Here is a 55548-nt window from a genome sequence, read left to right as displayed (position 1 = left end):
TTGTCTTCTACTAGTTTTCCTATCATGTCATAAACTCTAACTTGAATACTTGCTTCGCTATTAGTTTTTACATCCAACTTGAAGTTTTCTGCAAATGGGTTTGGATAAGCTAAAGCTTCAAAAACATTTACTACTTCTAATTGAACATCTGATGCAATAGCTCTTGCTTGCATTGGAGTTTTGATGGTACACACTTTATTGTATGGACCAAAATTTGGCTCATTTGGTAACTTAACCGCAACTTGTACAGAATAACTTTCTCCGTTTGGAATTAATCCAGGGAAGTTGTTTAATGTAAAACGATTTAATGTGTTATCAAAGAACGTATCATAATCTACTCCGTTGTAAACTCTAAATCTGTACATGGTTGCTCCATTTACTCCGTCTGCAATAATTAACTCTGAGTTACTTGTAACTTGATAGTTATTACATTGAACCGTTCTAACTTGTGTAGTAGGATAAGCTGGAGTATTGATATCACATGGTGTACCATAAGGTAAGAAGGTACCATCAGTATTTCTTAATGAAACTTCTACTCTGTAAGTACTATCAAACAAGATACCTGACAATTGAGTCATATTAAATCTATTCATACCTTGAGTAGTTTCTTGAGAAGTTCCTGTTGGAACACCTGCAATTACTCTGGTAACTCTAAATCTATAAGCAGTAACACTAGAAACTGCTGCTGCATTAATCCATTGGTTCATTGCTGTTAACGTGCTTCCACATTGTGCTCCAATTGTTGAAACTGGATTTGGTGTGTTTAAATAACATGGTGCACCATAGAACGGTTGATAAGCACCATTAAGTTTAACAGAAACTTCAAACATGTATCTTGAATTATAAGTAGTATTTGGTACGTTAGCTAAAGAAATGTTATTTACAGGTCTTTCAATAACAATTGGATTAGCTATTGGTGCATTCGTATTTAAATCTACTTTAGTAATTCTAAACTTATAGCCTTGTGCAAAATTATACCAAGTAGCTGTTACTGTTGAATACCAACCAGACAATGTAGTTCCACATGTCGCAGGTACTAACGAAGTTGTTGTTGGACAACCTGAAGTTGCAATAGTAAATGATTTTGTAGTTCCTCTAGAACAACCTGCAGGTGTTGAAGCTGTAGCTGTATAAGAAACAGGCGCATCAATTTTTGTATAAACTGTATTAGTAGCTGTTCCTGTGTAAGGAACAGTAGCTTCAACGTCTGTATATAAACCAGTTAATGGAGACCAAACTATTCCAGAAGGGATTAAATAATTAATCACTAATGAAGCTGAACCAAAAGTTGCATCATCATTTAAGTCGTCTAAAGTTTCTGTTAATAACAAATTCACAATACCACTAGTCGCATTAAATCCTGTTAAATTAATAACTGGGTTTGGTGTAATAGCACCTACCGAACCTAATGTAGAAATTTGTGTAGGAGCTAAAGTATGAGCTCCAGATAATGCTACCCTAATTTCACTTCTCCAAGATCCTCCAACTGCTGCCACATTATTCAACAACAATTGAGCAGATGTTACCACTGCACCAGCAGGAATTCCAGAAATAGTTAATGGATAAGTAGCTTCAGCAGATCCTTCAGAGACTAAATTACTACCAAATGATAATGTTACTGAACCTGGAATTGCTGGAGCAACTGAAGCAGTTAGCGTTTTAATTTCACCTAAACAAGCTGTAGTTGCATTTCCAGAATTAGTAATAACTGGAGCTGGATTTCGATTAACATTTACTGTATAAGTAGCTGTATTAATACATCCTGCGCTATTAGTAGCAGTTAATGTATAAACAGTAGTAACAGTTGGGTTAAATACATAACCTGAACCTGAATTTCCACTTACTCCTGTTGAAGGAGACCAAACATAATTATCATAATCTCCAACTGTTGAAGTTATAGATACGTTGTTAGTTGAAGAACCTTCACAAATTGTTTCACTAGCAGCGCTAATTGACAATGCTGGTGGAGTGTTTACAGTAGCAGTTACCATAGTTCTTGAAGAAACACATCCACTACCAAAAATCCAATTGTATAATCCCATAAAATAGGTGTTATCAAATCCATTTCCTGTAATATTAGCTAATGCAGAAGTATATGGATAAACAGCACCCGAGTTATTTCTTCTTATTCCTCCTGTAGGAAGCGTATCAGTATATAAATTATAACTACCAGCTGTAAGTGGAGCGTCAATTAAAATTGTTTGTGGTGTATTTCCTCCACTAACATTTGTTGTATAATTGATAGTTTTAATAACTGTTCCTGAGGCAGTTGAACCATTTCTAACTGTGATTACACCATTAACACCCGATGTTAATGGATAAATATCTACAGAAGTTAAGGTTGTAGCTGAAAGTGTTGTGAAGTTTACATTCCAAGCTACAGTTTGTGTAGAAGGAGTTCCTGCACCAGCAGGTGAAACTAATCCAACATTTGAAGATGTACCACCAATGTTTGACTCAACATAATAATTTGTTGTTGAAGAAATACTTGGTGTCGTAAATGTATTACCTGTAGCTAATGATGTTCCACCAGTTGCAGAAGCATACCAATTTAATGTTGCTCCTGAAGATGGAGTTCCTCCTAAAACAACTGTTCCTGCTCCACAACGTGAACCAGCCGAAGTAGAAACTACCGACGGAGCATTTACGCCTATATTAATAATATTAGTATCAGACGACTGACCTGAATTAGTACATGTAACTCTCAAGAAATAAGATTCTGGAGATGATAAAGTAGGAGTTGTGAATGTAGCACTATTGGCTCCAGATATTGGCCCTGCAGAATTATGCCATTGCATTGTAATACCTGTTACTCCTGTGCTAAATCCAGTTGCTGATAAATTAGCAGTACCTGAAAAACAAACGTTAGCAACAGAAGATGTTGCTGTACCTGCAGTTGGAGTACCTGAACAAGGAGGTGGAACTAATACAGTAAATGTATAGTCTTCTACTTCTCTTCTTCCTCCTGTTGCAGGACATGCGCTAGTTGGATTTGAATTATTGAAATCCATCATAATACGCATTCTAGTATTTCCTGGTGTTGCTGTTACTGGAACAACAAAACTTCCAGAAAATGTAGATATGTAACCTGTTGTATTTGCAACTCTTTCTGTAGTTTCAAAAATAGTATTTTGATTCCAGTCAACCCAAACAGCTACACCAACAGTAGTTCCTGTTAATGCTGTAGCAAAATTAACTGATTGACCTTGAAGTTGAGAAACGCTTTGAGCTAAAAAGTTTCCATAACCACCAGCAGAAAATCCTGAAGCTGTATTATTAATATTTGTAACACCTCCTGTAGTAGTGAAAGCATCAAAAAAAGAAGCAGTACTTGTAGCAGCAGGAATAGCACAATAATTATTAATTGTTAATTGTGCTCCAGTAGAAGTTCTAGAACATCCTCCTGGATTTAATACTACTCTATAGAAATTAGCTGTACTTGCAGCTGTAGATGAAGTTGTAATTACAGAAAGTGTACTTGATGTAGCACCTGAGTAAGTAACATTTGCTGGAGTACCATCAACAACATTAGAATAAGTTCCTCCTAAAGTTGTTGCTCTTTGCCATTGATAAGTTAATGGTAAAGCTGCTGTTGCTGTAGCATTAAAGGTAGCTGTACCTCCACCAACAACCGTTGTAGCAACTGGATTAGCAGTTATTGTTGGGTTATTTATGATTAACTCAGCTCCTATTGAATTTGTATCTGAACAAGGAGACGAACCCAATGCAACTGATCTATAATAATGAGGACCAGCTACTGGAGTTGCAGCTGTTGTTGTAACAGATAATGAACTTGTAGCAGCACCTGTATAAGAAGCGCCAGTTGGAGTTCCTGCTACAACATCGTTGTAATTTGTTCCATCAGATGAATATTGCCATTTGTAACCTGTAAATGATCCAGAAGCTGCTGTTGTAAATGTAGCAGTTCCTCCAGTAAAACAAACTGTTTGGTTTGTTGGATTTGTATCAATTGCCGGAGCTGTATTTACATTTAATGTAACAGTAATCGATGTTGGATCGTTAGCTGGACCGTTAATTACAACATAATAATTCGTTCCTGAATTAGCAACTGTTCTATTAGCAATTGTTAAAGTAGCTGAATTAGCCCCTGAATAATCACCACCATTAACAATAGCTTCTCCTCCTAAACCTGTATCTTCATACCATTGGTAAGAATATATCGGACTTGGTAAAGCAGCTAAATCTTCCTCAACCACTGTTCCTGAAGCTACAACTGTAAAAGTAGCAGTTCCTGAACCACATAAATTACTATTACTTGGTTGTGTTGCAATACCTGTATTTCCTACATTTAGTAAAACAGAATTTGAAACTAATGGATCACATGGAGAAGTTCCTGTAATTACACATTGGTATAAATTACCATTCATAGTATCAGCACCATTAGTTATAGATAAACTATTTGATGTTGCTCCACTATAAATTCCACCATTTGTTATTGGATTGAAATTTGTTCCTCCATCTGTAGATTCTTCCCATTGGTAAGAAATTCCTGTTCCTGAAGCAACTAGATTAAATGTTGCGCTAAACAATCCACCTGATGAAACAACTGTTTGATCTACTGGTTGAGTAGAAATAGCAACTGGCTCTCTTACATCAACTGCATAAGAAACTGTCGTTGGACAACCTGCATCTGTTACTGTATAAGTAGCTGTAACTGTTCCAGCTGAAGTACCTGTAAGTACTCCACTAGCACTAATAGTTGCTGTACCTGTACCATTAACAACGCCCCAAACACCTAAAGCAGTAGCATTTGTTAAAGCCAATGTATTTGGCATACATAATGCTGTAGCACTTCCTGCAGCTATAATAGGAGCTACAGCTGGAGTTGGATTTACAACTAAAGCTGAGGCACTATTTGCAGTTGCAGTTGCAGTTGCTACTGATATTAAACCCGAAGTAACACCAACTGGTGTAACTGCAGTAACAGTATTATTATTAACAACTGTAAATGAAGCTGCATTAACTCCATTAAATTGAACTGAATTTACACCAGAAAGTGCAAAACCAGAAATAGTTATTGTATCGCCACCTGCAGAACAAACTGGGCTAGGAGAAAAACTTGCTATAGAAGTTGGAATAGTTTCTATTTGGAAATCATCAACATGAAAATCAATATCTGGAGATGTTGAAGTAGTAGTTGCTACAAAAGCAATTTTCACATTTCCTGTGTAATTTCCAATATTTATATATTCTGTTTGACCTGTAGCACTATAAGAACCAACATCAGTGTAAGTTTTAACAACATTAGCATTTGACCATGTTGCTCCACCATCAGTAGATACTACTACATCAACTTTATGAGTTGCTAAAGTAGTTTGTGGTGCTGTACCTAAATAACTAGTCACAGCCATGTTATATCTAATACGGTACCCACCAGTTCCTAAATTAATTTCATTAGAAATCAACCAGTCATTTTTAGTACTGTATAAATTAATTCTTACCGCTTTGTTAGTTCCAGTATTACCAAAACCAGCTTCTGTAAACCATCCATTTGTAGCTGGAGTAACTGTTGATGAAGCTGCTAAAGTACCTGTTGCTAAAGTCCAACAATTTGGTACAAAAGTATCAAATGTTTGGGCTGTAGTAGGAGCTATAAATGGCGCACACAATGTATTGAAATTAGTTGCTGAAGTCCAAGCACTATTATCTACTCCGCCACAAAAAGTTCTTACATAAACACTAAATGATGATGATGATGATAAACCTGTTATAACAGCATTAGTTGTTGGAGCTGAAACTGAACCAGAAGATACTAAGCCAGTTGCTCCACTTCCTGGAGTTCCAGAAGAACGAATTTCATATTCATAAGAAACCGGTACTCCTGATGTTGGAGCAGTCCAATTTAATGTAATTCCAGATGTTGTAGGAACTGTTGCTGTTAATGCTGTAGGCTCGAAACATGTTGGAGTCAATTCGATTTTAACATCAGCAATATGAAAATCATAATCTGGTGTTTCATCTAATGGACCATCAGTTGCTTGAAATGCTAACTGAACAGTTTGACCAGTGTATGCTGATAAATCTAATGTAAAATCAGTCAAAACATTTGTCAATGTAGTAGTATTTGATGCTTCAAAAGTATATAATGGAGTCCAAACAAGACCACATCCATCGGTTGAAATCAAAACTCTTACTTTATCATCTGTTCCTTGCATTCCTCCAGAAGCATCAACGGCTACTGAAGCAAATTCTGTAATGGCAGCTTTAAATTTAATTCTACTAGCAGCAGTTAAATTAACTTTAGGTGAAATAATCCACTCATTTCTAGTAGCTAAATATAAATTAATTTTGGCAGTTGTAACACCAGCAAAACCAGTACTACTTGTCCAAGCTGAAGTTGTTCCGGATGGGTTTAAGTTTTGAGCAGTACCCAAGGCCTCATTCCATGCAGGGAAAACAGTTGCTAAATTTGAACCTGTAAATCCAGTAAAGTTGTTATTTACTGGCAATGTAGCTAATGCTGGTGAAGTAGTAGACACAGAAATAGCATTAGTTCCAGTAGTCAAATTGTAGTAGTAATCATAAGGACCAGAACCACAACGAATGTATTCATATACTTTTACGTTGTAAGAAGTACCACAAGTTAAACCTGAAATAGAAACAGATGTACCAGTTCCGTCAAAAACAACTTGCTGACCTGAACCAGAATAAACTGTATTAGGAGTATAAACCGCTGCCGATCCATTAACTGGATCAACAATAGTCGAAGGACTGATAATAACAAGCCTTCTACCATTTGCTCCGCCATTTCCATTCGTCCAACTTACTGTAAACCCTGTATTTGTAATAGCACTAGAAACAGTAGCAGATACTTGCGTTGCAGGCGAAGCAGGTGTACTTATAACCACCGGTGCTGTATCAGCAAATCCTCCACCATTAGAGCACGTTACACGACATGCATAATATATTGTTGTTCCAGTAAATGCTGGTGGTGTGTATGTAATTGTAGAAGCTCCAGACCCTCCAATAGCAGAAACGAATGAACCAGGTAAACCAGTTGAAGATTGTAACCATTGAAAAGTTATTCCAGCAACTCCAGTTGTAAAACCAGAAACTGTTAAAGCACTTGGTATTGAAAGCGTACAAACATTTTGTGAAGCTGGTGCCACTGAACCTGCTACAGGAGTACCTGTACATAGATTAGGTGGTGAAAAAACATAAGTTGTGTTTACCGCAGGAAAAGCACTTGCTGTAGTCGTAGCAGTACTATTTCCTGTTACTGCATTGATGTAATCTGTATTAATTCCAGCAATTCCAATTGCTCTACCTGTAGAAATTGTTCCAATTCGTGGACCATAAATAAATTCAATTCTACCAGGATTTGTGGACGCTGGTCCATAAATTCTAACTTGATAAGATATTAAAATTGTAGTACCAGCAGTGAACCCATTACCAGTTACTTGATTATACTCAAATGTATAAACATCTGTTCCTGAAGAACCATGTCTCATACTACCTGGATTAGGCGATGGAAAATTAGCATTACCATCACCAAACCAAGCAGCTAGAACGTTATTTGGAACTGTATTAGTAAATAAATTACCTCCTGCTCTACCTTGCGCAGCAGTGACAGTAAGTTGACTTCCTAAACCGACCCATCCGTTTGTACACATCGTAGCTTGAGTGTAAGCTGTGCCATTGTATGTAAAGGTAAACGGCAATGTAACTAAGATTGCTCCGTCATCCGAATTGGTTGACATTGAAGTTGATAATCCAGCAGTTGTATTAACAACTGTTCCACCAACTAGTGGTGTGTAAGTTGAAGTAGTTGAAGAAAAGGAATAATTCGCAACTTGTGACCAAGCATTATAATTAAACATAAACATAGCAACTAACAACAAACTCATAATCCATGAGGTTCGCAATTTACCACTAGAATTGGGAGCATTCCGAACTACTAATGATGCTTGCCATCTGAGCTTAGCTAAATTTCGATAACTCAGAGAAAAGTAATCATTCATCATAATTTAAAAAAATTGGTTAATTAAAAAGGGTCAATATATAAATAAAGTTATATAAACATTTTAAAATTAGCTTATGAATTAAGCTAAAAAAACAACCATACAAATTAAGAAAACTTGTATGGTTGCATTATATAAAAAACTAATAGATAATTTTTTTAGAAACTTTCGTACCATTTTCAGACTCAACAACAACTAATAAAACTTGTTGCGATGAATGAAGATTGGTAACTTTAAATTCCGTTGCATTTACTTTATCATTAGAGAACAATAAACTTCCTCTTATGTCAAATATTTGAACAGATTTCATTGGAGTCAATGAAGAGGTAATGTTTATCGTTTGATTTTCTTTGAAAATTACTACAGACTCTTCTGTAAACAATTGATCATCTACTTGTAAAGCACTGTCTGTAAAACGTAATGCAAAACGATTGTCAAAAGTTCCTGCATTAGTTGTAAACGTATAATTACTTGACTTAATATTATGTATTACGTTTAATAATTTATCTTCTAGATATACTTTTTGAGTATCGAAAATGCCATCAAAGTTTGATAGTTTTATTTCATAACTACCCGCTTGAGTACTCTTAAATCCTAATGGAACAATATCATTTTCATTAAATGGTAAACCACGACCTTGAATCGCTAATTTCTTAATTCCTAATGTAGAATAGAAATTCACTGTGCTTCCAGAATCTAAGATTTCACCGTCATATCCACTATCATAATCATTGGTTGCACCACCAGCATATCCAACCATTATTTGTTTGTATGCTCCTTGACTGTTAAATACTTCTAACCAAACGCGGCTTTTATTACCTGAATTTACAGCTGTTGCTTGATTATTATATCTAAAGAATTGATTGTTGTTTCCAACTACTCTCATAGAGTTATTGAAAACTGCATTTCCGTTCAATAAACCTTTTATAAAGAAACTTTGTCCAGAGGCTACTCTTCCGTTTGGAACAGCATTGTTTGCTCCTGGCGCACCTGTTGTACCAATTCCTCCCATATAGTTGTAAACCGCATAATCACTATTTACATAATTATTGTTTGTAATAATAGTGTTATGTGTCCATAAGTATATAGTTTTCTCAATTACTCCAGTACCAGTAGTAATACCATTGAAATCGAAGAATGTATCAATATTTAGAGCACTTGGATATGGATTACCAATCAAGTTAACATCTGCAGCACCAATAACTATTGGTGTACTAATCACACCATTATTTGGAGTACCAAAAAACTGACCATTAAATATAGAAGGTGTAACTGCATCATGTGTATTTGGAGCTCTAATGATGTACCCTTTACCTGCAATCATTAAATTTGTACTTGTTTCACTTATCCAATTGTTAATTGCTGGACTAAATGAATAGTATTTATCATATTGTGTTAGTGGAGATAATCCAACTAATGTTTGAGGAGCTACAGGTGAAGACCAATAAGTATAATCAAATTTTCTCACTGGTGTAGTATTTCTTCTGTAAGTAATGTTACCATTGTTAGTTATACCATTTACTACTTGAACTAAACTTGAATTATTTTCAAAGGTTAAAGTTCCTCCAGAAGTATCAACAATATTTTGAACTTCTAATGTATGACCTCCTAAGAAGGTAACATCACCACTTGAAATATATACAGAACAAGCACTCAAATTTCCTGTCGAAGTATAATCTCCATCGAAAATTGCTGTCATTGTTGCATTTGGCGGACTAGGACTCCAAGCAGAACCATCCCAAGTTGTTGAATTATAAGTTACAGTAATTACATTTGAAAAAGCTGTACAACTTCCGTTTGTAACTACAGCTCTGTAATATCTTGTTGCAAACAAGTTACCCATTAGAGCAGATGTCAATGTAGCTGAACCACTTGCTGGTATAGCAACAGGTGTTGTAAAAGCTAAATTTGCCGAATATTGCCATCCAGTAACCGTACCTGTAGTACCAGTTAAAGTTAAATCTGAAGGTGCTCCGTAACAGATAGTTTGATTTCCAGAAGCAGTTCCTGCAACAATTGGCGAAACAGTTACCGGAACGTTAGTAACAGTAGTACAAACAGGTGAAGGTGTGCTTGCGCTTGCGGTATAAGTGATAGAAGCAGCTGGCATTGCGAATACAGAAGCTGAACCTGTACCTGCTATATAAGGTAAAGTAGCAAGAGCATTAGTAAATAAACCTGGAACTGCTACTCCATTTGCTACTGGTCCTACTAAATTATTCCAAGTTACAGCTGATGAAGCACTTCCTGAAACAAGTACATTATCTACAGACCATGACCAGTCATAATTAGCATTATACCAAAAACGAATATAAACAGTAGCTTGACCTAAATAAGCATTAAGTGGAATAATAACATTTTGGAAATTTGTATAAGTACCTTGGTCTGTTGTATAAACTGCTAAGTTAGTCCAAGTTGATCCATTAGTTGAAACTTGCACCGTACCACTATCTCCAGCGAAAAAATTATAGGTGTGCCAGAAACTTAATGAAGCTTGAGTATAACCTACTGTACTAAATGCTGGAGAAGTCAAAAAGGTATTTGATACCAAAACTCCGCCAGAAGAACCAGTATCACTATCTGCATGATAAAATTGAGAGGAGTCATTACTTTGAATTGCACCCAATGGTTCATTGTAACCGTTTGGTCTTAATGTCCACAATGCAGCAGGATTACCTCCGTTATTTGCTACTGTCCAAGCATTAGTTGCATCATTAAAATTCTCATTTAATATTGGAAATCCTGCAACGATACCACCGGTAGCAGTAAGCTGAACCGCAGGCCCTGCTTGACAAACAGTTGGTGTTGCTGGAGTAACTGTAATTGGTGTTGGCAATGGATTTGCATTGTAAACAAAACGCACTCTATTAAATCTGAATGGTGAAGCCGTTTGAGATGCTGTTAAGGTATAAGTTTGTGTTGTACAAGAAGTAATAATAAAAGGATCTCCAGGAGTTCCCGAACCAGTTACACCAGTTGAAGGCGACCAAGAAAAAGTTTGGTAATCAGCAAAACCAGTTGTAACAACAATTGGATTCGATGGACTACAAGCACAAACTGTATCATCAATATTATCAATTACTAATGCTGGTGGCACCGTAACTACTTCAAATCCGTAGTCTTCGGTTTCACCTCTTGTCATTGCTGCATTACAAGCACTTGGACTTATAGCATTCCAGTCAACCACAATACGCATTCTTGTTAAACCAAGCAAAGCGGTATTAGGAACAGTAAAGTTTATTGTAGGTGGCGTTGATAAATATGCGCCAGAGTTATATACTCGCTCAGTAATATCAAATGTACCATCTTGATTCCAGTCTACCCACATCGCTATACCTACTCCACCAGCCATACTATTATATGTAGTATTAACATTTACAGAACCTAAGCGTGCTTGCGTAATAATTTGTGACGTATAATTTGCATAACCTCCAGTTGCATAACCGGTTGCATTTGAAACATCTGATATAGCACCAGTTGTAGCAAAATTAGTAAAGTAGTTTTGGTTTGTTGTACTTACAGAAGCACAGTAGTTAATTTGTACTGGCGTTGTAAAAAATGGATTTCCTGCATTATTCAAAGCAACCCATTCACCAAAATCTCCTGCACCACAACTAGAACGAACCCAGAAATAGTAAGTAGTTAATCCTGCTAATCCTGTTAAAGTAACGTTAGTTGAACCTGTAGTTCCAGAAGGCACTGTAGCATTTGTTGGAGCTATACCTGTAGTATTGAAATAATACACATAACCAGAAGCTGGTGCAGGTGTTGGTGGCGTCCAACTTAAGAATGCAGATGAACCTGTAATACTTGAAACTGAAACAGCAGTTGGTCTTAAACAAATTGATTCATACACTTGCAAATCGTCAATAAACATTTGACCGTTATTTTGATCTGAAAAAGCTCTAAGACCTATATAATATACACCATCTGCTGGTGGAGTAAAAGTAATTTTATTTTGAAAAGGAGAAGATTTAATATTGCTATTGGTATCTAAAATTGTAGTCATCGAACCAGCCAATGGTGATGTACCATAAGCAACTTCTAATCTATTTGTCACTGTAGAAGGAACATCTGTACCTCCATATAAGTAATCTACTGTATATGACTGAGAAGCTAATAAATTAATACCTCCTGTGTAGAACCAAACATTTGCTGGATTTGAATTTCCTGGATTCTGACCATTATACATTAATATGTTTTCAGCCATACCAGAAACTGGGTAATAATCTGCACTAGAAGTAACCCATGGATTTCCTGTTCCTACATTTTGTTGTGAAGAACAAACTGGAAGCAATAAACCTACAGTAGCATGGTATGGTGAAGTTATATTTGGAGATGGACCATCAAATGGCTCATAATAAGGAGTATTTACCGGTGTACAAAAAGTTGTAAATGTACCAACCGTTGACCAAGCACTAACATTAGATGGCGTAGTACTACATACCGAACGAATTGCATAATAATATTGTGTCCCTGGAGTTAAACTTGTTAAGTTAGCTGTTGTTACCAAAGGACCAACAGATCCTGTAGCACCTGATGGTGTAGCAGAGGTACCAACATAATATTGATAACTATCTCCTGGCGCTGGTGTTGTTGCAGACCAATTGATAGTAGCCGTTGAAGATGTTAAACCTGTAACGTTAAGACCTCCTGGTGCAAAACACGTAACTGGTGTCCAGCGGAACAGGCGATTAGAAGATAACTCAATCAATGCTGATGTTCGAGTAAGAACTGTTTGGTTATTTGCAGTCCCTAATGGAAATGTTCCCACAGGAGATGGAGCTACTCCTGGCCAATTTCCGGTAGTTGCCTGACTAAGATTTTTAAAATCGGAATTATTTGCTCCTCTTAAACCAATCTGCGGTGCTGTTCCAACTGCTGCTGGAAGTGTAGTAGGAAATGATGAAGCAGCTGTATAAGGGTTATAATGCATTTCAATAACATTAGTTCCCTCATATAACCATAGTTGAAATGTTAAATTCGTAGCGTCAGCTTGGGCAGCAGTTCCTAAATTATTAGACCTTTTTATAGATCTCCATTGTATTTTTAATATTCTGCTTCCTAGAAGACCAGAAGTTAAATAAGAAACATTATTAGCTGCTGATGCACTCATCATATCTAAATCACAACCAAATACAGAAATTGCCCCTTCATATAGATCAGTACTAGAAATAGGCCCAACTTCTAACGGTTGTGGAGCAGTAGCTCCAAAAGTTACAAAACCATTCATCGATACTTGTACGGTTGTATAATCAAGACCATTAAATCTAAAAGTAAAAGGAATAGTGACAGCAGCAACACCACTATCAATATTTCCACTAGTAGCGAATAAATTTGTTGGCGCAACTAAAGCAGCAAAAGCAGGAGTAATTTGAAGCTGATCAACTGTATAAGCCGAAACCTGCGCATTTACATTGTTACCACCTAGAAAACCAACTAATAAAAGCATTAAAGCTTTAATTGTGTTTGATTTTAAAAAGGCATTCGTTACTTTTTCTTGTAATGATATCATCATAGCATTTGTATTTAGGGTAATATTCTTTTATTATAAGTTGATAAAAATACATTAAATTTTTGTAAAATTTTAATATAACTAACTGTCTAGCTGACAAATCGACGAAATGTAAAATATAATCGATAAAAAACATAGCGATTTAAAAAAAACACTTCATATTTAGTAAGAATTATTTTGATAAAATATGCTTTTAAACAATTTCATTTAAACATTACCACATTGTTATTTTTACGCTATTTTAACATTAAAAAATGATGAAGTGAAATTTATTGTTTTTAATAAATTATTAAAACAAAAAAAAGCTTCTCAAAAATGAGAAGCTTCTATTCTAACTAACCTATTTATTCTAATTCTAACCTAACTTACGCGATTGCTGTTTCTTGACTGATAACTCTTTTCATAAAAGTTCTGTAAAGCACTTTATTAGGAGTTACACCAGAAGAAATAATTTGTTTTTTTCTAGAAACTGTAGTTGCAGTTTCATTTGCTTTTTGAATAGTTTGCCCTTGTTTAGAACCCATAAACCAATTCATGAAATCTACATCAGATTCAAAAGCAATAGCTTGAACTGTATCTGTGCAAATAGTAGTTGTAGTTGGTTCGCAAACTGGAGTAACCTCTGTTTTTGTTTGACCAAACATACCTGCGCTTGACAATAAAAATACGATAAATAAAACAACTAAAAACTTTCTGTTTTCAGAGATGAAAGAAGTTGATGTAGTATTTGTGTTCATTGCTTTTGTTTAAATTTCTGAAGCAAAACTACATCCGTACTAATGAGAATTAAAATATTCTCGATGAATAGCACCAAAACTCGTTAAATCTCAATTGCAAAGTAGTTTATCCATAAAATAGGTCTTTTATCTATAGAAAAATAAACTAAAGCACTGTATTACAAAGAAAAAGCGCTATTAATCAAGTAATAGCGCTTTGTATTGGAGTAAAATTAACCTAATTAATTTACATATTTTTTAGTAATCATAGTCCCTTCTATTGAAGTAATTTCAATAAGTAGTACTTGATTAGTTGAACCAACATTAAAAGAAGTTTTATTAGCATTAATAGCTTCTTTTTCAAGTAATAACCTTCCTCTAATATCAAATACTTTAATTGATTTCATAATAGTTTTACCTGAATCGACATGAAGATCTTGATTTGGTTTATAAACTATAACATCATTAGCATTAAATGAAAACGAATTGATATTTAAAGCTTGGTTGCGATAAACTAGAACAAATCTTTCATTAAAAGTTCCTGCATCAGCTCGGAAAGTGTAAGATGACTGTTTCAAATCATGTATGATATCGAGTGCTTTGTCTTTTAAATAGATATTTTGATTAAGAAACAATCCATCAAAGTCGTATAAATTAATTGTAAAACTTCCTGTAGTTGCAGCATAAAATCCTAAAGGCACCTCATCTAAATCTGAAAATGGTAAAGAACGACCTTGTATTGACAAAGTAGTAGTAGAATTTGCTAAAGAATATAAAGCAACTGAATTCCCTACATTTAGATATTCACCATCATAACCTCTATCAATTCCCATTGTTGCATTGGTAGCATAGCCAACTAAGGTTTGTTTGTAACTACCTTGCTGGTCCACAACATCTAACCAAATTCTATGTTTCTCTGAAACCACTGTTTCTGACGTTGATGGGTTCAATGGTGATTGCATTCTAAAAAACTGGTTATTGTCTCCAACAATTCTCATAGCGTTTGAGAAAGTTGCTGAACCATTAGACAATGCTTTAATAAAGAATCCTTGTCCTGAAGCAATTTTGCCATTAGGAACTGATGAGTTTACACCAGTATTTGGCGCAGAACTAGTTCCTGTTCCTCCCAAATAATTGTAAATAGCATAATCATTAGAAGTATATTGACCTGCCGCAATTGGCGTATTGTGAGTCCAAAAATAAATAGTAGCATCTACTACTCCAACATTAAGAGGATCTGATAAAAACAAATCTGCATTAACCGCACTTGGATATGGATTTCCTATTAAATTAAAATCACTTGCTGAAACTAACACAGGACTTGTAACTATTCCATTGTTTGGCACTCCAACGAAACTTCCGTTATAAACAGTTGTTGTAACTAGATTATATGAAAGAGGAGCTCTTACCAAATATCCTTTACCTACAATCATACTGGAAGCCGCAGCTACATTAGACCAATTAGCTATGGTTGGATTAAAAACAAAAAACTTATCGGTTGGCGTTAATGGAGAAAAAGTAGACAATACTTGATTAGCAATTGGAGAAGACCAATAAGTATAATCAAATCGTCTCATAGGCATTGCCGAACGTCTGTAAGTTATGTTTCCAGTATTTATTGAAGCATTATTAACTTGAACTAAACTTGCATTATTATTAAAAATTAGAGAGCCGCCACCGACAACAACCACATCGTTGGTTACTACTAAAGAGTGATTAGCGTTAAAGGTTACAGCACCTGAATTTATTCTAACAGAACAAGCAAATAAATCTCCTGATGAAGTATAATTCCCAGCAAATATTGCACGTGTTGTGGCATTTGGCGGACCATTGCTCCAGGTAGTTCCATTCCAAGTGGTATTATAAAAAGCAACAAATACTACATTACTATATAATTGACTACAAGCACCACTTCTAATTACTGCTCTAAAATAACGAATGGTAGTAAAAACACCCATTTGCGCTGGTGTTAATATTGTTGTTGTGTTTGCAATATTAGTTAAACCTGATGTAAACGCAGCATCATTGGCATATTCCCAACGCAAAATAGAACCAACACTACCTGTTAGAACCAAATTGCTTGCTGGAACTCCTGTACAGATAGACTGATCACTTGAAAGTACACCTGCAACTGTTGGAGGAGAAACCGTTACTGTATTTGTAACAACTCTCAAACATCCGTTAGAACCAGTTAAAGTTGCTGTATAAGTTATTGAATTAGTTGGTTTTGAATAAACAACACTTGCTGGTGTACCTGCAACATAAGGCATAGTTGCTGCTGCATCAGAATACAAATCTGTAATTGGTGTCCATGTTAAAGCAGCTGAAAGTGTTCCAGATACTCTTACATTATCTAATGCCCAACAATAACCCCAATTTGACTCATAATTAAATCGGATTTTTAAATCTGGCATACCTAAATAAGCAACTAAATCAACAAGCACATTAGAAAAAGCTGATGGGCCACCTTGCAAAACGGTATAAGACCTTAAATTTGTCCAAGTAGCTCCATTATCAGATGTAATTTGTACTTCAAATTTATCAAAAGCAATGGCATTAATATAGTGAAAAAAACTAAGATTGGCAGAAGTAAATCCTGCTAAATTAAAAGAAGGCGATGTTAATGTTGTTCTAGTAACTGTTCCAGCTGTACCACTTTGCGAATCGGAATTTGCTAAATAAAATTGCGAATTATCATTACTATTAAAAGTAACATTCCAACCAAAACCATTAATATAGTTATATCCACTTGGTCTTAAAGTCCATTGAGAAGCATTAGTGTCTCCACCTGTTGAAGTATTAGCAACTACCCAATTGTTAGTTGGTGCATTAAAGTTTTCATTAATTAAAATAGCAGGAGTAGCAATACTAGTACTACCAAAAAGTGGCTGAATAGTTCCTTCACATATTGATGGATTAACAGGAAGGATAGACACTATTGGAGGCGCTTGATTTACATTAATTGTTATTGAAGCTAAGTTTCCGCAAAGACTTCCAGAAGTTTGATTAGCTAACAATAAATATGTAGTTGTTACTGTAGGATTAAAAGTAAAGCCTGAAACAACATTTCCAGAAACACCTGTAGCTGGTGACCACACTAAACTATCATAAGCTCCTGCTCCAACTACAGTTACAAGTGAAGTTGTTTCATTTTCACAAATAGTTAAAGAAGTTGTACTTAAGCTCAAAGCTGGTGGAGAAGTAACTGTTGCAGTAACTGGTACTCTTGCTGATAGACATTCAGTTGTGAATTTCCAATTGTAAGCTCCTAAATTAAAATTACCATCAACACTATTACCGTCGATACTAGCCACAGATGAAGTATATGGATAGGCTGCGTTTGTAGTATTCATTCTCAATCCAGAGGCTGGCAAAGTACTAAAATACAAATTATACATCCCTGGAATTAAAGTATAATTCATATTGATTTGTTGAAGTGTATTCCCTCCAGAAACAGTAGTTGTAAAATTAAAACTTGCAAGTGTAATATTAGATGAATTTCTTATCACCAATTGACCTGATTGTCCAGATGCAATTGGAAAAATATCTACCGATTGTAAGGAGGTATTTGAATTAACTGTAAAATTTACAAAGCCTTGATAATTTTGAAGTCCTTTCACACCCAATTGAGTGTTTGGATTGGATGGTCCTAACTTTGCTATTGCACCAAAAGCTCTTGCTTCTGCATAATAGGTTGTTGTTGTACTTAAAGCTGGAGTAGCAAATGTGTTCCCTGAGGCAACTTGAGCACCTCCAGATAAAGCGTCAAACCAACGAATTGCAGAACCAGCACTAGGATTAGCTACCAAACTTACAGTTCCATATCCACATCTCGTAACAGGAACAGTTGATACTACTAGAGGAGGCGAACACTCTGTATTGAAAGTTTCTTCCATTGACCAAATACTCTTATCGGAACTTGAACAATTACCCCTAAGCCAAACCCAATAACTTGTACTTGGGTTTAATCCAGTAAGATTTAATGTTGTAATACCTGCACCAACTGATCCTGTAGCTACGGTAGCTATAGTTGGTGGCGTTGCTGTAGTTGAAAGAAAATATTCATATCCCAATGCTGGTGGTGCTGTTGAAGGAACCCAATTAAGAGTGACAGTTGTAGCTGTGATAGCAGAAGAGACAACCTCAGTAGGCTCAATACAAGATGGTGATAAAGTTACACTAATATCATCAATGGCAATATAGGTCTGATTGGCTATACTATATCCTCTGTATCCTATATAAAAAATACCTGAACTAACTGGCGTAAAATCTATCTGAGTGGTTTCATAGAAACTATTATCAATTCCTGTTAACGTAGTTAATGTATTGGTCATACCTGCCACTGACTGGCTAGTACCATAAAAAACAGCCAAATTCTCTGAATTAGAACTTGTATTTCCTGTATTATAACTAAATTTTAGTCGGTAAGAAACGCCAGCTGTTAAATTCAAACCTGGCAGAAAAAACCAATCATTCATATCACTTGTTATGTTCTTATCAATTTGAAATGAACGAGGCGCTGATGCAAAATTAACTGTTTGTGTTCTCCATTGATTAGTATCGGCATTAATGTTTAAAACAGAAAAACATGTTGGAGCCGATCCAACTGGTGTGGAATCAAAATTTTGCACATAAGGAATAGTATAAAAGCCACATGTTGTTGCAACCGTTATGGTGTTACTATTTACAATACAACCTGGACCAAGCGCTCTTACTCTGTAATAGTAGGTTGTAAATGGCAACAAACCTGATATATTAAGTGAGGTTGTTGCTGAACTCAAAAGTAAATTATTATAACCTGGTAGAAATGTTGCAAAAATGCTACTTGTTGATATATCAATTGCATATCCTGTGGCACCAGCTACAGCTAACCAATTTGCAGTAAAATCATTTCCTCCTACTGCTGTTGCAGCCGAAGCTGTTGTAGACTGAAAACAGGTTGTTGCTGAACCAAAAAGTGGATTTGTCAAATTATAAAATGGTCCGCCAGCACATTTATCATTATAAGAAATAACCCAATAATAATAAGTTGTACCTGAGGTTAATCCTGTTTGATTGAACGTTAATAAATTAGAATTAGCAACCACTCTATAAATTGGAGCTGTTCCATAATTAAAACCTACAGAGTATGTATTTCTATTAATAAATGTTGCTGATGTTGGCGGTGTATTTACTGTGCTTCTAACAATTAAATATTTTGAAGGTGCAGGTGTTGCAGCTGTAAAAGTATTACCTACAAAAGAATTGCTAGTAATACTTGTTCCACCAATAACTAAATCTGTTGGTTGACTTGGCGGAGTTACACAAGGTGGACCAGGCACATACAAATATTGAAATCCAAAAGGAGGATATGCTGCTGAATTGGTAAAAAGTGTATGTGTATTTACCGTACCATTTATAGTTGCCCCAGTTACATCCCAAAGCTGATTACTTCCTTGAAAACGATTAAAAACATTTCCTTGTGCAATATCATTATTTTGTCCTCTCAAACCTACTTGGACATTTACCGTTAAAGCAGAAAGAGATGTATCACAATTACCATACAATATAAGTATTTCATTAGAAGTTTCTGACAAGCGAATTTGAAAATCAAAATCACCAACAGCTGTCTTTCTATTTGCATTAGTCCATTGCACTACAAAAGTTCTATTGGGTGATGTACCTTCAGTTGCATAAACTATATCTGCTGGATTAGTTGCACTTGAAATTAAATCGGTACCTAAGGCACAAACAACACCTCCACTAGTTGCTCCATTATATGCTGTATTGTCTGATAAAGGAACATAATTAGTCGCTGATGGAGTAACAGTTCCAAAGGTTATAAAACCATTTGGACTAATATAACATTGTGTAAAATTGACACTATCATAAGTAAAAGTAAAACCCAACGGGACTTGAACTGCCGCTTGATTATCCCATGGTGCTACGAAAGCATTTGTTGTAGCTCCAGATAATGGAGTGTATCCAGTAACCGATTGTGTTAGAGTGTAAGCATTTACCTGAGCTTGAGTTTTGTTTATTCCTAACAGAACCATCAAAACGGCAAGGAGAGTAATAAATGTAGTTTTTTTTCTATGCAACATCAGTGTTTATGTGACTTTTTATATTATTTGCTCAATTTTTTTTAAAGCTAACTATTTGACTATAAATATAATTAGATATTTTAATCGACTAAAATAGTACATTTTCTTTCACTGAAAATACAACTATGCAAGTATTCGATAATAAGCAATAATAATCGACGAAATACGCATATAAAAAAATGGCAAACTGTTTTGAAAATAAAATATAAAAAATAAGCAAAAAGTTTTAAAAAAAATCTGTACAATAAATTAATTAGGATTTCAATAATATAAAACCTTATATATATATGTATATTTCCCTATATTTTCATAAGATTAAAACATTACAAATGTAAAGTTTAACTAAATAGTGTTTATTAATTGGCTTTTGAAAATGAATAAATATAAATTTATTTTGGGGTAAACTTTCCTCTTGCTGGAAGCAAAAATTTCATAAAACTGATTTCTTCTTCTGAAAGTCTTTTTGTATAAGTTCTATCGGAAACGTTAAAGTAAGAAACGAGTTTATTATCAATATCAATTTCTCTTTCATCACTAATAATTTTAATTGAGTTAGAATTAGGATTCCATTCTCTCAGATAATTATTCATTTTTTTAAATTTTGTTTCCGTAGAAACTTCTAAAAATTGAAAGCCAATTTTATCAGAAATTGATTTAGCAGGTGATCCAGCATAAATTTCATTAAAAGCCATATCCTTAGTTATAACAGAACCAACCATAGCCATTGATTTATCTTGTGCAACAATTGGTGAAACAATACAATGCCCAACGAACCAAACATCATTCCCAATTACCATTGGTTTCTCAGTTAAAAAACGACAACCTTCTAAAGTATCCCCATATTTTATGTGACTCCAAATTTGAGAATGTGCACCAATTCCACAATTATTACCAATCGTTGTACCTCCGATAGAATCAATAATACAATATTGACCAATCCAGGCATTGTGACCAATGTGACATGGTAAATATCCATGAATATTGGTATCATGCTGAATTTTAGAGTAATCTCCAATAGAAAAATCGTCACAAATAATTTGAACGTTTTCTCCAATATAACAATTATCACCAATAACTATTCGCTTGGCATTACCATTAATTCCTCTAATTTTTGCTGAAGATTCAATAATAGAATTTCTCCCAACAATAATTTCATCTGCAAAAATATTCTTATTCATCATAATTAATTTTTTTATCTATTATAAACGATGCTCTACCTTTTGATTGATCAAAGATTTTACCAATATAAATACCAACCACACCAATAACGGTAATCAGTATTCCAAATAAAAACCAAATAGAAACCATTAGCGAACTATATCCTAAAACTAAAATTTGTCCTGCAAAATATCTAATTATCGTATAAACTCCAAAAGCAAAGGAACAAAAAGATATCAATAATCCAAATTTCACAAATAGTTTTAAAGGTTTGTTAGAAAATGATATTATTGTATTAAAAGCCAAACTAAGAAGCTTTGAAAAAGTGTAACTAGATTTTCCTGATTCACGCTCTGCATGTTCTACTTTTACAGATGTAGATGTAAATCCAACCCAATTAACAAATAGAGGAAATGACTTTATATAATCATTCATTTCATTAACTTGATGAATCACTTTTTTGTTATAAATTCCAAAATTAGCAATTGAATTATCAAATTTTGTTTCTGTTAAATAACTATATATTATAGAAAATAATTTTGAGAATAATTTTTTAAAAAAACCGTCTTTTCTGTCTCCTCTTTGGGCTAAAACTATATCATATCCTTCTTGAGTTTTTTGAAATAACTTTATGATTTCTTTTGGTTGGTCTTGTAAATCGCAATCCATTACAACAATCCACTCGCCTTTTGCAAGAGACAATCCTGCCATAATTGCAGGATGTTGACCAAAATTTCTACTCAATCGAACGCTTTTTACTTCTCTATGAAGTTTTGAAAGAGCAACCATTTTTTGCCAAGAATTATCAGGGCTTCTGTCATCAACTAAAACTATTTCGTAGGAAACCTTCATTTCAATCATTACTTTCTGAATTTCAGAAACTAATTTATCAATAATTTTTTCAGCTCTATAAACAGGACTTACTATTGAAACTTGAATTGAATTTTCCATACATTAATATTTAACAGTTACTACAATTCCAATCATTATTAAAATTAATCCTAAAAGTTTACCAATGGTATACGTTTCTCCCATAAATAAAATCCCAATTACAAAAATTAATGCTGGTGCAAGACTCATAAATGGATAGGCTTGGGTGATTTCAAACTTTGTCATAGCTGCCATCCAAAATAAGGAAGCAACAAAAGCAGAAACAAATCCTGAAAATATAAATGGATCGAGTACTAATTTTATCAAATAAATCATTTTATCCCTAAATCCTTCAGGAAGAATAACTTTCAAACCTGTCAATCGCCATTTTAACACAATTTGACCATAAACTGTAAAAAACAAGGTACCAAATATGTATAGATAGGGATTCATAAAATTTAGTTGTATTGTTTGTCGTAATACTTTTGATATTCGCCAGAAGTAACATTTTTCAACCAAGTTTCATTAGCCAAATACCAATCGATAGTTCGCTCTAATCCTTGTTCGAATGTTACAGATGGTTTCCATCCCAATTCCTTATTGATTTTGGTAGCGTCAATTGCATAGCGCAAATCGTGTCCTGGTCTATCTTTTACATAAGTAATCAATTGTTCAGAAGTTCCTTCAGGACGACCTAATTTAGAATCCATTTGAACACATAATAATTTTACTAAATCGATATTTTGCCATTCGTTAAAACCACCAATATTATAAGTCTCATGATTTTTTCCTTCGTGAAATACTAAATCAATAGCTACTGCATGGTCTTCTACAAACAACCAATCACGAGTATATTTTCCGTCTCCATAAACAGGAAGTGGTTTGTTATTGATAATATTATTTATAAAAAGCGGAATCAATTTCTCTGGAAAATGATAAGGCCCATAATTATTGGAACAATTTGTAATTACATAAGGCAATCCATAAGTTTCTCCATAAGCTCTAACGAAGTGATCAGAACTTGCTTTAGAAGCAGAATAAGGAGAGTTTGGATCGTAACTTGTTGTTTCAGTAAATAAACCTTCAGCACCAAGAGAACCATAAACCTCATCGGTAGAAATATGGTAGAATCGTTTACCTTCAAAGTTGTCTTTCCAAATGGTTTTAGCAGCATTTAGAAGGTTCATTGTTCCGATGACGTTGGTTTTTACAAAACTCAAAGGATCTGTAATAGAACGATCAACATGTGACTCAGCCGCCAAATGCAAGACACCATCAAATTGATGCTCAGCAAACAAAGCATTGATAAAATCAGCATCTACTATATCGCCTTTTACAAAAGTGTAATTGGGAGCGTTTTCTATATCAGCAATATTTTCAAGATTACCAGCATAAGTTAACGCATCAAGATTATATATGTGATAATTAGGATATTTATTAACAAATCGTCTTACAACGTGTGAACCAATAAATCCTGCTCCGCCTGTGATTACTATTTTTTTCATATTTATGCTGAATATATTTAAGTATTATAATTTACCATCAATTGAACATTTCAAAACTCCTTTTACATCATAAACAACAGAGTTTGGGTTTTTAAATTGTTCCAAATCTATATTTAAAAATTCATTGTGAGCAACGCCTAAAACTATGGTATCATATTTATCAGTAGGCAAGGTTTCTGTTGTTTCTAACCCATATTCATGCTTAACCTCACTTGGATTGGCCCACGGATCATATACTGATACTGTTATTCCATAATCTTGTAATGATTTGATGACATCTACTATTTTAGTATTTCTCACATCAGGGCAATTTTCTTTAAAAGTAATTCCCAACATCAATAACTTAGAGTGATTTACAGGAATACGCTTTTTAATCATAAGCTTAACAATTCTAGAAGCAACATATTCACCCATACTATCATTAAGACGTCTTCCTGCCAAAATTATTTCAGGATGATAACCTGCTTCTTGCGCTTTTTGAGCTAAATAATAAGGATCAACACCGATACAATGTCCACCAACTAAACCAGGTTTAAAATTTAAAAAATTCCACTTTGTACCGGCTGCTTCAAGAACAGCTTGAGTATCAATATCAAGAATATTAAAAATTTTAGCCAACTCATTTACAAAAGCAATGTTGATGTCTCTTTGAGAGTTCTCGATTACCTTGGCCGCTTCAGCAACTTTTATTGAAGGAGCTAAATGTGTTCCTGCAGTAATAACCGATTTGTATATTTCATTTACTTTTATACCTATTTCTGGAGTTGAACCGGCTGTAATTTTCAAAATCTTATCGACAGTATGTTCTTTATCTCCTGGATTAATTCGTTCTGGAGAATAGCCTGCAAAGAAATCAACATTAAATTTCAATCCGCTAACACGTTCTAATACTGGAACACATTCTTCTTCTGTAAGTCCAGGATAAACTGTAGATTCATAAATAACAATATCTCCTTTTTTAAGAACTTTACCAACTGTTTCGCTTGATTTATATAAAGGAGTTAAATCAGGTCGATTGTATTTATCAACAGGAGTTGGAACGGTAATTATGTAGTAATTACAATCTTTAATATCTTCTAATTGAGTAGTACAAAACAAACCTACTTTACTCAATGGTTTTTCAACAAGTACAGATTGCAACAATTCTTTTTCAATCTCAAGAGTAAAATCATTTCCTTTATTAAGTTCTGATACTCTATTTTGATTTATATCAAATCCTACGACTGGGTATTTGGTCGCAAACAATCTAGCTAGCGGTAATCCAACATATCCTAACCCTATTATACCTATTTTTATATCCATTTAAAAGTGGTTTACAATTAAAATTTACGAACCTATTTCTTGGTAAATAAAACCTATTTCTTTAATTTTATTTGCATCTAATAAATTTCTACCATCAAAAACAAAAGCTGGCTTTTGCATACTATCGTAGATTTTTTGCCAATCATAAGTTTTGAATTCATCCCATTCTGTCAATATCGCGATAGCATGAGAATTGGAACAAGCTTCATAAACATCTTTGAAAGACGTTACATGCTTTCTATTTTGCTCGTCAGTTCGTGTCTCAAGATAATTCAAATCGGAAATTACTTGCTTATAATCAACTTTAGGGTCATAAACTGCTATTTTTGCTTGTTCATTAATCAAATCGTCAGCAACATAAATAGCTGCTGATTCACGAGTGTCATTTGTGTCTTTTTTAAATGCCCATCCTAAAAATGCAATCTTTTTATCGGCAATAGTATTGTATAAAGTACTTACTATATTTTTAGAAAATCTTCTTTTTTGGTGATCGTTCATGATAATAACTTGTTCCCAATAATCGGCAACTTCATTTAATCCGAAAGATTTAGAAATATAAACCAAATTTAAAATATCTTTTTGAAAACAAGAACCTCCAAATCCTACAGAAGCTTTCAAGAATTTTGGACCAATTCTACTATCCATACCAATAGCTCTGGATACTTCATTTACGTTAGCACCAGTTTTCTCACAAAGCTCAGACATTGCATTAATAGAAGAAACTCGTTGTGCTAAAAAAGCATTAGCTGTTAATTTAGACAACTCTGAAGACCAAACATTAGTAGTTAAAATTCTTTCTTTTGGAACCCAATTAGCGTAAACTTCAACTAAAGATTGAATAGCTCTTTGACCTTCTTCTGTTGTGTCACCACCAATAAGTACACGGTCTGGACTCAATAAATCTTCAACTGCTGTTCCCTCTGCCAAAAATTCTGGATTGGATAATATTTGAAATTGCACTCCATTACCTGTATTATCTAAAATACTTTTAATAGCCTCAGCAGTTCTTACTGGTAAAGTTGATTTTTCAACAACAATTTTATCAGTTTTTGAAACTCTTGCAATTTGTCTTGCGCAAAGTTCAATATACTTTAAATCGGCTGCCATACCTTTACCAGAACCATAAGTTTTGGTAGGTGTATTAACCGAAATAAATATGATTTGAGCTTCTTCAATTGATTTATCAACTTCTGTAGAGAAGAAAAGATTTTTCCCTCTTGAGTGTGCAACAATATCTCCAAGACCTGGTTCATAGACAGGAATATTGTCTACATTTTCGTCATTCCATCTTGCAATTCTTTCTTCATTTAAATCAACAACAGTGACTTTAATATGTGGACATTTTTGTGCTATAACTGCCATTGTTGGTCCACCAACATAACCTGCTCCTATGCAGCAAATATTTGTTATTTTCATTCTATTTATTTTAAATGATTCCAATACCATTCCACTGCTTCTTGTAATCCCAATGAAAAGGAATATTTTGGATTATAATTTAGTAATCGTTTCGCTTTTTCTATACTTGCCAAAGAGTGTGGTATATCTCCTACTCTATTAGCACCATAAACAATTGATACTTCTGAAATTGAAGCATCATGTTTTGATAAATTTTCTTTCAATAAATTAACCATCTCATTAAGAGTTACTCTATCACCAAATGCTGTATTATAAACTGTGTTAAGTGCCTCTTTATTTTGTGTTGTCATTGCCAACTCATTCATTTGAATCACATTATCAATGTAAGTGAAATCTCTAGAATAGGTTCCATCCCCATTAATCACTGGGCTTTCGTGACGCATAAATTGCATAACAAATTTCGGTATAACAGCAGCATAAGCTCCATTTGGGTCTTGACGCCTCCCAAAAACATTAAAATACCTCAATCCTATTGTTTCTAACCCATAGGTTTTACTAAACACGTCAGCATACAATTCATTTACATATTTAGTAATTGCATAAGGTGAAAGCGGTTTTCCAATTACCTCTTCTACCTTTGGCAAAGCCTCTGAATCTCCATATGTAGAAGAACTTGCTGCATAAACAAATCTCTTAACTCCATTATCACGAGAAGCGACCAACATATTTAAAAAACCTGTAACATTAACTTCATTACTTGTGATTGGATCTTGTATAGATCTTGGCACAGAACCCAAAGCTGCTTGATGAAGAACAAAATCTTTTTCTTTAGTAGCTTTTAAACAAGTTGTTAGATTTCTTATATCACCCTCAATTAATTCAAATCTATCATTAGATAACAAATGTTCAATATTATGTTTATGTCCAGTTGCAAAATTATCCAAACAAGTTACATGGTATCCTTTATTTATAAAATAATCGCACAAATTAGATCCTATAAAACCAGCACCTCCTGTAATTAATATTTTTTGAAAAGTATTACTCATTATTTATTTTTTCTTTTGAAAAATACTTTTATACCATTTTACTAAAACATTTCCTGATGGTTCTTCTTCGTGATATCCGTTAGAATAAGCACCATAACCATAGCCATAACCGTAACCATATCCAGCACCATATTTAGCTTTGTTCTCAAATCCATTTAAAACAATACTAACATTGTGCAACTCATCTCTTTTAACCCTATTATTCAACAAGTTAACCATTTCTTTTTTAGTGAAATTTTGACGCATTACATATAATGTTACATCAACATAACTTGATAATTCTACCGCATCAGTTACCAATCCAACTGGTGGCGTATCGAGAATAACATAATCGTATTTTTCTTTTAATTCCTCCATTAACTCACTCATAGTTTCACCCATAATAAGTTCGGATGGATTTGGTGGTATTGGCCCAGATGTTATAACATCTAAATAAGGAATTTTTGTACTTTGAGTAATCTCTTCTAATGTTGATTGACCAATTAAATAATTAACTGCACCAATATTATTCTTAAGATTAAAATCGTCAAAAATCTTAGGTTTTCTTAAATCTAATCCTACAATAACTGTTTTCTTTTCACTTAATGCAAATACCGTTGCAATATTGATTGAACAGAAGGTTTTTCCCTCACCACTGACGGAGGATGTAAGCATTAACACTTTACTTCCAGAAACTTTTTGTTTTTTATACAAAAATTGGAGCGAGGATCGAATTGCCCTAAAGGATTCTGATAATGCTGATTTAGGTTTTTCAAAAACAGATAAATTTGTGTCAGTATGCTTCATACCAACAACCCCAATAAGTGGAATATTTGTTAATGAACTAATATCATCTGTATTTTGTATAGCGTTGTTAATAAAAAATATTAAAAACACAATTAACAATGGGATTATTAGACCAGAAAATATGGCGATAATATAATTTACACCTGTTCTTGGACCAATTAAACCACCACCTATGTCTTTTGCTGGATCAATAAATTGTACATCTGATAAATTTGCTGCTTTAACAATTTGAGCCTCATTTCTTTTTTGTAGAAAAGCATCAATTACACTATTACTAAGATTAAATTTTCTCATTATTTTGAGATAATTTTGGCTGTCTTCTGGTAATTGTCTTATGTTACTTTCTGCTTGACTCATTTTGTTTCTCACTTGAGAAGATTCAAATTGGATAGCTGCTTTTGCTGCACTAATATTTTCTAATAAAACTTTCTTTACAGCAGAAATTTCATTGTCAATATTGTCAAACATTAATTCACTTTTTACAGAATAGGCCATTTCTGATCTTCTTACAGAAAGTGTTATTAAATCGGATACGTTTTTAAGAATATTTGGATCTTCAATTCCAGCTACTGATGGTGCTGGCAACTTGGAATAGTCACTACTATTTCTTAAATAACCACTTAACGTATTGTAATAGTTAATTTTTCTATCAACTCCATCTTTAATTATGTCAAGTTCAGTTATCTGGCTTTGGTATGTTTCTCCTCTTCTTTCTATTTCTACAATATTCTTATCTCTACTAAAATCCTTTAACTCATTATTAGAATCCCTTAAATCACCTTCCATAAGAGTCAAAGTCGTGTCAATATATTTTATAGTATTTTCTGCAAATAAGTTTTTACTCTCTAATTGTTTCTTCATCAACATTCTAACGGTTGCATTGAGATAATCAACAATTCTAGCTTTATTTGTTCCTTGCATTGACAACTTCAATATGGAACCTGCCTTTTCATCAACAGCTACTTTTATGTTTTTATAATTAGAAACAACATCATCAAAATTATTCATCTTGACAATATATTTATCATTTGTATATTTCCCAGGATTATCTTTTATTTCAACAACACAATTCAAGAAAGGAAGATTAATTCTTTGCCCAACTTTGTAATTTTTAATAAAATCACCACTAACAACTGATTGAACATCTTTGGCATTGGTATTATAATTTATTACAGAAGCAGAATTTGATTTAAAATTAACTTTTAGCTGATATTCGGATGGAGACACAAAAACTATTTGAATTGGCACACCAAGCAATTGATTTTTAGATTTATCGATTTTTACAAAGAAAGGTGTTGAACCATAAACATCTTTTGTATAATATTTTTGTTCTTGTTGATAGTCTATGAAAAAATCTAACTTATCTACAACTAATTCGTTGTGAGATCGAGATTTTAGTGTAGTTGCAATTGTTTGCACTTGATCTGAAGTTCCTCCCCAATTGAAAACTAAACTTGTATTTGAAGTAAACAACGGATTCTCTTGTTCTTTGACAGCAATTGTAGTATCGAGAGAATAAATTTTTTGCTTTCTTATATTTATTTGATAAGCAATTGTCAATGCAACTGCCAATCCAAATATGAACCATTTCCAATAACTACCAGTTTTTATTAAAAATCCTTTAAAGTCAAAGCTATTTTGGTTTTCAAAAAAAGAAAAATCTTTTATATCTAACATTATTGGTGATTTTAGTTTTTAAGTAATAAAAAAGTGGTGGTTGCTAATGATAAAATAGTTATGATACTTCCTAAAGATTCTATACCTGTCTTACCCGTACCCCAAGTTTTTTGTTTCAATGGTTTTATGTAAATATAATCGTTAGGCTGAAGATAATACACATTTGATTTCATAGCATTAGCATCCGTCAAATCAATTTTGAATGTTTCAGCTCCTTGAGGAAATTGTCTAATGACTACTACATCTTTTCTATCGCCGGTAACTGTAATATCTCCAGAATTAGCTATTGCTTCAAGTATATTAACTTTATCTTGATACAATATTTTGGAACCTGGATTCACAACTTCACCATTAACTGTATATCTGAATCCAGCTAACTTTACATTAACAAAAAGTTGGGCTTCTTTTTTGAAGTAATCTTTTAAAAGTTGTTCTTCAATTTTTTTTCTAACCTCTTCAACAGTAAAACCTAGAACATTTACTTCACCCAATATTGGAATTCTAATATTACCATGATCGTCAATAGTATAACCATTAAAAAATAATGATTCAATAGTTGGAGATAATTGTGCTCTACTAGAATTATTAAACATCTCAACAAGTCTTTCATCAAATGCTTTTATAGTAACATTTAATATATCATTGGTCTGAAGCCTGTAGGGCTTAATGTTAGAAGCTACAACAGTAGATGAATCAGTATTTCCTTTATTCTGTAAATAAATCAAATCTTTTGTAGGTACACATGAGGTAAATACGATTCCAATAAAAAATAATATATAGAGTATTCTGTAGTTCATTATCAAAAATAATTTAGCAAACAAAGATAGTTTTTCAATTGTAAAAACAAAAAAGTTAGAATAGAATATTGACTAATTATTTTTCAAAGAATTCTCAAACGGAACTCTTTGTAAAATACTTCTTCCTAAAGTGACCTCATCGGCATACTCTAATTCGTCGCCAACCGCTATTCCTCTTGCGATTGTAGAAGTTTTTATATTATAATCTTTTATTTGTTTAAAAATATAAAAATTGGTAGTGTCACCTTCCATTGTAGAGCTTAAAGCAAAAATTATTTCTTCAATCGCACCTAATTTTACTTTTTCAACTAAAGAATTGATATTCAATTGACTTGGACCGACACCATCAATTGGAGAAATTTTCCCACCAAGAACGTGATAAATTCCTTTGAATTGGTTCGTATTTTCTATCGCCATAACATCTCTAACGTCTTCAACAACAGAAATTATTTTATGATTTCTTGAAGCATTCGAGCAAATTTCACAAACATCAATGTCAGAAATATTGTGGCAATTTTTACAAAATTTAATTTCATCTCGCATTGAAGTTAATGCCTGCGATAAAAAATGCGTTTGCTCACTCGGCTGTTTCAATAAATGCAATACCAATCGCAAGGCAGTTCGCTTACCAATTCCTGGTAATTGCGCCATTTCGTTTACCGCTTTTTCGAGAAGTTTTGATGAAAATTCCATTTGGCAAAAGTAACAAAATAGATTTTTAGATTATTAGATTTTTGGATTATTAGATTTGGATTTATGCTTATTCTGTCTTTTTTCTATTTTCTATTATCTTTCTTCTCAAATATTTCTATTTTAGCACAACCAAAAAAACAATTTATGTCTTCAGGAACTATTTTAGCAATTATCATTATCTATTTCGGAATTCTTATTCTTATTTCGAATCTTATTAGTAAAAAAGACAGTAGTAACGATGCTTTTTTTAAGGCAAATAAAAATTCTAAATGGTATTTGGTAGCCTTCGGAATGATTGGAACGGCGCTTTCTGGCGTAACTTTTATTTCCGTTCCTGGTGAAGTCGGAAACCCTGATTTGCAGTTCAAATATTTTCAATTTGTTTTGGGAAATGCGATTGGTTTTATCATAATTGCAACGGTCTTGCTTCCTCTCTATTATCGCATGAATTTGACTTCGATTTATAGTTACATCGAGCAAAGATTGGGCGTTGTGAGTTACAAAACTGCTGCTACAATTTTCTTGATAAGTCGCACCATTGGCTCTGCATTTCGTTTGTATTTGGTTGTAATTGTATTGCAACGTTTTGTTTTTGACGCCTATAATATCCCTTTTGCAGTAACGGTTTTAATTTCTTTAGCACTAATTTTTGCTTACACCTATCGTGGCGGATTGAAAACAATTATTATCACTGATACATTGCAAACTTTTTTCTTAGTTTCATCTGTTTTTTTGACGATTATTTTTATCTGCAATAGTTTAGATTATAGTTTTACAGAAGCTTTTGAAGCGGTAAAAAACAGTAATTACTCTAAAGTTTTCTTTTATGAAGATTACCTGAAAGGAAACTTTGTATTGAAACAAATTTTGGGAGGAATTTTTGTAACTATCGCCATGGTTGGATTAGACCAAGATTTAATGCAGAAGAATTTGAGTTGCAAAAACATTGGTGAAGCTCAAAAAAACATGTTCACGTTTACCGGAATTTTTGTGGTGATTAATATTTTCTTTTTGAGTGTTGGTGCTTTACTTTATTTATACGCTGAGAAAAACGGAATCGCTGTTCCGATGGTTGATGGTGTGAAACGTACTGATTTATTGTTTCCTGAAATTGCTTTTAATCATTTGAATATTGTCCCTGCAGTTGTGTTTTTGTTAGGATTGACTGCGGCAACTTTTGCTACAACCGATTCGGCTTTGACTGCTTTGACAACTTCTTTTTGTGTTGACTTTCTCGGAATGGATAAAGAAGGTAAAAATTCCAATAGTGAAATTCCAAATTCCAATGAAGAAATTGAAACTAGAAATAAAAAACTAGTTAAAACTAGACACTTGGTTCATGTTGGATTTTCGATTTTGATGTTTTTAGTGATAATTATTTTTAACTCGTTGAATGACAAATCGGTGGTGACGATGATTTTTAAAGTGGCTAGTTATACTTATGGTCCACTTTTAGGATTGTATGCTTTTGGATTGTTTATGAAATCGAAAACGGTTCATGACAAATTGGTTCCTTTTATTTGTGTGATTTCGCCTTTGGTTTGTTTTTTAATTGCTAAAAATTCAGCTGCTCTTTTTGGAGATTATGTAATTGATAACGAATTGATTATCGTTAACGGATTGATTACTTTTATTGGATTATTGATTATTAGCAAACCTGCAACTAGTCAGACTAAGTTTTAGGAATGGAAAATCTATATATTTTTAGTGGTCTTGGAGCTGACAAAAGAGTTTTTAAATATTTAGATTTTTCAAAATACAATGCGACTTATATTGATTGGATTAATCCGTTTGAGAATGAATCAATTGAAGATTACGCAAAAAGATTGACCTCACAAATTACTTCGGAAAAACCAATTTTAATAGGTTTGTCTTTTGGCGGAATTATGGCTGTAGAAGTTGGGAAGATTATTGAATCAAAGAAAATAATTTTAATTGCTTCCGCTAAAAATAAAAGTGAAATTCCTTTTTATTATCGACTTGCCGGATTCTTAAATCTTCACAAATTGATTCCAACTAAATTAATGAAATCATCTAATTTTTTGAGTTTTTGGTTTTTCGGAATTAATAGCAAGGATAATAAAATTCTTTTGGCTGAAATTTTGAAAGATACAGATGAAACTTTTCTAAAATGGGCGATTGATAAAATTGTAAACTGGAAGAACACTCATATCCACAAAAATCTAAAACACATTCATGGTACTGCGGATAGAATTTTACCTATTCAATTTGTAAAATCTGATATAAAAATAGTTAATGGAGGACATTTTATGACTATTGACAGATTTGAAGAACTGAATATTGTTTTAGAAAACTTGACCAAAAATTAAAATGAAAACCTCTCTAGCCCTGATTACTTCACAATTTTAATATTTTTTATTGGAGTTCAGTGAATGCTTCGCATTTGTAGTGGAAATCCTTTTATTTTGTTGCCTTCGAGAATATTTCGATAAACTCAATACAACGCCTCAGGCAACAAAATAAAAGATTGCAACGAAAAGCAGGAATTACCATCACTGATAAATCCCGAACCACTCGCTCCTGACTTCGACAAAGCTCAGTCTGACATTAATACTGATTAGTTGTCAATAAAACCAAGGTACAAGCTTCTTCTACTTTGATGGAATTGGCTTTTAGTAACTGATAAAATTCTGGGTTTTCGGTTCCTGGGTTAAAAACTACTCTTTTAGGTTTAGTTTCGATAATGTAGTTGTAATACTCGCGTTGGCGCACCGGATTTAGGTATAAAGTTACAGTATCGATATTTTTTAGAGGAATATTTTTGGTTCTGATTGAAATTCCGGCAACTTCGCCTTGATTTTGTCCGATGGCTATAACCGAATGACCTTTATCAACTAACATTGTTATGGCTTTGAAAGCATATCTTTCGGGTTTGGTGGAAGCACCAAGAACAAGTGTTTTCTTATTTTTCATGGTACAAAATTACGGATAATTGTTTTTATTTTAACTTTATGCGTTACTTCTTTATTTATCTTTGTCGAAAATTTAAACTTTTCAAAAAATGGATGTTTTCTTGAATACTTTTTTTGTTTTGCTTGGTGCGCTGTTTTCGGTATTGAATCCGATTGGTGCGATTCCGTTTTTTGTGGGTTTAACACAAGATTATAACAAGGCTGAACGTTCGCGAGTTTCCTTATTGGCCGCGATAAATGTGTGTATCATTTTGTTGATTTCCTTTTTTGTTGGTGAATATGTTTTGAGTTTTTTTGGAATTACGATTTCGGCACTTAGAATTGCTGGTGGAATTTTGATTGCGAGTTCGGGATTTGGTTTGCTAAATGCCAATCCGAAGAAGAGAAAAGGGATTAGCAAAGAAGTGGAAGAAGATTTACAAAGCAGAACCTCTATTGCATTAACGCCGCTTGCAATGCCAATGTTGGCTGGACCAGGTTCGATTTCGTTATTAATAGCATTTAATCAAGATCATAAAACTACACCTGAAATTTTGTCTTCTACACTTGCTATTTTCGTGGTTTCTCTTCTAATATTTTTGGTATTGAGAAGTGCACATTATTTGGCTAAATATCTTGGTGCATCAGGAATTGTGGCGATTTCTAGAATTGTTGGTTTCTTGACCGTTGCTATTGGTATTCAATATATTATTAGTGCGGTTTTGAGTATTATTAGAGGAATTTAATTCAATTATAAATTAAAAATTACGAATTACGAGTTTTATGATTTTCGTAATCCGTAATTTCATATTCGTAATTATTTTTATTTTCTAGGAAGAAAAACTTCTGCCATCATGCATCTTGCACTTCCGCCACCGCATGCTTCTATGGTGTCTAGGCTTGAATGAAGAATTGTGATATGTTCTTCTAATTGTGCAATTTGCTTTTTAGTTAAAGCATTATAAGCTGAAGAACTCATGATTAAGTATCTTCTTTCGTCTGCTCCTTGTAATTCTAACATGTTTCCTGCGAAATTGTTCATTTGGTCTTCAGTAATTAGAACAATTTCTTTTTCGTCAGAACGAAGACTGTCTAGAACCATTTTGCGTTCTTTTTTATCATCGATACAATCTGCACAAATTACGGCAAACGTATCTCCAATGCACATCATAACATTGGTATGATAAATCAATTTTCTTTCGCCATTAACCGTTTGAAATGCTTCAAATATGATTGGATTCAAATCGAAATCTTCGCAAAACTCTATAAATAATTCTTCGTCTGCTCTTGGAGAAAGTGCGCAGTAAGCTTTTCCGTTTTCTCTGTCTAATACGATACTTCCTGTTCCTTCAAGATAAAATCCATCATCTTCCGCAGAAGTATAATCCATAATTCCGTCATTGATTTCGTATCCTTTGGCTTCAAGAATATCTAAAATATCTTCACGTCTTTCGGCACGACGATTTTCAGCAAACATTGGATATAAAACTACATCACCATTTTCGTGAAAAGAAATCCAATTGTTCGGAAAAATACTGTCTGGCGTATCTGGATCTAAAGTGTCGTCAACAACCGTAACATCGATTCCAACCATTCTTAATTTGTTAACGAAAGTATCAAACTCTTGTTGTGCTTTTTCATTAACATTCGCTGGAGTTAATCCGTCAAGGACTTTTTGATAATGATTGTTTACGGCCGTTTGCTCGTTCATTCTAAACGCTACCGGACGAATCATCAGAATTGAGTTTGTAGTTTGATTCATTTTTTTGTTAGTTTTCTGTTGTCAGTTGTCGGTTATCCGTTAACAATCTTTGTGATTAGTTGTTAGGTTTTCCAATTGCTTTCAACATATTTTATAAAGTTAAATATTTTTGCACCTAAATTATCATAGTCAGTTATAAATCTTTCAATATCAGGAATTAAATCTTTATACAAATGTTTTATTTTAATTAAATGCCCTTTTGTTTCTAAACAACTTGAATGAGAATACACTAAGAATTTAATAAAATCTGCCTTATAACGATTTCTTCCGTAACCTTCAACTACATTTGAATTTACTGAATCTGAAGAGCGTCTAATTTGGCTTCCTAATTCATACATTTCATACTTTGGCAAAAGTAATGATGCTGGATGAACTTCATAAAACAATGCCAAACTAATTTTATAAATATCCAAATCCTGATAACTACTCATATCAACAATTTACATAGTTAATAACTGAAAACTGACAACCGATGACTTTTCTAATCTCTTATTAAAGGTAGCGTCGAACATCTCAACAATCCTTCTTGCTTTGCTATTTCAGCGTATGGAATTTCTTCCACTGTAAAACCTTGTTCTCTTAGCCAATTGTTCAATCTTGTGAAGTTTTTTTCTGAAACTACAACATCTGGTGCGATTGAAAATACATTGGAATTCATGTGATACATTTCATCTCGTGTAATGTGAAAAAGGTTTTCTTTTCCGAATAATTTTACTAAATAAACGTAATCTGCTTCTTCACGGAAACCACTTTTGTAAATAATTCCTTTATTGGTTCCAACTGGTTGAAAGCAGCAATCAAGATGAAGTGCATTGTCACGCGCTTCTAATTTAGATTTTACTAAATCAAATTCTTTTACAATTTTGTTTGGAAACAAATCTTTTATGTATTGAACTCCTTGCATATTAGTTCTTGCTGTAATGTAATCTTTATAATCAGAACCTTTGTAAGTTCCTATAAAAATATAATCATTCCACAGCATTACATCACCACCTTCAATGTGCACATCCTCTGGCGGACGAACGACTTTAGCAGGATTCATTTGGTCAATTACATATTGAATTGCATCCAATTCACGATTTCTATCAGGTAGAATATTGGCTTTTATAAAAACATCATCGATTACAAAACCAATATCTCGTGTGAAAATTTGATTGTAATTTTCAATCATTTCTGGACGAAAAACTTTCACATCATATTTTTGAAATACTTTATTGAAGGCTTCCATTTCATTAACCATATCTTCTTCAACTGGATATGTTCCTGCTAGAATGTGTTCTAATGATTTTGGATCGTAGGCTTCGTCTGCTGTTGGAGTTGGTCCGTTATTTACTGCGGAACCTAATACAACGGCTCTTAATCTTGAAGTTTCGTTTTTTACATTTAATTGTAACATATAATTTGCTTTTGGCATTTGTACAAATATAAAAAAGCTCCGTTGATTAACGAAGCTTTTGTTTATAAGTATTTACTTTTAATTTTTAATTAACTTTTCTGTATGTACTTGTCCATCATCTGAAATTACATTAACAATATAGATGCCTGTTGGATATTTACTGACGTCAACTTGTGTTCTGTTTATTGTATCCACTTGTTTTTCATAAACTATTTTTCCATCTATTGTTGCAATACTTAGTTTATTGAAATTACCGTCATTCATAACAACTTCAATGAAATTACTTGATGGATTTGGAATAATAGAAAATCCGTTTACCAGTTTTACTAAATTAATATTTTCTTCTGGGATTTCTTGATAAACAGATTGTTCCTCACCTGGTCTGTATACAAAAGTGCTAGAACATCCTTCAGGATAAGCTGCAAATTGAGACCCTAATTCGGCTTCGAAACCAGGATTTAATTCCACATAATTTTCCGCGTGATAAACGACACCATTTCCTTGAACATTATCACCGACAGAAATAATATTGGATGCTTTAATCCAATCGGATCGTTCACGTTTCTTTATTGCTGGAATAGCTAAGTTGTTACTATCATCCGTTGGCGATGTTAAAGTTAGCGTTGGAATACAACAATCAATAAAAGTTACATCTGGTCCAACATTGGCAGAATTATCTGATATTTCATATAAAAATGTTCCTGCTGTACAATTAACATTAAAGTCGGCATTTACCTGAAATTCGAAATTTCCTGATGGATTTGTTCCAAAAACACTCGGCAAGAAACTAAAACAAAAAGTATTTGCTGTAAGCTGCGAAGGTGTGTTTAAAGTAGCAATTACTACTCCACCTTGGGTTATTTGCATTGAAATGGTATTTAAAACTGCATTTGCTGGAGCTGCATAAGTACCGCAAACTTCAATTGGCACTATGCTAGTTGGACTTGGACAATTTATATTAGTTGGATTAGTATTTATTGCGCCTAATTGAGGTGAAGCACATGTAAATCCGCAAATGTTGTCTATATAAACTGTTCCGAAGTGAGCAGATGGTTGACAATCACTTACAGAAAACTCAATTGTTCCTGGTTGATTTAAAATATCACCAACATTTAATCTTGCACAAATCCAACCTGTATAAAGTACTCTTCTGTCAGAATTCACATTAATTGTTGAAAATAAGCAATTGTTGGGATTAGCAATAATACAAAACTCATCAACTACGTTTCCATATTGATCTAAAACTCTTGCTCTAAAATAAGGCTGAATATCTTGTGCATGTCCAGGTTTATTATCCATAACCAACGAAAAATTGAAGTCAATTGTTGATTGATTTATAACTGGAAAGTATCTAGAAACAGTGGTTAAATCTGACGAACCCATTCCGCCAGTGTTGTTAAGCTTTATTGCTTTTGTTCCTCCATTAGTGTTTAAAGTAGGAACATTAACACCAAGACCTGCTAAAACTGGATCAAATTGCTGATAACCCGAAGCACCACTATCAATAACAGTTGCTCTTGAATTAAAATTGTTTGTTGTTGGAGCTAACACATTAGTAGTTGTTAAAACCGTTGGTGTCGCACACGATTGAAAAAAAGAAGTTCCAGATCCAGGTTGTGGATGCAAATCTGCCCAGAAAGTGTATCCAGCAGTTCCATCTTCAAAATCACCATTAACACAATTTTGAGCCACAGATGCAGGAAGTTCAATTGCTTTGTAATCAGCTACTGCTTCACGATTTCTTGAGAAAAATAATTTTCTTAACTCATATCTTTTAGCATCTATTAGTGCTTTTTCTAATTGTATATCTGTAAAATCCTCTTCTTCTCTAAGATGCTTAATAACCTCATCTGTAACCTCAACGGCTAACTTATACTTATTGAAATTATCCGAAATAAATCGTTCAACTTCTTTCTCTGTTTGTTCTGTTCTTGATACTCTTTTATTTTCTGCCTCAAGATATTCGTTTACTTGAGCAACCAATGAATTTGAATTAAAAAACAACAGAGCAATTAAAACTATTTTAAATATTTTAATCATGACTCATTATTTTTTTTGAATTAGTGCCTTCATTTGATTTTTTAATTCCTCAATCTCTTTATTCTGATTTTCTATAGCTTTACTTTGGTTTTCTAAAGTTTTATTTTGCTCGATTATATATAATGTTAATTCTTCAATTTTCTCCATTTGTTTTGCTTGCATAGCAGATAAATCTAAGCCATTTTTAGCCAAATCCTCAGCAGAATCAACACCAGGTAAGTGATTATTTTTATTTATAAATTCTTCTACTTGTTTTAATGGCATCAATTTGTAATCATCAGCGAATACATAATCTGCCCAATTGTTAGTACTTCTTAAAGCTACCTTTATTTTTTCTGTTAATATTCCTCCTTCAACAAACAATTTATAGTTTCCAGTATTGTTTGGATAAATCCAACTAGAACCAATGTACATTTTTCCGTGATTTGGACTTGTTGCAGTATTGAACCAAATATTTCTATCGTTCATATTTACAACTCTGTTGTTGTTAGTCGTGGTTGATTGATTGATAACACCATTATTTCCGTAAAGACTTGTATCTATTGAGCTTACTTGATATGGTGTAGCTGGCATACCATTACCAGTTATAGTAACATTACTTCCTGGTATTACTGTAGTTGTTGGTAAGTTAATTGTATTTCCATTTGAAATTGTCAATGCATTTCCAACTAATGAAAGTGATTGTGCATCTGTATCCGTATCAGTAAATGTTGGTAAAGTAATTGTATTTCCGTTTGAAATTGACAATGTATTACCATTAATTGTAAGTGATTGCGCATCTGTATAAGTTGGAAGAACTACTGTATTACCATTAGAAATTGATAAATTATTTCCAACCAAAGAAAGTGATTGAGCGTCTGTATCAGTATCCGTAAAAGTTGGTAAAGTAATTGTATTTCCGTTTGAAATTGACAATGTATTTCCAGCAATTGTTAGTGATTGTGCATCGGTGTAAGTTGGAAGCACTACTGTATTACCATTAGAAATTGATAAATTATTACCAACCAAAGAAAGTGATTGAGCATCAGTATCTGTAAAAGTTGGTAATGTAAATGAACCTCCACCATTAGATAATGTTACAGTATTTCCAGATTGAGTTAAAGTTTGCAATTCATTTGTTGTGCTTGCATCTAATTCTGTAAAAGTTGGAACTGGTAAGTTAACTGGTGCGCTTTCAACTCCGTTTACTGTTGTTACCAATTGATTGTTAGAATTAATAGTATTATTAATCGAATTTACAATTGGAGCTGTTGCAATCAAAGTGTTTACATTACTAGTCATAATATTCCCATTTGATGACAATAAATTACTTGTAATTGAATTAGGTAATTCTTGTAAAACAACATCACCATCGATATTAACGCTTAAAAAAGCATTTGATGTATTTCTTGTATTTGGAATGAAAGTACTATTCAAGTTTGTAAAACGAAGACCCGAATTACCAAATACTCCATGTTTTATTTCAACTTTATTATTTGGAGATCTAGTTCCAATTCCTACTCTTCCTTCAACTAATAATCCATTTTTTGGAGCTAAAGAACCTGCTATTGGGAAAGGAATTCCTCTTGGAGTAAAATTTTTACCTATAACAACACCTCCACTTACATCTAATCTATTAGCTGGAATTACGTTGTTCCCTAATCCTAAACCAACATTGCCTTTCTGAGAAATAAGCATTTTTTGAACACCATCTCCATCAGCCAAAATAACAGTTTTTTCAGTATCATTACCAGTTATAATTTGTGTTGATGGAGAACTATTAACAAATACTTTACCTAAAAAAACATTACCACTACCATTTACTAAATTTGTTCCATTTTCATTTCCAATAAAAACATTACTACTACCTGTTAATAAGTGTCTTGGTGTGAAATATCCAATAGCAATATTTCCATTTCCTTGATTTTTTAATAAAGTTGCATACCCAATAGCTGTATTGTATGAACCGGGATCGGAAGAATCTCCCATAGATCTGTGACCAATAGCAATATTGCTATTACCAGTGATATTATTTTCTAATGTTCTTGTACCAAAAGCACAATTTAACTCACCAGAAAAATTCTTACTTAAAGCATCATTTCCGAAAGCACTATTAAAACCACCTCTAGAAACAACCAATGTATTGATACCAAATGCACTGTTGCTATTTCCAGTATTATTAATCAATGCATTATAACCAAAACCATTGTTGTAGCTACCTGTATTGTTGGTACCAGCACTTACACCTGTAAAAGTATTGTTGGTAATCTGTCCGCTACTTGTTGATATGAAACTTAATAAAGCTAAAAACGTAAGAAAAGAGTAATTTTTAATTTTCATAACTGTGTAGGTTTAAGTTAATAAATGAATAAACTCAGATTCATTGTTTAATTTGGGGCTATAAACAAGAAGTAAATTTTACTATTTCAAAAATATATGATTGTTTTTAATAAAACCGATTATTTACACAATTATTCGATAAAATACATCTTTTATGATTTATATAATATATTTTTCTTACAATATAAAACTAAGACAACTAGATACTTACACAAAAAAAACTCCTTGCTTGTGACAAGGAGTTTTTTATAAATAAAATAATTAAAAAATTATCTTTTTTCCATAGGAACAAAATCTCTTAATGGATGCCCAGTATAAACTTGTCTAGGTCTACCTATAGGCTCTTTGTTAACTCTCATTTCTTTCCATTGTGCAATCCAACCTGGTAAACGACCAATTGCGAAAAGAACCGTAAACATATCAGTTGGAATTCCTAATGCACGGTAAATGATACCAGAATAGAAATCTACGTTTGGATACAATTTTCTTGATACAAAATACTCATCAACTAAAGCAGACTCTTCAAGTTTTTTTGCAATTTGTAGAATTGGATCATTAACTCCTAATGTAGATAAAACTTCATCAGCAGCTTTTTTAATGATTTTAGCCCTTGGATCAAAGTTTTTATAAACTCTATGACCAAATCCCATTAAGCGGAATGGATCATCTTTATCTTTTGCTTTTGCTAAATATTTATCTGCATCACCACCATCTTTTTGAATGTCTTCAAGCATTTCTAAAACTGCTTGATTAGCTCCTCCATGAAGTGGACCCCAAAGCGCAGAAACTCCTGCAGAAATTGACGCAAATAAACCTGCATGAGACGAACCAACTATTCTTACTGTTGATGTAGAACAGTTTTGCTCATGATCTGCATGAAGAATAAATAATTTATCTAAAGCATCAATTACAACTTGATTTTGCGTGTAAGGACCTGTTGGCAATTCAAACATTAAATGCATGAAATTTTCAACATAACCTTTAGTATTATCATAGTAATTTAAAGGATAACCCATCATCTTTCTGTAAGTCCAAGTAGCAATAACTAAAAATTTAGCCATTGTTTTACATACAGCTTCATACATCTCTTTTTCATTTTCTACATTTACAACTTTTGGATTAAAAGCTGTTAAAGCAGAAGTTAATGAAGATAGAACTCCCATTGGATGAGCTGTTTTTGGGAAACCATCAATGATATTCTTCATTTCTTCATTTACCAAAGTATACTTACGAATATCATTTTCAAATTGAGTTAGTTGCTCTTTTGTTGGTAACTCTCCGAAAATCACTAAATAAGAAACCTCAAGAAAATCAGCTTTTTCAGCTAAATCTTCAATTGCATAACCTCTGTAGCGTAAAATTCCTTCTTCTCCATCAAGGAAAGTAATATCACTTTTACAAGAACCTGAATTTTTATAACCTGGATCTAAAGTGATAGCGCCAGTCAAGGCACGTAGTTTTTCAATATCGATAGCTGGTTCGTTTTCGCTTCCTACAATTACTGGAAACTCATACTTTTGGCCATCATATTCTAATATTGCTGTTTTTGACATAATATGTGTGGAAATTAATCGTGATAATTTATAATTTAACAAAATTATGGAATTCTAAATGAATTAAAAAACAAATACGTTAACGTTTTCGTTAATTTTATTATAAAAATTGCAAGGTTGGTATAGTTGCAATAAAAAAGCGCGCCGAAGCACGCTTTAATTAACTAAAAAACTTAACTTATTCTTTAACTATTCGCTCCACTTTTATTCCTTTATCAGAAGTTACTTTTAGAAAATAAATGCCTTTTGATTTATCTGAAATATCAATTGATGAAGAAATTTCATCTGTTAATTTTGTTTGCAACAATCTTCCTTGCACATCGTATAATTGTATTGATTTGATGCTGTTTTCAGATTTTACATTAATAATTGATTGTGTTGGATTTGGAAAAATCACAACTGAATTATCTTTTTCAAAGGCACTATTATTTAACGATTGAAATATTGTATTTGCTATTCCAGTATCGATTGGTGCATTGTAGTCAAAGAAAATATCTCCTCTGTTGGAAACATTATCTCCAGATTGTAAGGTTCCTTTACTTCTTATTTTTAATAATATATTCCCGTGTCCACCTGTATCTAATGCAATATTTTCGAAAATAAATTCAACAATATTTCCAGTGATTTTTACATAAGAAGGATGTGATGTGTTTAGTAATTGTAACGAATTCAGATTAAACTTTGTGGTATCAATAGTGGCTTTTACTACAACATTTTCTACAGCTGCTGTTCCGGTGTTTTCAAAATTTATTACATAATGTAAATACTCACCTATCAATGATGGAGAAACCGAAGTTCCTTCAATGCAAGTAATATCATTTGGATCGTAAGAACCAACTACTGTTTGATTGAATAAAAAAGTATTGTCTGAAGTAGTTTCATCGCCAGCTATTGGCAAAATAGAAGTTGTAAATTGTAAAATATCGCCAATATTTACTGGATAATTTATATCAGTTGGTGTATTAATATTTAACGTAACATAAATGCTTCTACTTTCAAAAGGAAGTAAATTAGCATAACTCCATGATAACGAACCAGAACCAGTTGTTGCAGGAGCTGTTGTAGCAGAAACAAAATCCATTAAATTTTGATTGAAGAAAAAGTTTACACCATACAATTGAGATAATGTTTGGTTTCCTTTGTTCTTATAAACTATTTGATAAACAGCATCAAAACCTGGTCTTGCTGGTGTTATTGGTGCAATGACAATTTCTAAATCGGGATGAATTCCATTAGCTGAAATGCAGAAGTTTTGAATTGAAGTATTGTTGTTATTATTCACAAATGAAATCGATGCTGTTGCTGGAGAAACATTGAACCATGACGGATTTTCTATATCTGGATAAATCTGAAAATTACCAGCATCAGAATAGAAAGTATAATTACCTAATGAATTTGTAAAAGTCCAACCTAAATAAACAGGATTTGCAAACTTCATTTTTACATTTAGTAATGAAGAATCTCCAGAATCGCAACCATTAGAATTTGAGTCAAATAAAACTTGTCCATTTATTGTATTATAATCTCCTCCAGGAGTGAAAAAGCAATAGGAGTTTACAACTACATTAGTTAAACCAGAAGACGCTAAATAGTTATTTACATTAACTAACTCATTATCATCAGCACAAATGAATTGTAAAGCTGGATTTGGAGGAGAAAAATAAAAATAGAATAATAAATTTTCGGAAAAACCATTTTTAATATTTATGGTTTGTAATGGATTATATGAAAATTCGCCATTACCAGTAATATTCACCATAGACAAATCTAAGTTTGATATTTGGTTATGATCGGCAAAAAAATCATTAAAAATTACAAGATTTGTAAAATTAAAATTTGTAATAGAATTGTAACTACAAAGAAATGAACTCAAACTTGTAACACCCGAAAAATCAAGAGAAGTAAGTAAGTTATTGGAGCAAACAAAATTGCTAAGATTCACACAATTTGTAACATTCAAATTAGAGATTTGATTATTATTACATTGTAATGTTATTAATTGTGTTAATCCTGAGACATTCAATTGCGTTAATTGATTGTATGAGCAATCCATGGAAGTTAAGTTAGTAAAAGATTGTATTCCTGTTAAATCAGAAATATTAGAATTACTAATAGACAATCCGTATACTGACAAAGCCTCACTTTGCTGAATATTTCCATCAGAATTTGTATCATATCCTAAATCAATTAATTTATTTTTAAAATTCACATCAGGAATATTTACAACTTGCGCATTTGCGAATCCTGTTATAAGTAGTACTAAAATTATTAACTTTTTCATAGCTTTATTTTTATTCTTTAACTATTCGCTCCACTTTTATTCCTTTATCAGAAGTTATTTTTAGAAAATAAATTCCATTTGATTTATCTAAGATGTCAATTGATGATGAAGTTTCATCTGTTAATTTTGTTAGCAACAATCTTCCTTGCACATCGTATAATTGTAATGATTTGATGCTGTTGTCAGATTTAATATTAATTATTGATTGTGTTGGATTTGGAAAAATCACAACTGAATCATCTTTTTCAAAGGCGCTGTTATTCAGAGATTGAAATACTGTATTTGCTATTCCTGTATCGATTGGCGCATTGTAATCAAAGAAAATATCTCCTCTATTGGAAACATTATCTCCAGATTGTAAGGTTCCTTTGCTTCTTATTTTTAACAATATATTTCCGTGTCCACCAGTATCTAATGCAATATTTTCGAAAATAAATTCAACAATATTTCCGGTAATTTTTACATAAGATGGATGTGATGTGTTTAGTAATTGTAAGGAATTCAGATTAAACTTTGTGGTATCAATAGTTGCTTTTACTACAACATTTTCTGCTGCTGCTGTTCCGGTGTTTTCAAAATTTATTACATAGTGTAAATACTCACCTATTAAAGATGGAGAAACTGAAGTCCCTTCGATGCAAGTAATATCATTTGGATCGTATGAACCAACGACTGTTTGATTATATAAAAATGTATTGTCTGTAGTAGTTTCATCGCCAGCTATTGGCAAAATAGAAGTTGTAAATTGTAAAACATCGCCAATATTAACTGGATAATTTACATCAGTTGGTGTATTAATATTTAAAGTAACATAAATACTTCTGCTTTCAAACGGAAGTAAATTAGCATAACTCCAAGACAATGAACCAGAACCAATTGTTGCAGGAGCTGTTGTAGCAGAAACAAAATCCATTAAATTTTGATTGAAGAAAAGGTTAACGCCATACAATTGTGATAAGGTTTGGTTTCCTTTGTTCTTATAAACTATTTGATAAACAGCATCAAAACCAGGTCTTGCTGGTGTTATTGGCGCAATAACAATCTCTAAATCGGGATGAATTCCATTAGCTGAAATACAAAAATTTTGAGTTGAAGTATTGTTGTTATTATTTGCAAATGGAATTGTTGCTGTTGCTGGAGAAAAATTAAACCAAGTTGGGTTTTCAATATTTGGAGTTAAAACAAAATTTCCAGCTTGTGTATAGAAATTATAATTTCCTGAATTATTAGTAAAAGTCGCTCCTTGATTTGCACCATCGTTAATATTAATTCTGATATTTGGTTGTTGTAAATCAGTAGCATCACAACCATTAGAATTTAAATCAAACAAAACTTGTCCAATAATTGTATTGTAATTTCCTCCTGGTGTGAAAGTGCAATAGGAATTTACAACAATATTAGTCATTCCTGAAATCATTAAATATTGATCTATCGCAGTCTCTTGAGCATCATCAACACAAACAAATTGAAGTGTCGGATTAGTCATACCTCCTATAACATTAACGTCTTCTATATAGTTGTTTTTCAAATCAATACTCACTAATGGGTTATTATTATAGGAGTGTAAAGTTCCCGATAATAAAATTTTTGACAAATCAAGATGGGTAATTAAATTATTACTCATTAAACTCTCACTAATATAAATTGGCACTAAAGAACTAACCGATGTAATAAGATTGTTACTAACATCAAAATAATTAAACCCATTATTTCTTGTAAAATTGACAGTTTGAATTTGATTCTGTGCACCATCAAACCAATTCAAATTAATTAAACTATTGATAAAATCAATATTTGTAACCATATTATTTCGAATAGATAAATTAGTTAAATTTAAAAAAGCTTCAATACCGCTCAAACTTGATATAGAAGAGTTATTGAGATCCAAAGTGCCAATAACCAAAGCTTCACTTACCTGAATTTCGCCATCGTCATTAGTGTCAATTTTAACACTTAAACCTGAAGAAATGCTATATGCCACATAATTGGTTGTGGTAGCACTTAACAACTTTGTTTTAAAATTCGCATCAGGAATATTTACAATCTGTGCATTTGTAAATCCTGTAATCAACAGTAAAAGGTAAAATATCTTTTTCATCTTGTGCATTTATTAATTATTCAATTGTTTTGTCAAAATCTCTTGTAGTTGTTCTTTCTTTCGTTGCGAAATTGGAATTGTGCTGTTGTCTGCCATAATCACGTAACCTCCTTCTTTTTTTATATAAGATTTCAAAAAAGCTAAATTGATTAAATGACTTTGATGCACTCTAACAAATCCGTGATTGGTTAACATTTCCTCATATTCTTTCAAGGTTTTAGATATTAAAATAGGTTTGCTATTTCTTATAAAAAACTTGGTATAGTTGTCTTCACTCTCACATCTAATAATATCACTAATTTCAAAAAGATGAATTCCATCAGAATTTGACAAAGCGATGCGTTTGAAATTATCTACTTTTTTTCTAATATTCTCCAACAATAAATCTATATGAGCATAATTATCGCTTTTTTCTAAAACACTTTTTATTTTTTCAATCACCTTTTTTAATTCGTCTGGATCAACAGGTTTTAGAAGAAAATCTAAAGCGCTAAATCGAAATGCTTTGATTGCATATTGCTCGTGAGCTGTTATAAAAACTATATGTGATGTAGTTTTACCATTTTTGGTTGCTAACTTCTCTAGAATATCAAATCCGGTTCCATCATTCAACTGAATATCTAAGAAAACCACTTGCGGATGCAACTTTTCGATAGCTTCTACTCCACTCGCAACGCTATCTGCTTCACCAATAATAGTAATTTCTGGCGCATAGAGCGAAAGCAATCCTTTCATTCCGTTGCGTAAATTGATATCGTCGTCTATTAATATTGCTGTAATCATATTTTCTTTAGTAAATAGTAACTTAAATAATTACTTAATATATTGAATTGGCAAACTCAAAATTACTTTTGTACCAATTACTTGATTGTTGTTTTTAATTTCTTCTATTGTAAAATCTGCTTTTTGATTGGTAGATGATGAAATCATTTGCAATCTTTTTTTTTAGTAATGTCTAATGCCATTGATTTATGTACAACTACCGTATTTTCCTTTGCAGTTTTTGATTGTTCAATTCCAACTCCATCATCTTCTACTGTACAAATTAGACTTTCGTTTTCAATGATGAAATCTATAGTAATTGTTCCAATATTTTTCTTCGGAATTACTCCATGAATAATAGCATTTTCTACAAATGGCTGCAACAATAAAGGCGGAACGGCCATATCATCTTCAATTTCATTGCTTTTAGTAATCTTGAAATTGAATTTATTGTTGAAGCGAAGCTGCTCTAGTTCCAGATAATTTTGCAAACTTTCAATTTCTTTGTCAATTGGAATTAGTGATTCTTTCGAATATTCTAAAGTTAATCGCATTAGTTTAGAAAACTTTGCCAAATATTTTACGGCTGTATCGGTTCCATTTTGAACAATAAAACTTGAAATTGAGCCCAAACAATTGAATACAAAATGCGGATTCATTTGCAAATGCAATGCTTTTTGTTCGTATTCTGCTAACTCTTTTTGCAACGTCAATGTTTTCTTTAATTGCATTCTATTATAAATCAAGAATCCAATTCCGAAAAGTAATAACCCGAACAATCCTGCAAAAAACAATTGTAACTTACTTTGCTTTGATTGTTCCTCTAACAATACTTCTTTCTTTTCAATTTCTTTTTTGTGAAGTAATTCGCGTTTTTCAAAATCAAAATTCATTTCGGTTTCAACACTTTTTCTGGTGTTTTCTTCATTAATCAAACTGTCTTTTGCTTGATTATAAAGTTTGAAATGCGATAATGCTAAAGTTGTATTCTTCTGTTTTTCATAAATATCACTCAACAACTTTTCTGAAATCATTATTTGTTCTAAGACACCAATCTCTTTAGATAATGAAAGTGATTTATTTGCATTTGATAAAGCTACAGATAAGTTATTTTGCTCTAGGTTTGATTGAGCCAAATGAATGTAAGTATCTGCGACACCAAATTTATCATCAATAAGTTGAAATGATTTTATAGCTTCGTTCCAGTTTTCGTTTGCTTTTACTAAGTCTTTCTTCTCTTTGTAAAATAATCCAACATTATTGTACCATTCACCAAGAGCACGAGGATTTGGATTTTTATCTAAACTAGCTTTGGCTTTTGAATAATAACTTAGGGCTTTATCCCAATTTTTTTGCTTTAGATAACAATTTGCGATATTAGTTAATGTTATTCCAATATTGGGATCACCTAACTTTTCTTGAAGTTTTTGAGCTTTTATGAAATATTCTAATGCTTTAAAATCTGCAGATTGTGATTTATAAACGATTCCGATGTTGTTATATAATCTTGCACATTTTGATTCGTCTTTTAAATCTTCATAAATTTTTACTGATTTTAAGTAAAACTGAAGTGCTTTTGCATAATTACTTTGTTCCGAAAAAACGATTCCGATGCTGCCATAAGCTTTGGCTAATCCTTTTGTATTCTCATCATTTTTAACAGATTCTGACTCAAAAATATTTTGAGCTAAATAGAAATTTTGAAGTGCTTTGGAATAATTTCCTGTTATTATATTTGAATTTCCAAGGTTTAAGTAAGCCTTTCCTTCTTCGGTTTTGTATTTAATTTTTTTTGATAATTCTAAAGCTTGCGTAGCATATATAACCATCAATTTTGGGTCACTGGTCTTATATTCATCTGAAATCGCATTCAGAATTTGAGCTTTATCAATATCGTTTTTAGAATTTTTTAAAACTAACTTCAGGCTGTCCACTGCTCCATTTTGTGAAGAAGCAGAAAAAGATATTAGCAGAAAAAATAAAAATAGTATTTGTCTCATCATAAAGAAATAGATTATCAAATATACTATTTCCTTTTTGCAATAATCTTCAAAAATTAGAATTCGACGAATTTGAAATAGAATTCGTTCTTATACAAGCTTAGAGTTAGAAATTTAATATCGAATTTACAAAAAAACAAATACGTTAATTTTAATTAATATTGTTAACTACTTTTTTACAATTTTTTCTACTTTTGAACCTAACTCAGATGTAATTTTAAGAAAATAAATGCCTTTTGATTCTTCAGAAATATCTATAATTTCACTTGTATTCTCCATTAATTTAGTTTCTAATAATCGTCCATTAACATCAAACAATTGAATTGATTTTACAATTGCGTCAGAAACTACAAAAAGAAAACCATTTGTTGGATTTGGTGAAACTACAATAGAATTATCAATTGTAAACTGTCCATTATTTAAAGATTGAAAAGTTGTAGAAGCTGTATTTGTTAAAATAGGCAAATTATAATCAAAATAAATATTGGCATTGTTGGTTACTGTAGTTCCAGTTACTAGTGTACTTTTAGTTTTTATTTTGAATACTACATTTCCATGTTGTGATGCTGCTAAATTAATATTATCAAAAATAAATTCTAAATTATTACCAGAAACCCTTGTCGTCATTGGATGAGAAGAATCTAAAATTTGCAACGAATTGATATCAAATTTTGCAGTATCAATAATGTCTTTTATTACCACAAAAGTAGCTGCTGCTGTTCCTGTATTTTCAAAATTGATGTTGTAATGCAGATAATCACCAATCTTTGATGGTGAGACGGTAGTTCCTTCTAAACAGGTTTTATCGTTTGGATCATATGAACCAACCACAGTTTGATTTATAGCAAAAGTATTGTCCAATGGAAGTTCATCACCTAAAATTGGATTTATTATCGCCGTAAAATTTAACACATCACCAATATTTACAGGATAATTTACATCAGTAGGTGTATTGATATTTAACGTAACATAAATACTTCTGCTTTCAAACGGAAGTAAATTAGCATAACTCCATGATAACGATCCCGAACCAATTGTTGCAGGTGCTGTTGTAGCAGAAACAAAATCCATTAAATTTTGATTGAAGAAAAAGTTTACGCCATACAATTGCGATAATGTTTGGTTTCCTTTATTCTTATAAACTATTTTATAAATAGCATCAAAACCTGGTCTTACCTGTGTTGTTGGCGCAATAACAATCTCTAAATCGGGATGTATTCCATTAGCTGAAATACAAAAGTTTTGTGTAGTCGTATTATTGTTATTATCCGCAAATGGAATCATTGCTGTAGTTGGAGAAAAACTAAACCAAGTTGAGTTTTCAATATTTGGAGTTAAAACAAAACTTCCAGCTTGTGTATAGAAATTGTAATTTCCTAAGTTATTTGTAAAAGTTGCTCCTTGATTTGTACCGTCGTTTATATCAATTCTTATGTTTGGTTGAGGCAAATCGGAAGCATCGCAACCATTGTTATTTGCATCAAATTTAAAATTTCCTGTTATAGTGTTGTAGTTTCCACCAGGAACGAATGTGCAATAAGAAGAAACAACAGTTGAATTTTGCCCAACCGAATTTTGAACTCTAAATAATTCAATCGGATCACAACACACAAATTGTAACATTGCATTATTACTTAAATTGGAACCAAAATGACCAAATTGAGATCTGCCATTTTTAATATTTAAATAAGTTAAAATCGGATTGAATGTACAAAAAAGAGAATTCAAATTAATGTTCTGAGATAAATCTAATGTACTAACCTGAGTATTTCTTAATGTTAAACTACATAAAAGCAAATTCTGTGACACATCAAGGTTAGTTATAGGTAAATTTTCTAGAGTTAAAAACAGTAAATTAGGATTAGCTTGTAGTGTCAAATTATTAAAGCTGCAATTTCTAACTGTAAGATCCTGTAAATTAATATTTTGAGAGATATCAATACCTGAAACAGGTACATTATAAAGGTTTAGACTTCTCAAATTAATGTTTGAAGAAACATTTATAGATGTGATTGGAGAATTCGCAATTTGAAAACTTTTTAAATTACTATTTTGCGTCAGATTGATGTTTGTTAACTGACTATTAGTAACAGTTAAATAACGAAGATTTATGGCTGAGCTGACATTTAAATTACTTACGAAAGGACTGCTCGTCAAGTATCTTCCAAAATCAAGAGTTTTTAAATTACTATTTGAAGGAATATTGATAGAAGTTAACAATGTATCGTAACAAATCAACTCATATACTGAAGGTGCTTGTATTGCAGTAAAACTTGAAATTGGATTTCTACCACAATTCAAATAGCGTAAATGTGTGTTTTGAACTAAATTTAAACTTGATAGTACATTATTATTACAAAATAAAACTTGAAGGTTTGCAAATGCTTCAATACCTGTCAAATCATTAATTTGTGAACCATTAATATTTAAATATTTAATTAGCTGGATTTCATCATATTGAATTTCTCCATCATTATTCGTATCAATTTTAACACCACTCGTACTATTTATCACATCGTTTACTGCTGTACAAGAAATAATTGGATCGTTATAAATATAATTGTAGGAAGAGTTGTAAGCTACCGCATTATTCACATTTGCACTCAACAACTTCGCTTTAAAATTCGCATCAGGAATATTTACAATCTGAGCATAACCAATTCCTGTAATAAATAACAAAAAAAGTACTAATTTCTTCATATCATCATAATTAACAATCAAATATACTAATTTTATTACAAATAATAATTCAAAATTAACATTTGAAATTTGTCAACTGCTGTATAACAAAAAAACCCGACCAAATCAGCCGGGTTTAATTTATTAAAGTTAGTTTTTACTTCTGTTTGAATGCTTTCAATCCAGGGAAGTAGGCAGTATTTCCTAATTCTTCTTCTATTCGTAATAATTGATTGTATTTCGCCATTCTATCAGAACGTGATGCAGAACCAGTTTTTATTTGACCACAGTTTAAAGCTACAGCTAAATCAGCAATAGTATTATCTTCAGTTTCTCCAGAACGATGTGACATTACTGAAGTATAACCTGCATTGTGAGCCATATTTACTGCTGCTATTGTTTCTGTAAGCGTACCAATTTGGTTAACTTTTACAAGAATTGAATTGGCAATTCCTTTTTCAATTCCAGTTGATAAACGCTCAACATTAGTAACAAATAAATCGTCACCTACTAATTGAGTTTTATCACCAATTAATTCTGTTAAGTATTTCCATCCTTCCCAATCGTCTTCATACATTCCATCTTCAATTGAGATAATTGGATAATTTGCCGCTAATGAAGCTAAATATTCAGCTTGTTCTTTAGAAGTTCTGATTTTTCCTGTTGCACCTTCAAATTTAGTATAGTCGTATTTTCCGTCTACATAAAATTCTGAAGCAGCACAATCTAAAGCAATCATGATTTCGTCGCCAAATTTATAACCAGCGTTTTCAACCGCTTTTTTAATTGTATCTAGAGCATCTTCTGTTCCGCCAGCAAGATTTGGTGCAAAACCACCTTCATCACCAACAGCAGTTGATAAATGTCTATCGTGTAATACTTTTTTCAAATTGTGGAAAATTTCAGTTCCCATTTGCATTGCATGAGTAAATGAAGTTGCTTTTACAGGCATAATCATAAACTCTTGGAAAGCGATAGGTGCATCTGAGTGAGAACCTCCATTGATAATATTCATCATTGGAACTGGTAAAGTATTAGCAGAAACTCCACCAACATATCTGTATAAAGGTAATCCTAATTCATTTGCAGCCGCTTTTGCAGCCGCAAGAGAAACTCCTAAGATTGCATTAGCTCCAAGATTTCCTTTGTTTGAAGTTCCGTCTAGCTCAATCATAAGTTGATCGATATGATTTTGTTCAAAAACAGAAACGCCCATTAATTCTGGAGCAATTTTAGTATTTACATTTTCAACAGCTTTAAGAACACCTTTTCCCATGTAAGCTTTTCCACCATCACGAAGTTCAACTGCTTCATGTTCTCCTGTAGATGCTCCACTTGGAACAGCTGCACGACCTAAAACTCCGTTTTCTGTAACAACGTCAACCTCAATTGTAGGGTTTCCTCTTGAATCTAATATTTGTCTTGCGTGTACTTTAATAATAATACTCATTATTGTGTTTATTTTTTAGTTAGATAATTACATATTTACCAAAATAAGGCACACAAATTTAAGCATTAGTCAAAACTTAATCATTGATTTTTAAAAAAACTTATAAACTCAATCGTTTTAGTAGGGTAAAAAAAATGTAAACTGTTATTATAGCTGAGTCAAATACAACAAATAAAAAAGCATAATTAATTGTAGTATTTTTATTATAATTTATAATTATTTAATCGTTTTATCGTATTTTTTTGCATTTTATAGATACATACATTTGTGTGTTACAAATAATTATCTATTTTTATTGTGTCAAATTTATTATAATTAAAATCGTATGAAAAAATATTCTTTTTTAAGTACTACCAACTTAAAATCAGTTTATTACGGATTATTGTTTTTGGGATTTCTATTTTCTTATCAAACAGGAACTTCTCAGAACTACAGAAATGCTAAAGCCTACATAACTGACTTTGGTAGAAACGAATTATTTGTCAAAGAATCTTTGATGGAATATTCAACCTCAATTATTGATGCAAGTCCAGACGATAGAGTTCAAACAACTTTGGAAAGAATTTACAAAAAGCTTGAAGATGTCAATGAAAATTTAACTAAAAATGACCGAGGAGTTTATGGAGACACCGATTTAAGAGATGCCTTTATTAAACTAAACAACAAAACAATAACATTACTAAAAAACAAATCATTAAAACTTAATGATTATCAAGTTCAAAGTAATTTAGATTACTCTGAAATTTTTAAAAATTATGCTTACAAAGAATCTGAAATAGCTAAATATTATTCTGAAATAATAAACTATGA

Annotated in this window: 31 protein-coding genes; 4 read left to right on the top strand and 27 right to left on the bottom strand. The window is 32.4% G+C overall.

Features of this window, described 5'->3' with window-relative positions; genetic code table 11:
* The 14 genes from ACIQ06_RS12245 to recR form a co-directional block, all read right to left on the bottom strand.
* On the bottom strand, positions 1–7985 hold a 7985-nt coding region (locus ACIQ06_RS12245), incomplete at its 3' end, for a GEVED domain-containing protein (protein WP_396146699.1).
* A gap of 139 nt (positions 7986–8124) precedes the next feature.
* The gene (locus ACIQ06_RS12240) at positions 8125–13500 is read right to left on the bottom strand and encodes a fibronectin type III domain-containing protein (RefSeq protein ID WP_396146697.1); all 5376 of its coding nucleotides are present in this window, start codon (positions 13498–13500) and stop codon (positions 8125–8127) included.
* A 362-nt stretch (positions 13501–13862) separates the two neighbouring features.
* Positions 13863–14234: a hypothetical protein gene (locus ACIQ06_RS12235; RefSeq protein ID WP_396146695.1), complete on the bottom strand. Its 372-nt coding sequence runs from the start codon at positions 14232–14234 to the stop codon at positions 13863–13865.
* 221 nt (positions 14235–14455) lie between these two features.
* Complete coding sequence (locus ACIQ06_RS12230; RefSeq protein WP_396146693.1) at positions 14456–20296, bottom strand: hypothetical protein; 5841 nt, start codon at positions 20294–20296, stop codon at positions 14456–14458.
* A 389-nt stretch (positions 20297–20685) separates the two neighbouring features.
* Positions 20686–21477, bottom strand: coding sequence for an acyltransferase (locus ACIQ06_RS12225; RefSeq protein WP_396146691.1), 792 nt, complete (start codon positions 21475–21477; stop codon positions 20686–20688).
* Complete coding sequence (locus ACIQ06_RS12220; protein WP_396146689.1) at positions 21467–22405, bottom strand: glycosyltransferase family 2 protein; 939 nt, start codon at positions 22403–22405, stop codon at positions 21467–21469. Before ACIQ06_RS12220 ends, ACIQ06_RS12225 begins: the two co-directional genes overlap by 11 nt.
* A gap of 3 nt (positions 22406–22408) precedes the next feature.
* Positions 22409–22777, bottom strand: coding sequence for an EamA family transporter (locus ACIQ06_RS12215; RefSeq protein ID WP_396146687.1), 369 nt, complete (start codon positions 22775–22777; stop codon positions 22409–22411).
* A gap of 5 nt (positions 22778–22782) precedes the next feature.
* A complete protein-coding gene (gene rfbB, locus ACIQ06_RS12210; protein ID WP_396146685.1) occupies positions 22783–23829 on the bottom strand; it encodes a dTDP-glucose 4,6-dehydratase in 1047 nt (348 codons plus the stop codon).
* 24 nt (positions 23830–23853) lie between these two features.
* Complete coding sequence (locus tag ACIQ06_RS12205; protein WP_396146683.1) at positions 23854–25131, bottom strand: nucleotide sugar dehydrogenase; 1278 nt, start codon at positions 25129–25131, stop codon at positions 23854–23856.
* 24 nt (positions 25132–25155) lie between these two features.
* Positions 25156–26547 (bottom strand): UDP-glucose 6-dehydrogenase, encoded by a 1392-nt coding sequence (locus ACIQ06_RS12200; protein ID WP_396146681.1) that lies wholly within the window; start codon positions 26545–26547, stop codon positions 25156–25158.
* 5 nt (positions 26548–26552) lie between these two features.
* Complete coding sequence (locus tag ACIQ06_RS12195; protein ID WP_396146679.1) at positions 26553–27533, bottom strand: SDR family oxidoreductase; 981 nt, start codon at positions 27531–27533, stop codon at positions 26553–26555.
* Between the two features lie 3 nt (positions 27534–27536).
* Positions 27537–29996 (bottom strand): polysaccharide biosynthesis tyrosine autokinase, encoded by a 2460-nt coding sequence (locus tag ACIQ06_RS12190; protein WP_396146677.1) that lies wholly within the window; start codon positions 29994–29996, stop codon positions 27537–27539.
* Between the two features lie 11 nt (positions 29997–30007).
* On the bottom strand, positions 30008–30793 hold the full coding sequence (locus ACIQ06_RS12185; RefSeq protein WP_396146675.1) for a polysaccharide biosynthesis/export family protein: 786 nt from the start codon (positions 30791–30793) through the stop codon (positions 30008–30010).
* Between the two features lie 72 nt (positions 30794–30865).
* On the bottom strand, positions 30866–31486 hold the full coding sequence (recR, locus tag ACIQ06_RS12180; RefSeq protein ID WP_396146673.1) for a recombination mediator RecR: 621 nt from the start codon (positions 31484–31486) through the stop codon (positions 30866–30868).
* 144 nt (positions 31487–31630) lie between these two features.
* On the opposite strand from recR, the gene ACIQ06_RS12175 reads away from it, so the two are divergent.
* Entirely contained in the window at positions 31631–33169 is a 1539-nt protein-coding gene (locus ACIQ06_RS12175) for a sodium:solute symporter (RefSeq protein ID WP_396146671.1), read from the top strand.
* Between the two features lie 2 nt (positions 33170–33171).
* A complete protein-coding gene (locus tag ACIQ06_RS12170) occupies positions 33172–33816 on the top strand; it encodes an alpha/beta hydrolase (RefSeq protein WP_396146668.1) in 645 nt (214 codons plus the stop codon).
* Positions 33817–34054: 238 nt separating this feature from the next.
* Here ACIQ06_RS12170 and ACIQ06_RS12165 read toward each other — a convergent pair whose 3' ends face one another.
* A complete protein-coding gene (locus ACIQ06_RS12165) occupies positions 34055–34420 on the bottom strand; it encodes a CoA-binding protein (protein WP_298119834.1) in 366 nt (121 codons plus the stop codon).
* 100 nt (positions 34421–34520) lie between these two features.
* On the opposite strand from ACIQ06_RS12165, the gene ACIQ06_RS12160 reads away from it, so the two are divergent.
* Positions 34521–35144, top strand: a complete 624-nt coding sequence (locus ACIQ06_RS12160) for a MarC family NAAT transporter (protein ID WP_396146701.1) — start codon at positions 34521–34523, stop codon at positions 35142–35144.
* Positions 35145–35221: 77 nt separating this feature from the next.
* Here ACIQ06_RS12160 and ctlX read toward each other — a convergent pair whose 3' ends face one another.
* From ctlX to eno, 12 genes are all read right to left on the bottom strand, one after another.
* Positions 35222–36160 carry a citrulline utilization hydrolase CtlX gene (gene ctlX / locus ACIQ06_RS12155; protein ID WP_396146666.1) on the bottom strand — a complete coding sequence of 313 codons (939 nt, stop codon included), beginning with the start codon at positions 36158–36160 and terminating at the stop codon, positions 35222–35224.
* Between the two features lie 62 nt (positions 36161–36222).
* A complete protein-coding gene (locus ACIQ06_RS12150) occupies positions 36223–36591 on the bottom strand; it encodes a four helix bundle protein (protein WP_396146664.1) in 369 nt (122 codons plus the stop codon).
* Between the two features lie 50 nt (positions 36592–36641).
* Positions 36642–37556: a dimethylarginine dimethylaminohydrolase family protein gene (locus tag ACIQ06_RS12145; protein ID WP_396146662.1), complete on the bottom strand. Its 915-nt coding sequence runs from the start codon at positions 37554–37556 to the stop codon at positions 36642–36644.
* Positions 37557–37634: 78 nt separating this feature from the next.
* Positions 37635–39596 carry a 3-coathanger stack domain-containing protein gene (locus ACIQ06_RS12140; RefSeq protein WP_396146660.1) on the bottom strand — a complete coding sequence of 654 codons (1962 nt, stop codon included), beginning with the start codon at positions 39594–39596 and terminating at the stop codon, positions 37635–37637.
* 6 nt (positions 39597–39602) lie between these two features.
* Positions 39603–41915 carry a beta strand repeat-containing protein gene (locus ACIQ06_RS12135; protein WP_396146658.1) on the bottom strand — a complete coding sequence of 771 codons (2313 nt, stop codon included), beginning with the start codon at positions 41913–41915 and terminating at the stop codon, positions 39603–39605.
* A 269-nt stretch (positions 41916–42184) separates the two neighbouring features.
* Complete coding sequence (locus ACIQ06_RS12130; protein WP_396146657.1) at positions 42185–43468, bottom strand: citrate synthase; 1284 nt, start codon at positions 43466–43468, stop codon at positions 42185–42187.
* Between the two features lie 178 nt (positions 43469–43646).
* A complete protein-coding gene (locus tag ACIQ06_RS12125) occupies positions 43647–45749 on the bottom strand; it encodes a T9SS type A sorting domain-containing protein (protein ID WP_396146656.1) in 2103 nt (700 codons plus the stop codon).
* A 10-nt stretch (positions 45750–45759) separates the two neighbouring features.
* Positions 45760–47847 (bottom strand): T9SS type A sorting domain-containing protein, encoded by a 2088-nt coding sequence (locus ACIQ06_RS12120; protein WP_396146654.1) that lies wholly within the window; start codon positions 47845–47847, stop codon positions 45760–45762.
* A 12-nt stretch (positions 47848–47859) separates the two neighbouring features.
* On the bottom strand, positions 47860–48630 hold the full coding sequence (locus ACIQ06_RS12115; RefSeq protein ID WP_396146653.1) for a LytR/AlgR family response regulator transcription factor: 771 nt from the start codon (positions 48628–48630) through the stop codon (positions 47860–47862).
* Between the two features lie 143 nt (positions 48631–48773).
* Positions 48774–50612, bottom strand: a complete 1839-nt coding sequence (locus tag ACIQ06_RS12110) for a tetratricopeptide repeat protein (RefSeq protein WP_396146651.1) — start codon at positions 50610–50612, stop codon at positions 48774–48776.
* 165 nt (positions 50613–50777) lie between these two features.
* Positions 50778–53309 (bottom strand): T9SS type A sorting domain-containing protein, encoded by a 2532-nt coding sequence (locus tag ACIQ06_RS12105; RefSeq protein WP_396146649.1) that lies wholly within the window; start codon positions 53307–53309, stop codon positions 50778–50780.
* Between the two features lie 136 nt (positions 53310–53445).
* Positions 53446–54738 (bottom strand): phosphopyruvate hydratase, encoded by a 1293-nt coding sequence (gene eno / locus ACIQ06_RS12100; RefSeq protein WP_396146647.1) that lies wholly within the window; start codon positions 54736–54738, stop codon positions 53446–53448.
* A gap of 325 nt (positions 54739–55063) precedes the next feature.
* Here eno and ACIQ06_RS12095 point away from each other — a divergent pair.
* A partial coding sequence (locus tag ACIQ06_RS12095; protein WP_396146645.1) for a hypothetical protein occupies positions 55064–55548 on the top strand: 485 nt, incomplete at its 3' end.

The sequence above is a fragment of the Flavobacterium sp. genome (assembly GCF_044341265.1).
In the GTDB taxonomy this organism is placed as follows: Bacteria; Bacteroidota; Bacteroidia; order Flavobacteriales; family Flavobacteriaceae; genus Flavobacterium.
This window is presented reverse-complemented; position numbering and strand designations above follow the sequence as displayed.

Coding starts and splice junctions, on each gene's coding strand:
- ACIQ06_RS12240 (WP_396146697.1), bottom strand. CDS start 13,500: ATGATGATATCATTACAAGAAAAAGTAACGAATGCCTTTTTAAAATCA.
- ACIQ06_RS12235 (WP_396146695.1), bottom strand. CDS start 14,234: ATGAACACAAATACTACATCAACTTCTTTCATCTCTGAAAACAGAAAG.
- ACIQ06_RS12230 (WP_396146693.1), bottom strand. CDS start 20,296: ATGTTGCATAGAAAAAAAACTACATTTATTACTCTCCTTGCCGTTTTG.
- ACIQ06_RS12225 (WP_396146691.1), bottom strand. CDS start 21,477: ATGATGAATAAGAATATTTTTGCAGATGAAATTATTGTTGGGAGAAAT.
- ACIQ06_RS12220 (WP_396146689.1), bottom strand. CDS start 22,405: ATGGAAAATTCAATTCAAGTTTCAATAGTAAGTCCTGTTTATAGAGCT.
- ACIQ06_RS12215 (WP_396146687.1), bottom strand. CDS start 22,777: ATGAATCCCTATCTATACATATTTGGTACCTTGTTTTTTACAGTTTAT.
- rfbB (WP_396146685.1), bottom strand. CDS start 23,829: ATGAAAAAAATAGTAATCACAGGCGGAGCAGGATTTATTGGTTCACAC.
- ACIQ06_RS12205 (WP_396146683.1), bottom strand. CDS start 25,131: ATGGATATAAAAATAGGTATAATAGGGTTAGGATATGTTGGATTACCG.
- ACIQ06_RS12200 (WP_396146681.1), bottom strand. CDS start 26,547: ATGAAAATAACAAATATTTGCTGCATAGGAGCAGGTTATGTTGGTGGA.
- ACIQ06_RS12195 (WP_396146679.1), bottom strand. CDS start 27,533: ATGAGTAATACTTTTCAAAAAATATTAATTACAGGAGGTGCTGGTTTT.
- ACIQ06_RS12190 (WP_396146677.1), bottom strand. CDS start 29,996: ATGTTAGATATAAAAGATTTTTCTTTTTTTGAAAACCAAAATAGCTTT.
- ACIQ06_RS12185 (WP_396146675.1), bottom strand. CDS start 30,793: ATGAACTACAGAATACTCTATATATTATTTTTTATTGGAATCGTATTT.
- recR (WP_396146673.1), bottom strand. CDS start 31,486: ATGGAATTTTCATCAAAACTTCTCGAAAAAGCGGTAAACGAAATGGCG.
- ACIQ06_RS12175 (WP_396146671.1), top strand. CDS start 31,631: ATGTCTTCAGGAACTATTTTAGCAATTATCATTATCTATTTCGGAATT.
- ACIQ06_RS12170 (WP_396146668.1), top strand. CDS start 33,172: ATGGAAAATCTATATATTTTTAGTGGTCTTGGAGCTGACAAAAGAGTT.
- ACIQ06_RS12165 (WP_298119834.1), bottom strand. CDS start 34,420: ATGAAAAATAAGAAAACACTTGTTCTTGGTGCTTCCACCAAACCCGAA.
- ctlX (WP_396146666.1), bottom strand. CDS start 36,160: ATGAATCAAACTACAAACTCAATTCTGATGATTCGTCCGGTAGCGTTT.
- ACIQ06_RS12150 (WP_396146664.1), bottom strand. CDS start 36,591: ATGAGTAGTTATCAGGATTTGGATATTTATAAAATTAGTTTGGCATTG.
- ACIQ06_RS12145 (WP_396146662.1), bottom strand. CDS start 37,556: ATGTTACAATTAAATGTAAAAAACGAAACTTCAAGATTAAGAGCCGTT.
- ACIQ06_RS12140 (WP_396146660.1), bottom strand. CDS start 39,596: ATGATTAAAATATTTAAAATAGTTTTAATTGCTCTGTTGTTTTTTAAT.
- ACIQ06_RS12135 (WP_396146658.1), bottom strand. CDS start 41,915: ATGAAAATTAAAAATTACTCTTTTCTTACGTTTTTAGCTTTATTAAGT.
- ACIQ06_RS12130 (WP_396146657.1), bottom strand. CDS start 43,468: ATGTCAAAAACAGCAATATTAGAATATGATGGCCAAAAGTATGAGTTT.
- ACIQ06_RS12125 (WP_396146656.1), bottom strand. CDS start 45,749: ATGAAAAAGTTAATAATTTTAGTACTACTTATAACAGGATTCGCAAAT.
- ACIQ06_RS12120 (WP_396146654.1), bottom strand. CDS start 47,847: ATGAAAAAGATATTTTACCTTTTACTGTTGATTACAGGATTTACAAAT.
- ACIQ06_RS12115 (WP_396146653.1), bottom strand. CDS start 48,630: ATGATTACAGCAATATTAATAGACGACGATATCAATTTACGCAACGGA.
- ACIQ06_RS12110 (WP_396146651.1), bottom strand. CDS start 50,612: ATGATGAGACAAATACTATTTTTATTTTTTCTGCTAATATCTTTTTCT.
- ACIQ06_RS12105 (WP_396146649.1), bottom strand. CDS start 53,309: ATGAAGAAATTAGTACTTTTTTTGTTATTTATTACAGGAATTGGTTAT.
- eno (WP_396146647.1), bottom strand. CDS start 54,738: ATGAGTATTATTATTAAAGTACACGCAAGACAAATATTAGATTCAAGA.